This is a genomic window from Natrinema marinum (assembly GCF_024296685.1).
GTDB classification, from domain to species: Archaea; Halobacteriota; Halobacteria; order Halobacteriales; family Natrialbaceae; genus Natrinema; species Natrinema marinum.
The window spans coordinates 389,687-444,049 of record NZ_CP100763.1 but is presented as its reverse complement, the minus strand read 5'-3'; the positions used below and the strand labels follow the sequence as shown (position 1 = coordinate 444,049).

The 54,363-nt window shown below is 66.8% G+C and carries 62 protein-coding genes and 1 tRNA gene (2 of these 63 only partly in view); 30 read left to right on the top strand and 33 right to left on the bottom strand.

The window, feature by feature from the left end:
- Positions 1–105 carry the final stretch of a polyprenyl synthetase family protein gene (locus NKH51_RS02295; protein ID WP_254763625.1) on the top strand. 960 nt of this gene lie to the left of the window's left edge, so only the last 105 of its 1,065 coding nucleotides appear in the window; the start codon falls outside the window, past its left edge; the stop codon is at positions 103–105.
- Between the two features lie 21 nt (positions 106–126).
- On the opposite strand, the gene NKH51_RS02290 is transcribed toward NKH51_RS02295, so the two are convergent.
- Entirely contained in the window at positions 127–834 is a 708-nt protein-coding gene (locus NKH51_RS02290; RefSeq protein ID WP_254763624.1) for a DUF2270 domain-containing protein, read from the bottom strand.
- Between the two features lie 252 nt (positions 835–1,086).
- Here NKH51_RS02290 and NKH51_RS02285 point away from each other — a divergent pair, with 252 nt between their 5' ends.
- The 3 genes from NKH51_RS02285 to NKH51_RS02275 all read left to right on the top strand — a co-directional run bounded on the left by NKH51_RS02285 (position 1,087) and on the right by NKH51_RS02275 (position 2,216).
- A complete protein-coding gene (locus NKH51_RS02285) occupies positions 1,087–1,518 on the top strand; it encodes a DUF7541 family protein (protein WP_254763623.1) in 432 nt (143 codons plus the stop codon).
- A complete protein-coding gene (locus NKH51_RS02280) occupies positions 1,515–1,763 on the top strand; it encodes a DUF6684 family protein (protein WP_254763622.1) in 249 nt (82 codons plus the stop codon). Before NKH51_RS02285 ends, NKH51_RS02280 begins: the two co-directional genes overlap by 4 nt.
- A gap of 174 nt (positions 1,764–1,937) precedes the next feature.
- The gene (locus NKH51_RS02275; RefSeq protein WP_254763621.1) at positions 1,938–2,216 is read left to right on the top strand and encodes a DUF7520 family protein; all 279 of its coding nucleotides are present in this window, start codon (positions 1,938–1,940) and stop codon (positions 2,214–2,216) included.
- A 46-nt stretch (positions 2,217–2,262) separates the two neighbouring features.
- Here the strand turns inward: NKH51_RS02275 and NKH51_RS02270 are convergent, their stop codons facing one another.
- The 17 genes from NKH51_RS02270 to NKH51_RS02190 form a co-directional block, all read right to left on the bottom strand.
- Entirely contained in the window at positions 2,263–3,963 is a 1,701-nt protein-coding gene (locus NKH51_RS02270; RefSeq protein ID WP_254763620.1) for a methylmalonyl-CoA mutase family protein, read from the bottom strand.
- A gap of 82 nt (positions 3,964–4,045) precedes the next feature.
- A complete protein-coding gene (locus NKH51_RS02265; RefSeq protein ID WP_254763619.1) occupies positions 4,046–4,786 on the bottom strand; it encodes an SDR family oxidoreductase in 741 nt (246 codons plus the stop codon).
- 112 nt (positions 4,787–4,898) lie between these two features.
- Positions 4,899–5,777, bottom strand: coding sequence for a CBS domain-containing protein (locus NKH51_RS02260; RefSeq protein WP_254763618.1), 879 nt, complete (start codon positions 5,775–5,777; stop codon positions 4,899–4,901).
- A 60-nt stretch (positions 5,778–5,837) separates the two neighbouring features.
- Positions 5,838–7,337 (bottom strand): DHH family phosphoesterase, encoded by a 1,500-nt coding sequence (locus NKH51_RS02255; protein WP_254763617.1) that lies wholly within the window; start codon positions 7,335–7,337, stop codon positions 5,838–5,840.
- A gap of 46 nt (positions 7,338–7,383) precedes the next feature.
- Entirely contained in the window at positions 7,384–8,910 is a 1,527-nt protein-coding gene (locus NKH51_RS02250; protein ID WP_254763616.1) for an NADH-quinone oxidoreductase subunit N, read from the bottom strand.
- Positions 8,910–10,427, bottom strand: coding sequence for a complex I subunit 4 family protein (locus NKH51_RS02245; RefSeq protein WP_254763615.1), 1,518 nt, complete (start codon positions 10,425–10,427; stop codon positions 8,910–8,912). Before NKH51_RS02245 ends, NKH51_RS02250 begins: the two co-directional genes overlap by 1 nt.
- Complete coding sequence (gene nuoL, locus NKH51_RS02240; protein WP_254763614.1) at positions 10,424–12,472, bottom strand: NADH-quinone oxidoreductase subunit L; 2,049 nt, start codon at positions 12,470–12,472, stop codon at positions 10,424–10,426. Before nuoL ends, NKH51_RS02245 begins: the two co-directional genes overlap by 4 nt.
- Position 12,473: 1 nt before the next feature.
- Positions 12,474–12,779, bottom strand: coding sequence for an NADH-quinone oxidoreductase subunit NuoK (nuoK, locus tag NKH51_RS02235; RefSeq protein WP_254763613.1), 306 nt, complete (start codon positions 12,777–12,779; stop codon positions 12,474–12,476).
- Positions 12,776–13,195, bottom strand: coding sequence for a hypothetical protein (locus NKH51_RS02230; RefSeq protein WP_254763612.1), 420 nt, complete (start codon positions 13,193–13,195; stop codon positions 12,776–12,778). The genes nuoK and NKH51_RS02230 overlap by 4 nt, the downstream gene beginning before the upstream one ends.
- A complete protein-coding gene (locus tag NKH51_RS02225; protein WP_254763611.1) occupies positions 13,192–13,467 on the bottom strand; it encodes an NADH-quinone oxidoreductase subunit J in 276 nt (91 codons plus the stop codon). The genes NKH51_RS02230 and NKH51_RS02225 overlap by 4 nt, the downstream gene beginning before the upstream one ends.
- 41 nt (positions 13,468–13,508) lie before the next feature.
- Positions 13,509–13,970: a NuoI/complex I 23 kDa subunit family protein gene (locus NKH51_RS02220; protein WP_006181257.1), complete on the bottom strand. Its 462-nt coding sequence runs from the start codon at positions 13,968–13,970 to the stop codon at positions 13,509–13,511.
- Positions 13,967–15,064, bottom strand: coding sequence for a complex I subunit 1/NuoH family protein (locus NKH51_RS02215; protein WP_254763610.1), 1,098 nt, complete (start codon positions 15,062–15,064; stop codon positions 13,967–13,969). The genes NKH51_RS02220 and NKH51_RS02215 overlap by 4 nt, the downstream gene beginning before the upstream one ends.
- A gap of 1 nt (position 15,065) precedes the next feature.
- Positions 15,066–16,727: an NADH-quinone oxidoreductase subunit D gene (locus tag NKH51_RS02210; RefSeq protein ID WP_254763609.1), complete on the bottom strand. Its 1,662-nt coding sequence runs from the start codon at positions 16,725–16,727 to the stop codon at positions 15,066–15,068.
- A complete protein-coding gene (locus tag NKH51_RS02205; protein WP_254763608.1) occupies positions 16,724–17,431 on the bottom strand; it encodes an NADH-quinone oxidoreductase subunit B in 708 nt (235 codons plus the stop codon). Before NKH51_RS02205 ends, NKH51_RS02210 begins: the two co-directional genes overlap by 4 nt.
- Positions 17,428–17,832, bottom strand: coding sequence for an NADH-quinone oxidoreductase subunit A (locus NKH51_RS02200; RefSeq protein ID WP_254763607.1), 405 nt, complete (start codon positions 17,830–17,832; stop codon positions 17,428–17,430). The genes NKH51_RS02205 and NKH51_RS02200 overlap by 4 nt, the downstream gene beginning before the upstream one ends.
- 283 nt (positions 17,833–18,115) lie before the next feature.
- Positions 18,116–18,751, bottom strand: a complete 636-nt coding sequence (locus NKH51_RS02195; protein WP_254763606.1) for an AIR carboxylase family protein — start codon at positions 18,749–18,751, stop codon at positions 18,116–18,118.
- A 77-nt stretch (positions 18,752–18,828) separates the two neighbouring features.
- Entirely contained in the window at positions 18,829–20,037 is a 1,209-nt protein-coding gene (locus NKH51_RS02190) for a 5-(carboxyamino)imidazole ribonucleotide synthase (protein ID WP_254763605.1), read from the bottom strand.
- A 188-nt stretch (positions 20,038–20,225) separates the two neighbouring features.
- Between NKH51_RS02190 and NKH51_RS02185 the strand changes: the two genes are divergently transcribed.
- From NKH51_RS02185 to NKH51_RS02165, 5 genes are all read left to right on the top strand, one after another.
- The gene (locus NKH51_RS02185; RefSeq protein WP_254763604.1) at positions 20,226–21,053 is read left to right on the top strand and encodes a DUF4097 family beta strand repeat-containing protein; all 828 of its coding nucleotides are present in this window, start codon (positions 20,226–20,228) and stop codon (positions 21,051–21,053) included.
- A 125-nt stretch (positions 21,054–21,178) separates the two neighbouring features.
- Entirely contained in the window at positions 21,179–21,616 is a 438-nt protein-coding gene (ribH, locus tag NKH51_RS02180; protein ID WP_254763603.1) for a 6,7-dimethyl-8-ribityllumazine synthase, read from the top strand.
- Positions 21,613–22,758, top strand: coding sequence for a pyridoxal phosphate-dependent aminotransferase (locus NKH51_RS02175; protein ID WP_254763602.1), 1,146 nt, complete (start codon positions 21,613–21,615; stop codon positions 22,756–22,758). The genes ribH and NKH51_RS02175 overlap by 4 nt, the downstream gene beginning before the upstream one ends.
- 126 nt (positions 22,759–22,884) lie before the next feature.
- Positions 22,885–23,634: an HNH endonuclease gene (locus NKH51_RS02170; protein ID WP_254763601.1), complete on the top strand. Its 750-nt coding sequence runs from the start codon at positions 22,885–22,887 to the stop codon at positions 23,632–23,634.
- Between the two features lie 103 nt (positions 23,635–23,737).
- A tRNA-Gln gene (locus NKH51_RS02165) sits at positions 23,738–23,840 on the top strand.
- Positions 23,841–23,929: 89 nt separating this feature from the next.
- Here NKH51_RS02165 and NKH51_RS02160 read toward each other — a convergent pair.
- The 3 genes from NKH51_RS02160 to NKH51_RS02150 all read right to left on the bottom strand — a co-directional run bounded on the left by NKH51_RS02160 (position 23,930) and on the right by NKH51_RS02150 (position 25,533).
- Entirely contained in the window at positions 23,930–24,268 is a 339-nt protein-coding gene (locus tag NKH51_RS02160) for a hypothetical protein (protein WP_254763600.1), read from the bottom strand.
- Positions 24,269–24,443: 175 nt separating this feature from the next.
- Positions 24,444–24,671 (bottom strand): hypothetical protein, encoded by a 228-nt coding sequence (locus NKH51_RS02155; RefSeq protein ID WP_254763599.1) that lies wholly within the window; start codon positions 24,669–24,671, stop codon positions 24,444–24,446.
- An 82-nt stretch (positions 24,672–24,753) separates the two neighbouring features.
- Positions 24,754–25,533: an HAD-IIA family hydrolase gene (locus NKH51_RS02150; protein WP_254763598.1), complete on the bottom strand. Its 780-nt coding sequence runs from the start codon at positions 25,531–25,533 to the stop codon at positions 24,754–24,756.
- A gap of 117 nt (positions 25,534–25,650) precedes the next feature.
- Here NKH51_RS02150 and NKH51_RS02145 point away from each other — a divergent pair, with 117 nt between their 5' ends.
- A complete protein-coding gene (locus tag NKH51_RS02145; RefSeq protein WP_254763597.1) occupies positions 25,651–26,121 on the top strand; it encodes a DUF7992 family protein in 471 nt (156 codons plus the stop codon).
- Positions 26,122–26,142: 21 nt separating this feature from the next.
- On the opposite strand, the gene NKH51_RS02140 is transcribed toward NKH51_RS02145, so the two are convergent.
- From NKH51_RS02140 to NKH51_RS02130, 3 genes are all read right to left on the bottom strand, one after another.
- Positions 26,143–26,283, bottom strand: a complete 141-nt coding sequence (locus NKH51_RS02140; RefSeq protein ID WP_254763596.1) for a rubrerythrin-like domain-containing protein — start codon at positions 26,281–26,283, stop codon at positions 26,143–26,145.
- A 112-nt stretch (positions 26,284–26,395) separates the two neighbouring features.
- Complete coding sequence (locus tag NKH51_RS02135; RefSeq protein WP_254763595.1) at positions 26,396–26,983, bottom strand: class I SAM-dependent methyltransferase; 588 nt, start codon at positions 26,981–26,983, stop codon at positions 26,396–26,398.
- A 114-nt stretch (positions 26,984–27,097) separates the two neighbouring features.
- A complete protein-coding gene (locus tag NKH51_RS02130; protein ID WP_254763594.1) occupies positions 27,098–27,280 on the bottom strand; it encodes a DUF7501 family protein in 183 nt (60 codons plus the stop codon).
- Between the two features lie 179 nt (positions 27,281–27,459).
- Between NKH51_RS02130 and NKH51_RS02125 the strand changes: the two genes are divergently transcribed.
- Positions 27,460–28,689 (top strand): MFS transporter, encoded by a 1,230-nt coding sequence (locus NKH51_RS02125; protein ID WP_254763593.1) that lies wholly within the window; start codon positions 27,460–27,462, stop codon positions 28,687–28,689.
- A 116-nt stretch (positions 28,690–28,805) separates the two neighbouring features.
- Positions 28,806–28,937 (top strand): rubrerythrin-like domain-containing protein, encoded by a 132-nt coding sequence (locus tag NKH51_RS02120; RefSeq protein WP_254763592.1) that lies wholly within the window; start codon positions 28,806–28,808, stop codon positions 28,935–28,937.
- Positions 28,938–29,016: 79 nt separating this feature from the next.
- Here the strand turns inward: NKH51_RS02120 and NKH51_RS02115 are convergent, their stop codons facing one another.
- A complete protein-coding gene (locus tag NKH51_RS02115; RefSeq protein ID WP_254763591.1) occupies positions 29,017–32,418 on the bottom strand; it encodes a disk-shape morphogenesis protein volactin in 3,402 nt (1,133 codons plus the stop codon).
- Between the two features lie 340 nt (positions 32,419–32,758).
- Here NKH51_RS02115 and NKH51_RS02110 point away from each other — a divergent pair, with 340 nt between their 5' ends.
- From NKH51_RS02110 to NKH51_RS02095, 4 genes are all read left to right on the top strand, one after another.
- Positions 32,759–34,270, top strand: coding sequence for a phosphoenolpyruvate carboxykinase (ATP) (locus tag NKH51_RS02110; RefSeq protein WP_254763590.1), 1,512 nt, complete (start codon positions 32,759–32,761; stop codon positions 34,268–34,270).
- A gap of 142 nt (positions 34,271–34,412) precedes the next feature.
- Complete coding sequence (locus NKH51_RS02105; RefSeq protein ID WP_254763589.1) at positions 34,413–34,604, top strand: HEWD family protein; 192 nt, start codon at positions 34,413–34,415, stop codon at positions 34,602–34,604.
- A 91-nt stretch (positions 34,605–34,695) separates the two neighbouring features.
- Positions 34,696–34,998: a divalent-cation tolerance protein CutA gene (gene cutA, locus NKH51_RS02100; RefSeq protein ID WP_254763588.1), complete on the top strand. Its 303-nt coding sequence runs from the start codon at positions 34,696–34,698 to the stop codon at positions 34,996–34,998.
- A gap of 93 nt (positions 34,999–35,091) precedes the next feature.
- Positions 35,092–35,580 (top strand): 50S ribosomal protein L11, encoded by a 489-nt coding sequence (locus NKH51_RS02095; RefSeq protein ID WP_254763587.1) that lies wholly within the window; start codon positions 35,092–35,094, stop codon positions 35,578–35,580.
- Positions 35,581–35,739: 159 nt separating this feature from the next.
- On the opposite strand, the gene NKH51_RS02090 is transcribed toward NKH51_RS02095, so the two are convergent.
- Positions 35,740–36,348: a hypothetical protein gene (locus tag NKH51_RS02090; RefSeq protein WP_254763586.1), complete on the bottom strand. Its 609-nt coding sequence runs from the start codon at positions 36,346–36,348 to the stop codon at positions 35,740–35,742.
- Positions 36,349–36,638: 290 nt separating this feature from the next.
- On the opposite strand from NKH51_RS02090, the gene NKH51_RS02085 reads away from it, so the two are divergent.
- The 4 genes from NKH51_RS02085 to NKH51_RS02070 all read left to right on the top strand — a co-directional run bounded on the left by NKH51_RS02085 (position 36,639) and on the right by NKH51_RS02070 (position 40,073).
- Positions 36,639–37,271 carry a 50S ribosomal protein L1 gene (locus tag NKH51_RS02085; protein ID WP_254763585.1) on the top strand — a complete coding sequence of 211 codons (633 nt, stop codon included), beginning with the start codon at positions 36,639–36,641 and terminating at the stop codon, positions 37,269–37,271.
- A gap of 1 nt (position 37,272) precedes the next feature.
- Positions 37,273–38,319, top strand: coding sequence for a 50S ribosomal protein L10 (locus tag NKH51_RS02080; RefSeq protein ID WP_254763584.1), 1,047 nt, complete (start codon positions 37,273–37,275; stop codon positions 38,317–38,319).
- Between the two features lie 18 nt (positions 38,320–38,337).
- Complete coding sequence (gene rpl12p, locus NKH51_RS02075) at positions 38,338–38,688, top strand: 50S ribosomal protein P1 (protein ID WP_254763583.1); 351 nt, start codon at positions 38,338–38,340, stop codon at positions 38,686–38,688.
- A gap of 146 nt (positions 38,689–38,834) precedes the next feature.
- Positions 38,835–40,073, top strand: coding sequence for a tripartite tricarboxylate transporter permease (locus NKH51_RS02070; RefSeq protein WP_254765102.1), 1,239 nt, complete (start codon positions 38,835–38,837; stop codon positions 40,071–40,073).
- A 5-nt stretch (positions 40,074–40,078) separates the two neighbouring features.
- Here the strand turns inward: NKH51_RS02070 and NKH51_RS02065 are convergent, their stop codons facing one another.
- A complete protein-coding gene (locus tag NKH51_RS02065) occupies positions 40,079–40,891 on the bottom strand; it encodes a BtpA/SgcQ family protein (RefSeq protein WP_254763582.1) in 813 nt (270 codons plus the stop codon).
- 129 nt (positions 40,892–41,020) lie between these two features.
- On the opposite strand from NKH51_RS02065, the gene NKH51_RS02060 reads away from it, so the two are divergent.
- On the top strand, positions 41,021–42,139 hold the full coding sequence (locus NKH51_RS02060) for an NADH:flavin oxidoreductase/NADH oxidase (RefSeq protein WP_254763581.1): 1,119 nt from the start codon (positions 41,021–41,023) through the stop codon (positions 42,137–42,139).
- A 15-nt stretch (positions 42,140–42,154) separates the two neighbouring features.
- Here NKH51_RS02060 and NKH51_RS02055 read toward each other — a convergent pair whose 3' ends face one another.
- A complete protein-coding gene (locus NKH51_RS02055) occupies positions 42,155–42,937 on the bottom strand; it encodes an HpcH/HpaI aldolase family protein (protein ID WP_254763580.1) in 783 nt (260 codons plus the stop codon).
- 77 nt (positions 42,938–43,014) lie between these two features.
- Positions 43,015–43,578 carry a thioredoxin family protein gene (locus NKH51_RS02050; protein ID WP_254763579.1) on the bottom strand — a complete coding sequence of 188 codons (564 nt, stop codon included), beginning with the start codon at positions 43,576–43,578 and terminating at the stop codon, positions 43,015–43,017.
- A 163-nt stretch (positions 43,579–43,741) separates the two neighbouring features.
- Between NKH51_RS02050 and NKH51_RS02045 the strand changes: the two genes are divergently transcribed.
- On the top strand, positions 43,742–44,191 hold the full coding sequence (locus tag NKH51_RS02045; protein WP_254763578.1) for a pyridoxamine 5'-phosphate oxidase family protein: 450 nt from the start codon (positions 43,742–43,744) through the stop codon (positions 44,189–44,191).
- A 7-nt stretch (positions 44,192–44,198) separates the two neighbouring features.
- Here NKH51_RS02045 and NKH51_RS02040 read toward each other — a convergent pair whose 3' ends face one another.
- Entirely contained in the window at positions 44,199–44,426 is a 228-nt protein-coding gene (locus tag NKH51_RS02040; RefSeq protein ID WP_254763577.1) for a hypothetical protein, read from the bottom strand.
- 157 nt (positions 44,427–44,583) lie between these two features.
- Here NKH51_RS02040 and NKH51_RS02035 point away from each other — a divergent pair, with 157 nt between their 5' ends.
- From NKH51_RS02035 to NKH51_RS02025, 3 genes are all read left to right on the top strand, one after another.
- Complete coding sequence (locus NKH51_RS02035; RefSeq protein WP_254763576.1) at positions 44,584–45,165, top strand: hypothetical protein; 582 nt, start codon at positions 44,584–44,586, stop codon at positions 45,163–45,165.
- A gap of 327 nt (positions 45,166–45,492) precedes the next feature.
- Entirely contained in the window at positions 45,493–45,978 is a 486-nt protein-coding gene (locus tag NKH51_RS02030) for an Lrp/AsnC family transcriptional regulator (RefSeq protein WP_092933151.1), read from the top strand.
- Between the two features lie 2 nt (positions 45,979–45,980).
- Positions 45,981–47,138 (top strand): pyridoxal phosphate-dependent aminotransferase, encoded by a 1,158-nt coding sequence (locus tag NKH51_RS02025; protein WP_254763575.1) that lies wholly within the window; start codon positions 45,981–45,983, stop codon positions 47,136–47,138.
- Positions 47,139–47,169: 31 nt separating this feature from the next.
- On the opposite strand, the gene NKH51_RS02020 is transcribed toward NKH51_RS02025, so the two are convergent.
- Positions 47,170–47,520 (bottom strand): winged helix-turn-helix transcriptional regulator, encoded by a 351-nt coding sequence (locus NKH51_RS02020; RefSeq protein WP_254763574.1) that lies wholly within the window; start codon positions 47,518–47,520, stop codon positions 47,170–47,172.
- A gap of 135 nt (positions 47,521–47,655) precedes the next feature.
- On the opposite strand from NKH51_RS02020, the gene NKH51_RS02015 reads away from it, so the two are divergent.
- Entirely contained in the window at positions 47,656–48,285 is a 630-nt protein-coding gene (locus NKH51_RS02015; RefSeq protein ID WP_254763573.1) for a flavin reductase family protein, read from the top strand.
- Between the two features lie 32 nt (positions 48,286–48,317).
- On the opposite strand, the gene NKH51_RS02010 is transcribed toward NKH51_RS02015, so the two are convergent.
- The gene (locus NKH51_RS02010; protein WP_254763572.1) at positions 48,318–49,151 is read right to left on the bottom strand and encodes a ZIP family metal transporter; all 834 of its coding nucleotides are present in this window, start codon (positions 49,149–49,151) and stop codon (positions 48,318–48,320) included.
- 101 nt (positions 49,152–49,252) lie between these two features.
- Positions 49,253–49,687 (bottom strand): SRPBCC family protein, encoded by a 435-nt coding sequence (locus NKH51_RS02005; protein WP_254763571.1) that lies wholly within the window; start codon positions 49,685–49,687, stop codon positions 49,253–49,255.
- Between the two features lie 120 nt (positions 49,688–49,807).
- Here NKH51_RS02005 and NKH51_RS02000 point away from each other — a divergent pair, with 120 nt between their 5' ends.
- From NKH51_RS02000 to NKH51_RS01985, 4 genes are all read left to right on the top strand, one after another.
- Positions 49,808–50,725 (top strand): ABC transporter ATP-binding protein, encoded by a 918-nt coding sequence (locus NKH51_RS02000; protein ID WP_254763570.1) that lies wholly within the window; start codon positions 49,808–49,810, stop codon positions 50,723–50,725.
- Complete coding sequence (locus tag NKH51_RS01995; RefSeq protein WP_254763569.1) at positions 50,722–52,593, top strand: ABC transporter permease family protein; 1,872 nt, start codon at positions 50,722–50,724, stop codon at positions 52,591–52,593. The genes NKH51_RS02000 and NKH51_RS01995 overlap by 4 nt, the downstream gene beginning before the upstream one ends.
- Positions 52,583–53,680 carry an ABC transporter permease gene (locus NKH51_RS01990; protein WP_254763568.1) on the top strand — a complete coding sequence of 366 codons (1,098 nt, stop codon included), beginning with the start codon at positions 52,583–52,585 and terminating at the stop codon, positions 53,678–53,680. Before NKH51_RS01995 ends, NKH51_RS01990 begins: the two co-directional genes overlap by 11 nt.
- Before the next feature lie 126 nt (positions 53,681–53,806).
- Positions 53,807–54,363 carry the 5' portion of a formate/nitrite transporter family protein gene (locus NKH51_RS01985; protein ID WP_254763567.1) on the top strand. Its footprint extends 1,315 nt past the window's final position, so 557 of the gene's 1,872 nt are visible here — the first part of the coding sequence; it begins with the start codon at positions 53,807–53,809; its stop codon lies beyond the right edge, outside the window.

Below are 54,363 nucleotides of genomic sequence, written 5' to 3'. Positions count from 1 at the left end.
TTGGCAGCCGACGCGCGCGTGGCGATCGCCGACCTCGAGTTCGACGCCGAGACGACCCGGAAACTCGAGGAGTTCACGGAGTTCGTCATCGAGCGCGACGAGTAGCGGGCCCGTGTCCGGTCGGCCTCACTCTTTCCACCGCCCCGATTGTTCCCCGTGGAACTCTCCTTTCGCCTCTCGCCCGCGCGGCCAGGCGGTGACCACCGTCGCCGCGAGGAAGAACGCGGCGACGACGGCGACGACGACTTTGCCCGGAACGCCGGGCACGGAGGCGGTCTGCGTCCACGCCTCGTTCGGCGTGTACAGCGTGATCCGAAAGAGCCACGCGATCCCTAACAGCAGGTAGAGCGGGTAGTAGATGCGCCGCAGCCGACGCGAGATGGCTTCCCAGTAGGTGACCTTGAACGTCGGCATCCGCAGGTCGTCGCCGAGTTCGGCCCGCCACGCCTCGAGGACCGCATCGCTCGGGTCGAGCGCGTTCGCGAACAGGTTCTCCTCTATGAGACGGATACGGGCTCGGCTAGCGTCGTACGCCCGGTAGCGCCGGACATCGAACAGGAGGAACAACGAGACGCCGACGATGCCGATCAACAGCAGGTACGCGGAGACATCGCCGCCCTGAAAGGCGAGCGCGAGGACGGCCGTGACCGCGACGATAGCCCAGTCGGTCGTGAGATCGAGCCGCGAGAGGAGGTTGCCCGATTGGGACATCTCGCCGCGGTAGTAGTGTGGCAACAGCGCGAGGAACTCCTCGCGGTCCGTCGCCGCGATGGTGGCGACGTTGCGCTCGTCGGGCGCGGATGAATCGAAGTCCTCCGGATTCGGCTCGGTCATCGACCGCCTCCGGCGCTCGAGGGGGACGGTCGACGCGCGGTAACGCTGGCGAAGGGGCCGCCGACCGCAGGCGGGACGAAGACGGCGGGTGGTCGTTCTTTCACTCCCATGTCACGTGTAGTCCGGGTGTGACGATGACCCTTCCGCCGGTGACCACCGGCTGGCGGTCCGACCCGCCGTCACGAGGGCGTGAGCGTCACGGGACCCGACGGGTAGGGTCAGATACTACACCCCCGACGTGGAACGGCGACTATGTCCGATCACTCGAGGCAGGTCGGGACCGAGCGGACCGACGCCGCGCGGCCGTGGCCGCTCTTGGTGGCTCTCGGACTCGCCGGGTCGGAGGTCGGACTCGTCGTGGGCCTTCTCCCCGTCGCCGTCGCCGGCCTCGTCGTCTTCGCCGCGAGCGTCGCCGGGATCCTCGCGGACGCCAACTACGTCGACCGCCCCGTCGCCGTCGCGGCCAGACTCGGCGTCGCTTTCGCGCTCGGCGGCGCGGCCCTGATCGCCCACGGCACGGGAACGGTTCCGATCGCCCTCCTCGAGCCCCTCTCGGGGCTGCCGAGCCGCGGCGTCGCGCTCGTCGGAGCCGGCCTCGTGACGATAACCGGGGCCGGGCTCGTGCGGAGACGGCGAAGCGAGGAGGGAACCGAAAACGCCAGCGACCGCAGATTATCGCCATGAGCCGACGCGCCTTCGACGCCGAGATTGCGCTCGATCTCGCAGTCAACGCGATCCCGTTCCTGATCGTCGGCTTCTTCGTCGTCGTCTTCGCGCTGTTCAACCCGTGGGGGTTCGATCCGCTCCAGTCGACGGTCCAGTTCGCCATCCTCGTGACGACGATGGTGTTGCTGGCGGTCGTGACCCTCGTCGCGGCCAGGGTGATCGAAACCGACGACCGCACGCGAGGCGATTCGCCCGAGGGCTGACCGTCGTCCGGGTGCCGATACCGATCAGTCAGTTGATGATGAGGACGAACCCGGTCACCGCCATCAGGACCGCGATCCCGACCAGCAAGAGCAAGAACAGCTCCTTCTCCTTCATGTGCGCCTGCTCACCGTCCGGGCGCAAAAACCTACGTCCGCGACGGCGTACCGGAACCCGTGTCTGACGATCGTCGGCTCACCGGTCGGGGGGTCGTCGCGAGCCTGGGCCTCGCGCTGGTCGCCGCGACGGCCGCCTTCGGCGCGATCCTCGGCGCGACACTTCCGACCCACATGGACGTGACGGAGATCACGCTCCTCGCGATCACCGTTCCCGTCTCTCCACTTACGTTGGCCATCTACGGGGCCGTTGCCATGGGGGCCGGGCTAGTGGCGGCCGGACTCGTCGTCCACGCCGTCTCGCGGCGCGTCGACCGACACGACGAGGGCGCCGCGTAGCCGGAGTTCGTACCCGGCTGCGCCGCTCGCCGCGCTCGAGTTGAAGTCAGGCCAGCCCGATCTCCTCGCTGTAGGCCCCGTACCGCTCCTCGAAGACGCCCATGATCTCGCCCATCGTCGCGTAGGCCTTCACCGCGTCGACGATGTACGGCATCGTATTCTCGTCGCGCTCACAGGCGTCGTCGAGCGCCTCGAGCGCCGCCTCTACGGTCGCCTCCTCACGCTCTGCTTTCACCGACTCGAGGCGCTCGAGCTGGCGCTCGGCCGTGGTCTCGTCGATCCGGAGGATGTCGGGGCTGGTGTCCTCCGCTAGGGTGTACTCGTTGACGCCGACGACGACCTCCTCGCCGCGCTCGACGCGCTCTTGATACTCGTAGGAGGCCTCCTGAATCTCCCGGAGGAAGTAGCCCTCCTCGATCCCGCGGAGGATGCCGTCGCGGACGGAGCCGTCGCCCATCTCGCGGATCTCCTCGATGTAGCGCATCGCCCGCTCCTCGATCTGGTCGGTGAGCGCCTCGACAGCGAAGGAGCCGCCCATCGGGTCGACAATGTCGGCCGCGCCGGACTCCTCGGCGATGATCTGCTGGGTGCGCAGGGCGACGCGGACGGCCTTTTCGCCGGGCAGGGCCAGCGCCTCGTCGAAGCTGTTGGTGTGCAGCGACTGGGTGCCCCCGAGGACGCCGGCCAGCGCCTGGATCGTCACTCGAGCGACGTTGTTCAGCGGCTGCTGGGCCGTCAGCGACTGCCCCGCCGTCTGCGTGTGGAACTTGAGGCGCTTTGACTCGTCGGCTTCGGCGTCGTACCAGTCGTCCATGACGCGCGCGTAGATCCGTCGGGCCGCGCGGAATTTCGCGATCTCTTCGAAGAAAGAGTTGTGGCAGTTGAAGAAAAAGGAGAGCCGCGGCGCGGACTCGTCGACCGCGAGCCCGCGGTCGACGGCGTCCTCGACGTAGCCGAAGCCGTCCGCGAGGGTGAAAGCCAGTTCCTGGACCGCCGTCGAACCGGCCTCGCGGATGTGGTAGCCCGAGACCGAGATGGGGTGGAACTTCGGAGTCTCGTCGGTACTGAACGCGAGGACGTCGGTGACCAGATCCAGCGAGGGCTCGGGCGGGATGACCCACTCCTTCTGGGCGATAAACTCCTTGAACATGTCGTTCTGGAGGGTGCCCCGAAGCTGGTCGCGGGGAACGCCCCGCCGGTCGGCCAGCGCGACGTACATCGCGTAGATCACCGGCGCGGAGGGATTGATGGTAAAGGACGTAGATATCTCCGCCAGATCGATCCCGTCGAAGAGGATCTCCATGTCCCGGAGGGTGTCGACCGCGACGCCTTCCTTGCCGATCTCGCCCTCACTCATCGGGTCGTCCGAGTCCAGCCCCATCAGCGACGGCATGTCGAAGGCCACCGAGAGGCCGGTCTGGCCCTCCTCGATCAGGTAGTGGAAGCGCTCGTTGGTCTCCTCGGCGGTGCCAAAGCCCGCGAACTGACGCATCGTCCACGTCCGCCCGCGGTACATCGTCGGGTACGGACCGCGGGTGTAGGGCTCTTCGCCCGGAAAGCCGAGGTCCTCGAGGTAGTCCGTCTCGGAGACATCCGCCGGCGTGTAGAGGCGATCGACCTCGTGGTTCGACACCGTCGCGAACCGGTCTTGCCGTTCGCCGTGGCGCTCGAGAGTCGGCTCGAGCGTCTCCGCCTCCCACCGCTCGCCCGCCTCGCGGATCTCCTCGAGCTCGTCCTCGTCGTACATGGGTGTAATATTTGCCGACGACGCAATGAAGGTTCGGGGGCTGCGGGCCGGTGTGAGAAACGGCCGTCGGAGAACACGTCGGTCAGAGGTGACGACGTTCCCGGGCGGCCGCGAGCCGGTCGTCCACCCAGTCGACCTCGACGAGGTTCGTCGGGGTCCCGGAGAGCCCGTCGCGGCTGACGACCTCGAACGTTCGATTGCGCGCGTCGGGCGTGAACGGGGCGGCGGCCATCACCCGAGCGACATCGGCCCGCGAGATCGATCCCGTGACGGAATCGCCGCCCTCGCCGACGACCACCTCACCGCTCGGCGGTTCGTTCGTGAGTCTGCCCGGTCGAACGATCGTGTACTCGATCCCCGCCCGGCGAAGCGCCGTCTCGGCGTCGCGCTTGGCCGACAGCGAGCCACGGACCACGAGTCGAGCCGGGAACGGCATCCCCGCCTTCGAGTTCCCGACGCCGATCGCGCTCTCGAAGACGAAGTGAGAGACCCCCTCGGACAGCGCGGCGGTCACGAGGTTGACGACGCCGGTCCGATCGACCAGCTTCCCGCCGGTCACGTGTCGGTAACTCGGCGGCGTGCCGAGGGCACAGTAGACGATATCACAGTCCTCGACCGCCGCGACGGCGTCGGCCGATTCGAAGAAGTCGGCCACCAGCACTTCGTCCGCGCCGTGGCGCTCGAGCGTGTCGACGTTCGCGTACGATCGGGTCGTCGCGCGAACGGTGAGATCGGTCGGTCGCAGGACGGAGAGGAGTTCCTGTCCGGTCGCGCCGCTGGCACCGGCCAAAAGGACGCGCTCGGATGTGTGTTGACTAGCCATCGGGCGAGGTACTGCGCGGACACGGAAAACCCTCACCAGCGGTCGACCGCGCTGACCGTCCGTCCGTGGAGAACGTGCGATAGCGTCGCAAACGGGTCTCGAAACGGCGCGGTCATTCGCCGCCGTCTTCGCTCTCTCCGTGATCCGCACCCACGCCGTCGGCCTCCTCGCCGTCGTCTTCACCTTCGTTGTCGGACTGGAGCCGCTTCGTCGTCCGGACGAGCGGATGACGCGCGTAGTCGACGACATCGATGTCGTCGATCCGCTCGAGGTCTTCTTTCTCGGCCGTCCGCGCCATCCCCAGATCGATCTCGTGGTCGACGACGATGACGTAGGCGTCCATCTCGTCGATCCCGAGCCGGTCGGACGCGAGCACGCGGTGGTGGCCGTCCGCCAGCAACAGGGTGCCGTCGTTGTCGATGACCACCAGCGGCTCGGCCAGCCCGCGCTCGAGTTCGTAGCGCCGCCCCTCGAGTTCGTCGGCGTAGACTCGGCCCTGGGTCGGCGTGAGATCCTCGAGGGCGACGGTACGCAGTTCCTCGGTCAGATCGATCTCGTGGATCTGTTCTAAGGTGCGCATCAGTTTGCCGACCTTCTCCGGCGTCGCGCGCTCGATCTGGCTCCGGATGACGTCGGCGTTGGAGATGATCCCGACGAGGTTGCCCGCGTCGTCGACGACGGGGAGCTTCTGGATCCCCGACCGGAGGATGACCCGGGCGGCGTCGTTGACTTTCATGTCGGGGTGGGCGACCAGCAGATCGGTCGCCATGATCTTGAAGATCGGATCGTCGTCGTCGGCGAGCAGCAGGTCGCGGGCGCTGATGAATCCCTCGACGCGGCGGCGATCGCAGACGGGAAAGCCGCTGTGCTCCTCGCTCTCGGCGATCCGCGTCGCGACCTCGCCGACGGTCTCGTCGGGCGATACCGTCGCCACGTCGCGGGTCATGTACTCTTTGACTCGAGGCTTCGTCCGGTCCGACACGACCTCCATACTCGACCGAACGGGAGCCGCGCGCAAAAGTACTGGTACTGGCGTCCGTTCTCGAGACGGCTACGCCGATTCGGCGTCCTCGCCCTCGCCGCGTTGCGTGAACAGCCACTCGCTGGTCTGGGTGTAGGCGCCGACCGGGACTCCCGGCCGCGTCTCGAGGGCCTCGTAGAACCGGTTGGTGATGACCTCCTCGACGACGCTGACGATCGACTCGATCTCCTCCTCGTCGTCGGCGCTGCCCAAGATCCCGATCTCGAGTTGCGCGCCGGCCATGTCGGCGTGGCCGCCGGCGCTGCCGATCCGGTCGAAGGCGTCCCGCAGCGTCTCGCCTAAGTCGATGTCGGCCGCCCGCGACCGGGCCGACAGGTACACCATCTCACCGTCGAACCCGAAGACGAGCGTCGTCTCGACGCCCTCCATCGCGAGCAACTGGTCGGCCGCCTGCGGGAGCGCGTCGCGGTCGCCGATCCGGCCGACGCTGGCGACGGCGACAGAGTCGCGCTGGTCGCGGTTCTTGATCGCCCGCGCGATCGTCTCCAAGGTGTCGCCCTCGAGCGAGGGCTGTTCGATCTGGCGCAGGACCGACGCGTCCACGTGAGGGTGCAACAGCGAGGCGGCCCGGAAGTCGGTGGGCGAGACCTCCCGCGTGAAGTCGTTCGTATCGACGCGGATCCCGTACAACAGCGCCGTCGCCGTCGCGGCGTCGAACGCGAGGTCGAACCGGTCGACGTACTCGGTCAAGACCGTGCTGGTCGCACCCGCTCCCTGCCGCAGATCGACGAACTCGCCGGGGACCGGCCCCCGAGGCGGGTGGTGGTCGATGACGATATCCGGGCGGAGGTCCTCGGGCAACTGGTCGTTGACGCCGGGCCGCGAGTGGTCGACGAGCGCGAACGCCGCGTACTCCTCGAGCGAGTCGTCGGGATCCAGATTTCGCAGATTCAGATCGAGCAGGTTGACCATCGCTCGGTTCTCCTGATGGGAGATGTCGCCGAAGTAGCAGGCGTCGGCGTCGACGCCGACGGCGGCCGCGATATCGACCAGCGCCACCGCGCTGGCGATGGCGTCAGGGTCAGGGTTGTCGTGGGCCACGACCGCCAGCCGGCCGTCGATCCCCGAGAGCAACTCGCGGAGTTCGATGGCGGCTTCGGCCGACGGGCTCGCCGCGTCCGCGAGCACCCGGTCGGCGATGGCCAGCGACGGATCGATGATGCGGTCCGCGAGCGCGTCGAACGCCTCACGATCCGCGGCAGTCGCGTTGCCACCGAGATAGGCCACGATCGACGCGTCGGGAAACCGGTCTCTGGCGGCCTCGAGCGCGGCCCGGTTGACGTCGGTGCGGTCCCCGGCGACGAAGATCACGTCAGGAGTGTCGACGTTCGCGATAGACTCCGGGTCGGCCGGATCGGCGCTCCGGGCCGGAACGCTCTCGTCGCGCAGTGTCTCGACGACGCTCTCGTCGTCGGTGATGGCGAGCACGCGCCCACCGTCGCGCCCGGAGAGCCGCTCGGTGACCTGCCGACAGATGGTCCCGCAGCCGAGCACGAGCCAGAAAACCATTTGTCGCGGCTTGCGACCGCGACGGGTAAAAGCTACCGGGTCCCTCTCAGGCGACGACCGCGGCGGCCGCCTCGATCGCGGCGTTTTCGATCGGACCGAACGCGGGCAGGATGACGACCGTCATCACGGCCGCGGCGATGACCGCGGCGTAGAGCGCGGTCGGCTGGGCGAGCCGGTCCCGGTCGACGATCGGCTCCTCGATCCAGAGCGCCTTGACCAGCCGCGAGTAGTAGTACAGCGACAGCGCGCTGTTGACGACGAGCGCGCCGGCGAGCACGAGCAAGATCGTGTTGTCCGCGGCCGCCTCGAGCGTCGCGGTATACAGCAGGTACTTGCTCCAGAAGCCGCCGAAGGGCGGGACGCCCGCGAGGCTGAACATGAAGACGGCCATCGCGGCGCAGGCGAAGGGTGCCCGCTCGGCGAGGCCGTTGTAGTCCTCGAAGCGGGGGCCGACGCCCCAGTACTCCGCGAGGCCGACGAACAGGAACGCGCCGGTGTTCATGAAGCCGTAGACGAGCAGGTGCATCATGGCCGCGCCCATGACGAATTCGCCACCGTCGGCCGTGATCCCCGCTAGCCCGATCAGCACGTAGCCGGCGTGGCCGATCGAGGAGTACGCGAGCATCCGCTTGACGTTCTCCTGGGTCGCGGCCGCGAAGTTGCCGACCGTCATCGTGACGAGCGCGAGGATGACGAACGCCCAGGTCCACTCGACGCCGATGACCGCGGTCGTCGCCTCGAGCGGGAACGCCGTCGTGAACACGCGGAAGGCGAGCACGAAACCGGCGGCCTTCGAGGCCGACGAGAGGAACGCGGAGATCGGCGCGGGCGCACCCTCGTACGCCTCCGGCGCCCAGAAGTGGAAGGGGACGCTGGCGGTCTTGAACGCGATGCCGCCGATCAGCATCAGGATGCCAAGCCCGAGCAGGCCGCCCATCTCGCCGGCGTTGGTGAGACCGGTCGCGACGGCCTCGAGCTGCAGGGAGCCGGTCGCGCCGTAGACCAGCGAGACGCCGTAGACGAAGATCGCCGACGACAGCGCGCCGATCAGGAAGTACTTCAATCCCGCCTCGACGCTGCCGCGGTTGTCCTTCAAGATTGCGACCAGCGCGTACGACGGCAGGCTCGTCAGCTCGAGGGCGATGAAGATCGTCACGAGACTGTTCGAGGCCGCCATCATCGACATGCCGGTGGCGGCGAGGATCACCAGCGAGTAGTACTCCGCCTGGTAGGTGTGATCCCGCAGATAGTCGTAGCTCGCGACCGCGACGAGCGCGGTGACGGTCGCGATGATGATCATGAAGTACAGCGCCAGCCGATCGACGACGAACTGGCCGTCCATGATATCGATGACGCCGTAGTTCTCGATGCCGGTCGCGCCGACGCCGGCTGCGGTAAACCAGACGGCGACGACCAGCGAGGCCAGCGAGCCGAGGACGGCGGTGCCGGCCAGCAGTGGCCGGTTCGTCGAGCGCGGATCGATGCTATCTAGCAGGAACAGGACGAGCGCCGTCCCGGCGAGAATCAGCGCCGGTGCGAGCGCCGCCCACTCGGGGAGTTGCACGACCGCCATCAGAGCTCACCTCCGATGATCGGGTCGACTGCGTCGGTTATCATGTCGAAGATCAGGTCAGGGGCCACGCCCAGCGCGATGATCAGACCCAGCAGGACGACCATCGAGGCCACGTCGTGGACGGGCGCACGGCCCACTTCGTAGTCGGTCTCGAGTCGATACGGCCCGAACACCGTCCGCTGGAGCGCGAACAGCAGATAGCCCGCGACGATGACGATGCCGAACATCGCGAGCGCGGTGAACAGCGGCGAGTACGCCAGCAGATCAGAGCCAAAGGCGCCGAAGAAGATGAAGTACTCGGCGGCAAAGCCGCTCATTAGCGGCAGCCCCATGTAGCCGAACGCGCCGGCGATCAGGATCCCGACCGCGATCGGCATCCGATCGGCCAGCCCGGACATGTCGGTGACCATCCGGGTGTGAGTGGCGTTGTAGATGACGCCGACGGCCATGAACATCAGCCCCGAGATGAGGCCGTGGGAGACCATCTGGAACGTCGCGCCGCCGACGCCGAACTGGGTGTACGCGACCAGTCCGAGGATGACGTAGCCCATCGACGACACGGAGGAGTAGGCGACGATCCGTTTCAGATCGGTCTGAGCGAGCGCCAACATCGCGCCGTAGATGACGCTGATCACCGCGACTGCCGCGATCGGCACCGCGTAGGCCTCGACCTGCTCGGGGAACATCGTGAAGTTGAACCGCAGCAGGGCGTAGGTCCCCATCTTCAGCAGGACCCCGGCCAGCAACACGGATGCCGGTGTCGGCGCCTCGACGTGAGCGTCCGGCAACCACGTGTGGAAGGGGACGACGGGCACCTTCACCGCGAAGCCGAGGAACAGGCCAACGAAGACGATCGAGGCCAGCGCCGACCCGCCGAGGCCGAAGAGGCCGTCGGGACCCCCCTCGAGCATCGCCGTCGCGATCTCAGGTAGCGCGAACGACGAGACGTCGAGCCCGTAGACCAGCGCGATGAACGAACCGAACATCACCAGCGACGCCACGTTCGTGTAGACGAAGAACTTGATCGCGGCGTACTTCCGGCGTGGGCCGCCCCAGATCCCGATCAACAGGTACATCGGGATCAGGACCGCCTCCCAGAAGACGAACCAGAGGAAGAAATCCAGCGCGGAGAAGACGCCGATCAGCATCGCCTCGATGAACAGGATCAGGCCGTAGAACTGCGATTCACGCTCGTCGATCGGCGTCCACGAACTGACGATCGCGAGCGTACAGAGGATCGTCGTCAAGACGACCAGCGGCATGCTGATCCCGTCGAGCCCGACGAACCACGAGACCGTGTAGTCGCCGACCTCGAGCCACGACGCTTGCGACTCGAAGGCGAGTTCGCCGTCGAGCAGGGCGTTCCCGCTGCCATCGAAGGCGGCGAACAGCCACAGCGACAGCGCCGCCGGGACGAGGCTGATCGCGAAGGCCAGTTTTCCAGCAATACGATTCGGCGCGACGAACGTGACCAGCGCGCCCACCAGTGTCACCGCGAGCAGTATCTCGATCATCATACGAACCACCCTCCAAGCGCGCCGAGGATCAGCAGTAAGCCGATGAACCCGGCGACCAACAGCGCCGCATAGTTAGTCACGATACCCGTCTGTAGCCGTTTCATCCAGTTACTACCGAACAGACTGATCGTCGACGTGCCGTTGACGACGCCGTCGATGACCGTCTGGTCGAACCGGTCTGCGGCTCGAGCCAGCGGCAGCGTGAATCCGCGAGCGAGCCAGACCTGGTACTCGTCCTGGTAGTAGTTGCTCTTGAGGACGCGGTACGCGCCCCCGAGTTTCCGGGTGTGACGTTCCGGCTCGGGTACGTTGTACAGCGTGTGGGCCGCGAACGCGCCGGCAAGCGCCAGTCCGAGCGAGAGCCCGGCGCTCACCAGCAGCGTGGTTGTCTCGGAGCCGATCGCGCCTTCTTCGAAGGCGACCGTCTCGTGGTAGGCGTGGTAGGTCAGCCCCTCGACGTAGCCGTACTCGCCGTCGAGCCAGAACTCGAGGAACGTGATGTCGATCGCGACGAGCTTCGCGACTGGGGCCATGTTCACGAGGCCGGTGACGGCCGCGAGGACGCCCAGCGCGAGCAGCGGGACCTTGATGGCCCAGCCGACCGGATGGGGGTCCTCCGCGGTCTCCGACCGCGGTTCGCCGTGGAAGGTCAGGAAGACCATCCGGAACGTGTAGAAGCCGGTGAAAAACACCGCCACGAGGCCCATCGCGTAGGCCGCGAGGATTACGGGCTGCTCTAGACCGACGATCAGCGCGTCGTAGAGCACCTCGTCTTTCGACCAGAAGCCAGAGAAGGGAACGATCCCCGCGAGCGCGAGCGCGCCGGCGAGGAACGTGTAGTAGGTGATGGGTGCCTTGTCCTTGAGGCCGCCCATCTCCCACATGTCCTGTTCGTGGTGCATGAGGACGATGACGGCACCGGCACCGAGGAAGAGCAGCGCCTTGAAGAAGGCGTGGTTCATGAGGTGGAAGACCCCGGCGACGTAGCCGCCGACGCCCAGACCGAGCATCATGTAGCCGTACTGGCTGATCGTCGAGTACGCCAGCACCTGCTTGATGTCGTCTTTGACGACGCCCATCGTCGCGGCGAACAAGGCGGTGAAGCCGCCGACGAAGGCGATGATCGCCAACGCGGTCGGACTCAGCGCGTAGTAGCCGAACATCCGTGCGACGAGGTAGACGCCGGCCGCGACCATCGTCGCCGCGTGGATGAGCGCGGAGACGGTGGTCGGACCCTCCATCGCGTCGGGCAGCCACGTGTGGAAGGGGAACTGTGCGGACTTGCCCAGCACCCCGCCGAGCACGAGCAGTCCGGTGATCGTCACCCAGGTCTGGGCGTCGAACCCGAACAGCGTCGCGCCGTCGTCGATCGCCGTCTCCGCGGCGGTGACGAACGACCCCTCGCCGGCGAAGCCGACCGTGCCGAACGTCGCCGCGATGGCGACGACCCCGATCAGGAAGAAGTAGTCACCGAAGCGGGTGACGAGGAACGCCTTCTTCGCGGCCGAAGGGGCCGACTCGGTGCGGAACCAGAAGCCGATCAGCAGATACGAACACAGCCCCACCAGTTCGAAGAACATGAACGCCATCAGCAGGTTGTCCGCGAAGACGAAGGCGAGCATGCTGAACGTAAAGAGGCCGAGTTCGGCGTAGTACCGCGCCAGCCCGGTCTCGCCTTCGGCGTTCATATAGCCGAGGCTGAACACGTGGACGAGCAAGGCGACCAGCGAGACGATCACCAGCATGAGCGCCGAGAGCGGATCGATCAGCACTCCGAAGGAGAACGCGATCGTCTCCACGCCGGTCTCGCTCGCGGCCGCGCCGGCCGTCCACTCGTACAGCGTCGTGTGATGTGCGTTCCCGCCGGCGACGCTCGCGAACATGACGAGCGAGATCAGTAGCGAGCCCCCCGTCGCGATGATGCCGGGGATCGCCCCCTTCTTCGGCAGGTGTTTCCCGAACAGCAGCGTGACGACGAAGGCCACGAGCGGGAGCACTGCGATCGCCGGTGCGAATCCGAACGGTCCTGTTGCTGTTGCTGCCATTTTACCACCTCATCGTCGCCGGAACCGTGACATCGATGTCACGGAAGTTGCGGTACAGCACCAGGATGATCCCGAGTCCGACGGCCACCTCGGCGGCAGCGAGCGCCATCGTGAACAGCGCGAACAGCTGGCCCGTGAGGTTGCCGTGATAGAACGCGAACGCGATCAGGTTGACGTTCGCCGCGTTCAACATCAGTTCGACGGACATCAGGAACAACAGTGCGTTGCGACGCGTCAGAATGCCGAACAGCCCGATACAGAACAGCGCCATCGACAGCAGCACGTAGTACTGTACGTCGACGGTCATCGGGTCTCACCTCCCGTCTCGGACTCCCCACCGTCGGCGACGGCCGGTTGGGCCCCCTCGCTGGGGCTCGAGACCTCGCCGGTCGTCGAGAGCGCGGCGACGGGTTCGCCGCCCTCTTCGCGTTTCGCGAGGACGAGCGAGGCGTCGAGCGCGGCGTCGAGCGCGACGGCGACGAGCAAGACGGCGGCGAGGAACGGCTCGGTGCCGCCGATTTCCTGCAGCTCGTCGAAGCCAAACAGCGCGTAGCCGAGTTCGGCCGTGATCGAAACGTCGTCGGGGAAGCCGGCGCCCGCGGCCTGTGTCATCGGTTCGAACGCCGTGTTCACCGCGATGAGCGCCATCACGGCGAACAGCCCGACGGCGAGCAGCCCCGGAACGAGGGTCTTGCCGAGTCGGAGTTTCGGCCCGGTCGTCATGTCTGTACCACCTCTGTGTCGGTCTCGGAGTCGTCGCGCTGGGTCAGCATGACGGCGAACGTGATGAGGACGAGGACCCCGCCGATGTAGACGAGGACCTGCATCATAGCGACGAACTCCGCCGCCAGCATCACGTAGTGGACCGCCACGCTGAGCAGCGCCACACCCAGCAGGAGCGCCGAATGCCACGGGTCCTGCACGAGGACGACACCCACCGCGCTGGCCAGCGTGACGCCGGCGAACAGCGCGAACGCGATCAGCTCGTAGTTCATGTATTGGTAGTTGGTGCCCGTTTGCGGGACGGGCGGACCCGTTACTGGTAGTCGACCTCTCCCTCTCCTTCGCCGACCCACGCACCCCGGTCTGGTTCGCGCGAGGCCAGCGGATCGATGTCCTTGTACCACGGCACCGCCTTCAGCTGCTCTTTGTTGTAGACGAAGTCGTGTTTCGTGTCCGCGGTGAACTCGAAGTTCTCCGTCAGCAGGATGGCGTCGACGGGGCAGACCTCCTCGCAGAGCCGGCAGTAGATGCACTGTCCGATGTGGAGGTTGTACTGTTCGCCCTGTCGTTGATCGTTCGTAACGATCTGGATCGTGTCGTTCGGACAGACGTTCTCACACTGGCGACACCAGATACACCGCTCCTGACTGAACTTGTGGACGCCGCGAAAGCGCGGCGACACGTCGGGTGCGGTCTCCGGATACTCCACCGTGAAGGTGGAACCGTCCAGCGCGTGTTTCATCGTCGTTGCCATCGATTTGAGTATCCCGATCATGCTATCAGCCCCACGATTACCGCGGTAAGCACGAGATTGGCAAACGAAAGGACGAGCAGTCCCTTCCAGCCGATCTCGATCAGTTGGTCGATACGCACTCGAGGCACCGCCGAGCGCAGCCACTGCGTCGCGAAGAACACCGCCCAGATCTTGATGATGAACCAGACGATGCCCGGCAGGATCGGCCCGGCGGGGCCGCCGAGGAAGATCGTCGCGATGATCGCGCCGCCGAGGAAGATGTGGAGGAACTCCCCGAGGTAGATCAACACGAAGTAGACCGAGGAGTACTCGGTCTGGTAGCCGGCGACGATCTCGGTCGGGGCCTCCGGCGTGTCGAAGGGGTTGCGGCCGACCTCCGCGAAGTTCGCGACGAGGAACAGGACGAACGCGAAGGGGTTGACCAGCGCGTACCACGTCGGAATCGAAACGCCCGCGACTTCCACCAGCGTCTCGTGTTGGGCCGCGACGATCTCGCCCATCTGCAAGGTGCCGGCGAAGATCACGACCGACATCCCGGTGACGACGAGCGGAATCTCGTAGGCGATGTTCTGTGCCACCGCACGGAGCCCGCCGATCAGCGAGTACTTGTTCGACGACGCGTAGCCGGCCATCACCAGCCCGACGCTCGCGATGCCCGAGACCGCGAAGACGTAGGCGAGCCCGACTTCGGGATCCGCGAGGTGGATGCCACTCCCCATCGGAATGACCGCAAAGCCGAGCAGCGCCGACGCCGCGACGACGATCGGCGCGAGGTCGTAAGCCGGCCGATCCGCGTTCTCGGGAACGATCAGCTCCTTCGAGAGGAGCCGAACCGCGTCGGCGACGATGATGAAGATGCCCGCCGGCCCGAGCCGATTGACCGCGATCCGGTCGGTGAACGCGGCGGTGATCTTCCGCTTGGCCCACGGCCCCGCGACGCCGGTCATCGCGAGCATCAGGTTCCCGATGACGAAGGCCGCGATGAACGTCGCGAGCAACTCGCCGCCGAGACCGAACTGATCCAACCCGGTCAGCTCCCCGATCCGCTCGGGGAGCAAGACCGTATCCTGCAGCGGCACCGTCGGCATCGCGGCCGCTGTCTGCACGCCGGTCATGTTAGCGGTCCACCTCCCCGAGGACGATGTCGAGGCTTCCCAGCGACGCGATCAGGTCGGGCACGTACTCGCCTTCGGACATCTCGGGCAGCGCCGAGAGGTTGTGGAAGCACGGACTCCGGATCTTGAACCGGCCCGGCTTGGCCGTCCCGTCCGAGCGAATGTAGATGCCGAGTTCGCCCTTCGCGGCCTCGACGCTGCGGTAGATCTCCGTGTCCGCGTCCGGCTTCAGCGTTCGCGGGACGTTGCTCTGGACCGTCCGCTCGTCTTCGGGCCAGTCCTCGAGCAGGTCGATACACTGCTCGATGATCTTCGCGGACTCCTCGACTTCCTGCATGCGAACGAGGACGCGACTGTAGTTGTCACAGCCGTCCTCGGTGACGACATCCCACTCGAGGTTGTCGTAGTAGCCGTAGGGGTCGTCCCGACGCAGGTCGTAGTCGATGCCGGAGCCGCGGGCGACGGGCCCGGTACAGCCGTACTGTTTGGCGACCTCGGGCTCTAAGATGCCGGTGTTGTGGGTTCGAACCTGGAAGATCTCGTTTCCGGTCAGCAGGTCGTGGTACTCGTCGACCTTCGCGGGAAGCCCGTCGAGGAAGTCCCGCGTCTTCTCGATGAACTCCTCGCGGGGTTCGGGCAGGTCCCACGCGACGCCGCCGAGTCGGAAGTAGTTGAACATGAGCCGCTGGCCGGTCAGGTCCTCCAAGATGTCCTGGACGACTTCGCGGTCGCGCATGCCGTACTGGAAGATGGCGGTGAAGTCGCCGTAGACGTCCAGCGCGAACGTCGCCAGCGCGAGCATGTGTGAGGCAATCCGGCACAGTTCCGCGCCCATCGTCCGGATGACCTGCGCGTAGTCGGGGACCTCGATGTCCGCGAGGTCCTCGGCCGTACGCGCGTAGGCCCACTCGTTCAACAGACCGGCCGAGACGTAGTCCCAGCGGTCGGGGTAGGGCATGATCTGGTGGCGATACGTCCCTTGCTGGCACATCTGCTCCTCACAGCGGTGCAGATAGCCGATGTCGGGGTCGACATCGACGACCGTCTCGCCGTCCAGCACCGTCTCGATGTGGAGCACGCCGTGGGTCGCCGGGTGGTGGGGACCGATGTTGAGGAACATCGTGTCCGACTCGTCGTCGTGGTGGTCCGGCTGGACCGGGTTGGCGTGTTCCGTGAGCGTGACGATCTGGGGTTTCTCCTGGTCGTAGCCCCGCGAGAGCGGGTGTCCTTGCCAGGTTTCGGGCAGGAGGATCCGGCGCGGATCGGGGTGGCCCTCGTAGTCGATGCCGACGAGGTCGAACGCCTCGCGCTCGTGCCAGTCGGCGGTCCTGAAGACCGGCTCTGCGGTCTGGCTGACCGGCTCGTCGGTGGTCGTCGGCACGACGACGCTCACCTCCTGGGTCGGATCGGCGTACTTCCGGAGGTGGTAGATCGACTCGTAGCGGTCGGGGTACTCCTGGGCGGTCAGACAGGCCAGGTGGTCGAACCCGGCCTCGTCGCGCAGATCCGAGAGGACGCTCTGGACGTCGTCCGGCCGGATAACGAAGCCCGATGCGTTTAGGTGATCGTCGCGTGCGAGCGCGCGATCCCCGATCAGCGCCTCGAGTTCGTCTTCGGAGACTTCGATCGGTGGGCCCTGGTCTCGCTCGAGTCCCGTGCTCATGGCGAATCAGCCCAGTTGTAGCGCATGACGAGGTCGTCCTCGTCGATGTCGTCGGCCAGTTTCTGGACGAGTTCGTCTTTCGGCAGGTCGCCGAACTCCTCGAGTTCGTAGGGTTTGACGACGACGGGGGTTGACTCGCCGTTGCGGATCCGTTCCTGAAGTTTGGCGATGCCGTAGACGAGCGCCTCCGGTCGCGGCGGGCAGCCGGGGACGTGGATGTCGATGGGAATGATCTCCTCGGCGCCTTTGACGACGTTGTAGCCCTCTTGGAAGGGACCCCCGGAGATCGTGCACGAGCCCATACCCACGACGAACTTGGGTTCGGGCATCTGGTCGTAGACCCGCTTCATGCGCGGGCCGAACTTTGAGACGATCGTTCCCGGAACGATCATCACGTCGGCCTGGCGCGGCGACGCGCGGGGGACCCCGGCGCCGAAGCGGTCGAGGTCGTGTTTGATCGCGTACGTGTGCATCATCTCGATGCTACAACACGCGATCCCGAACTGCAGCATGAACATCGAGTTGCCCCGAACCCAGTTCATGAACTTGTCGAACTTCGTGAGTATGAACGGGGTCGAGCCGAAGGCCTCCCGAAGCTTGGAGTTGAATCTGTCGTCGGCACCCTCGCCGATCCGCGAGTCGCGGGTGTCCGTCGACGGTGCGGTGCTGCCGTGGATCGATTGGCGTGGTTGATCGCTGCTCATAGTCTGTCTGTGTCCAGTTGGCGTGGTGTCCGTGCCCACTGTACCGCGCCGTTGCGCCACGCCCACGCGAGTCCGACGAGCAGGATGGCGACGAACAACAGCATCGGCCCGAGTGCGCGGACGAGCGGGATATCCGCCGCGAGCGCATCCCGATAGACGACCGCCCACGGGAACAGGAGGACGGTCTCGATATCGAAGACGACGAACAGAAGCGCAACCATGTAGTACTGGATGTTAAACCGGATGCGCGTCCCGCCGGTCGGAATCTCGCCACTCTCGTAGGTGGCGCGTTTGCTCGTTTCGGGCACGGTGGGCCGCAGGAGGTACGATACCGCCATCATCCCGAACGGTATCAGTACTCCGACGAGCGCCAGCGCCCCGATGGCGATCCAATCATTCATCTCGGTAACGTTCGGAGCTTCAAACCGCATGCATATAAGGGTTGATTCTTCGTTTTTCGGGGGGACGCGGGCCCGTAGCGTGACTTCAGCCCGAAACGATCGTCGTGAATAATCACCTTAAACTATATATAGCTGCTTGAAGATTGGCCGGGTCGGTAATCCGGGATTACTCGAGACGGAAACAGAGTGATACGCGCACGGAAACCGGACGGTCCTCCGACGAACGGGATCGACGCTCCCCGAATCGCCCTCGAGACGACGGAGCGATCGGCTTTGCACCGTCTCAGTCGCGCTGCCGAAACGCCGGCGTGCCGCCGTCGTGGAGTTCTCGAGAAACGTTCCCGACGCCCGCTCGCAGCTCCTCGTGGTAGGCGACCAGCCGGTCGCGGACCGTCTCGTGTTGCCGAGCGAGGATTTGAGCGGCCGAGAGCGCGGCGTTGAACGACTTGCCCGCGTCGACCGCGACCAGCGGCGCGCCGGTCGGCATCCCGATAACGCTGTCGACGGACTTCTCCTGAACGGGGACGCCGATGACCGGCAGCGGGTACGCGATCGACGCGGTCATGTTCGGCAGGTCCGCGGACTTGCCGCCCGCGCCGGCGATGAGGACTTCGAGCCCGCGGTCCTCGGCCGTCTCGGCGTAAGCCGTCATTAAGTCGGGCGTGCGGTGGGCGGAGGTGACGTACGTTTCGAACGTGAACCGTTCTTCGGGCGGGCTCTCGTAGTCCGTCTGCTCGGCGAAGCCGAGTTCGTCCACGAAGGCGTCGTAAGCCCCGCGCCGCCGGCCGCCGGTCATCATCGTCTCGAGGTCGGAGTCACTGCCCATTACGATCCCCACGTCGGGAGTCTCTTCGGACGGGCGGTCCTGGTCGGCCTCGCGGTGCAAGCGGTCGATGAGGTCGCTGACGCTATCGCTCATGGCTGGTGGTGGTCCGGGGAGTGACTTGAAACGGTGGTAAACAGGGCGAGCGGTTCGGCCCGCTCGCACTCGAGCAGTCACGATCGGAACGTCACCGCGTCCTCGAGGTCGCGCGCGGTCTTGAGGAGGTCGTCGGCCGAGGCATCGGCGTCGCCCGTCACCGTCACGTGGCCCATCTTCCGCAGGGGACGGGCCTGGCGCTTCCCGTACCAGTGGAGGTTTGCGCCGGGCGTCTCGAGGATCTCGTCGATGTCGCTCAACTGTGCTGGCTGCTCCGCTTCGACGTCCGCGAGCAGGTTCTTCGAGACCGTCGGCGAACGCAGGTCGGTCGAGCCAAGCGGCCAGCCCAGCACCGCACGAGCGTGCTGTTCGAACTGGGAGCTGTGCGCCCCCTCGATCGTCCAGTGGCCGGAGTTGTGCGGCCGCGGCGCGATCTCGTTGAGCAGGATCTCGCCACCCTCTCGCGGCTGGTCGCCGCTCGAGCTATTCGAGGCGCTCCGCGCCTCGTGCGTTTCGAACAGCTCGATCCCGTACACGCCGCGGCCTTCCATCACCTCGAGCACGTCGCGGGCAACCGCGTGGGCGCGTTCGGTGACGGTCTCGCTCGAGCGCGCCGGGACGATCGTCTCCCGGAGGATCTCCTCCTCGTGAACGTTCTCGCCGAGCGGGAAAGTCGCGATTTCGCCCTCGCCCTTGACCGCGATGACCGAGACCTCGCGCTCGAAGTCGACGAACGACTCGACCATCGCGGGGCCGGCAACCGACTCGAGGGCGGCCTCGGCGTCGGCTTTCGACTCGACCGGGACGTTGCCCCGACCGTCGTAGCCGCCGGTCCGGGCCTTGAGCATCACGGGCGCGCCGTAGTCGTCGATCGCCGCGCGAATGTCGTCGGCGTCCGAGACCGCACGGAACGGTGGCACCGGAACGCCCGCGTCCTCGAGTTCTCGCTTCTGAACGAGTTTATCGTGAATCGTCTCGAGCGTCGCCGGGTTCGGGTGAACTGGCGTCCCCGTCTCTTCGCTGATTCGGGCTAGCGCGTCCTGGTCGGCGAGTTCGATCTCGAACGTGAGCACGTCCGCGCGCTCGGCGAGTTCGCGAATACCCGCCTCGTCGTCGAACTCGGCGACGAGCTGGTCGCGGGCGACCGGCGCTGCTGGGCAGTCCGGCGTCGGATCGAGCACGACCACCTCGATGCCCAGCGGCGCGGCCGCTTCGGCGAGCATCCGCCCGAGCTGTCCACCGCCAACGACGCCGATCGTCGGCCCCGGCGTCCGTAACGTCGTCATTGCGCGCCGGTTGTCCGCGCCCGCGCTTAAGAATTCTTAAACGGAGCGTCGCTCGAGACCCGATCGCTTCGCCGCCGAGCCGCGAGGAAGCCGGGGAACCAGTCCTCATATAAAAACCCTCGTGCAGGACACCCAGGTCGGAAACTGACAGGTATTACATATCCCGGTGGCAACACAAGGCTACGAGTATGAGACGCGACCTTTCACGACGACGGCTGCTCGCCGGAGGGAGTCTCGGGGTACTCGGATCGCTCGCCGGTTGTCTCGCGACCGGCCGGAGCGCGACGGAGACCGTGACGAATACCTACGGGACCGACGGCGTCGATGCGCTCTCGCTGATCGCCGAGAACGGCGCCGTCACCGTCGAGGGGAATCAGGGAGAGGAGATCGAGATTCGGGGGCACAAGGCAGCCCCGACCGAGGACGCCCTCGAGTCGCTAACCCTCGAGGACAGCCGGAGCGACGGCCATCTCACGGTCGAGACGCATCGAGAGGGGACGCCGTTCCTGTTCGGTCCCGATTCCAAGGTGGACCTTGAGGCGACGGTCCCGGCGGGGATCCGACTCGCGCGCGCAGAGACGACGAATGGCGACGTGAAAGTCCGCGACGTGACGGGCGAACTGGTCGCCGACACGACGAACGGCCGGATCGACATCGAGGGCGTCGATGGCGGACTGGTCGCGGACAGCACCAACGGGGCGGTTCACGCAGCCGGGGTCAGCGGCGACCTGCAGGCGGAGACGACCAACGGCAACATCGACGTAGCCCTCGCGGCGAACGGCGGCGATCTCACCGCCGACACCACTAACGGCGAAGTGACGGTTCGCGCACCGCCGTCGCTCGACGCGACGGTCAGCGTCTCGACGACCAACGGGAGCGTGACGATCGAGGGGTTCGACGGCTCGGACATCTCGAGCAACGGGGATCTCGAGGCGACGCTGGGCGACGGAGCGCGGCGTCTCCAGATCGAGACGACCAACGGGAGCGTGACGATCCGAAGCGACGATGCGTCGTAACGGCGTTCCGCGAGCGCTCTCCGGCTCGTAGTTCTGACGACCGACGCTCGATCCGGCGGCGACGCGCCGGCGTGCAATCGTCCGAGAACGGTACCTCTTTTACCCGCCCTCCCCACCGCTCGCCTATGACCACGCTCGGACTGGTGGTCGCGGAATTCAACCGGCCGATCACCGAGCAGATGGAGCAAGAGGCACTCGAGGCGGCCACCGCCGCGGGCGCGGAGGTGTACGAGACGGTTCACGTGCCGGGGGCGTACGACGCCCCGCTGGCCGCCGACCGGCTCGCCCGCCGCGAGGCAGTCGACGCCGTCGCCGTCGTCGGCACCGTCATCACCGGCGACACCGATCACGATCAGGTGATCACCGACGCCACCGCCCAGCGGCTCTCCGACGTGAGCCTCGAGCGCGACACGCCCGTGACCCTCGGCGTGACGGGCCCCGGCATGTCCGCCGCCGAAGCCCGCGAGCGCGTCGGGAACGCCGCCAAAGCCGTCGACGGTGCGCTCGATCTCGCCGACGAACTCCCCGATCCCAGTCCCGCGACCGATTCCGATCCACAATGACGATGGAATTCACCGACCGCGTAACCCGAGTCGAACCGTCCGCAACGCTCGCCATCTCCGCGCTCGCCACCGAACTCGAGGCCGACGGCGCGGACGTCGTCGACCTCTCCGTCGGCGAGCCCGACTTCCCCACGCCCGAGAACATCATCGAAGCGGGCAAGGACGCGATGGACGCCGGCCACACCGGCTACACCACCTCCGCCGGCATCCTCGAACTTCGCGAGGCGATCGCCGACAAACTCGCCGACGACGGCCTTGAGCACACCGCCGACGAGATCATCGTCACGCCCGGCGCGAAGCAGGCCCTCTACGAGATCGTCCAGGCGCTGATTCAGGAGGGCGACGAAGTCGCCCTGCTGGACCCCGCGTGGGTCTCCTACGAGGCGATGGTCAAAATGGCCGGCGGCGACCTGACCCGCGTCGACCTCTCCGACTCGGACTTCCGGCTCGAGCCGGCCCTCGACGACCTCGCGGCCGCCGTCTCGGACGACACCGAACTGCTGATCGTCAACTCGCCGTCGAACCCCACCGGCGCGGTCTACTCCGACGCCGCGCTCGAGGGTGTCCGCGACCTGGCCGTCGAGCACGACATCACCGTCATCTCCGACGAGATCTACAAGGAGATCACCTATGGCGTCGACCCCACGAGCCTGGGTACGCTCGAGGGAATGGCCGACCGAACGATTACGGTCAACGGCTTCTCGAAGGCCTACTCGATGACCGGCTGGCGGCTCGGCTACTTCGCCGGCCCCGAGGAACTGGTCGATCAGGCCGGCAAACTCCACAGCCACTCGGTCTCGTCTGCCGTCAACTTCGTCCAACACGCCGGCCTCGAGGCGCTCGAGACCGAGGAGGCCGTTACGGAGATGGTCGACGCCTTCGAAGAGCGCCGCGATCTGGTCGTCGACCTGCTTGCCGAGTACGATGTCGACGTAGCAGTGCCGGAAGGCGCGTTCTACATGATGCTCCCGGTGGATGACGATGACCAGGCCTGGTGTGAGGGCGCGATCGAGGACGCCCACGTCGCCACGGTGCCGGGCAGCGCCTTCGGCACGCCCGGCTACGCGCGTATTTCCTACGCTGCGAGCGAAGAGCGGCTCGAGGAGGGTATCGAACGGCTGGCCGAGGAAGGCTACCTGTAAGTGATTACACGGCTTCTCTGGTAGCCGCCTCGTCATCGAGCAACTGAACGTTCGGAAGCACGATCGCACTGCATTCTCTGTCGGCGTGGCCTCATGTTTATACAGGATACCGAAGCCAAGCCCCGTATGGATTGCCCGACGTGTGGAAAGTCGTTAAACACGGAACAGGGTATGCGCCAGCACCATACCAAAGTCCACGACGAGCCGCTTCCGAATCGAACGTGTACGGGTTGCGCGTCCGAATTTTACGATCCAAAAGCGCGACTCGAGTTTTGCGACGACTGCAATCCCAACGGCGGTGAGTACAACGGCAACTGGAAAGGTGGAAAGGAAACGGCGACGTGTACGTGCTGTGGATCGACGTTCTCGTTCTATCCGTCATCGAAAAAGGGTATCTATTGTTCGGCGTGTGTCGAGGGGGTCGACGGGTTACTTCCGGAGAATTACGCAGAAAAGGGGGAACGAGTGGTTACCGAGTGTCGTGCCTGCGGCGAGTCCCTCGAAGTCCGGCCAGCACGACTCGAACGGCAGAAGCGAGGGCCGTTCTGCACGCTCGAGTGCTACGGCGACTGGCTCTCTGAGAACGTCGTCGGGCCCGAACACCACCAGTGGGAGGGCGGCTCGATCAATTACGGGCAGAAGTGGTGGCAGATTCGAAGCCGAGCGCTCGAGCGGGATGATTACGAGTGCCAACACTGCGGAGCAGACGACGAAGAACTCGGTCGAAATCCGGACGTCCATCATCTACAGCCCGTCCGGTCGTTCGAGCACGTCGAAGACGCACACACGATGGATAACGTGATCACGCTCTGTCGGAGCTGTCATCGGCGTGCCGAGGATGGACAGATAGCCGTCTCGGCTGTCGACGAAAAGTAACACTATTGTGCGACGGCAGTCTATCCCGCAAGTGAAGTCCCGTGGTGGTACGCAAATCCGTACGGATTTGCGAGGTACGCGGGGCGACGAACGAAGTAGAAGCAGTCCCGTGGTGTAGTGGCCAATCATATGGGCCTTTGGACGTGTCCGGTTCCGGCCGTCACGGAAGTGAGCCCATGACGGCGGTTCGAATCCGCCCGGGACTATATAACATATTTTTCATATTTTGTTTGTCAATAAGTTCGTGTGTTCGACGGGAAGTGAAAACAGATCATCGCGTGTCAGAAGACGACCGTTAGATCTCGCGCTGTCCGACCTCCGGCACACGCGGCCGACTCGAGCGGCCGATCCTCGCCCATGCGAGCCGACCACCGATCGCGCTCAGCGACGTAAAGACCAGAAACGAGCAGAAGTACCAGGGTTTGGCCTGCACTACCACCAGTCCCCTCGAGGGTGCCGGCACGACCCCGAGCGCCAGCAGGTAGAACGCGGTCAAGAGGGCGAGCGACGACCGACGGTGGCCGTGCCAGTAGAGGAGACCGACGAGCACGCCGGAGAGCAGGCCGAGTTGTCCGGAGTGAAGTTCAGGGATCGTGCTGAAAATCGACGACAGGACAGTCTCGACGGTAGCCATGAGTATGGTATACTCAGTCGGCGGTGGGATATGATCGAGCCTGCACTGATGCGTCTACTACGGTACCCGGTCGGATCAGTCGGCCGCAGGTGACCGGAACGAGGAAGGACGCGACGGTGATACGTTCGTCAGGCTGACCTGTTCGAACGCCGCCGAGTCGACGAAACTGCGTCGTTTACTCGAGTTCGATATCTTTCGATCGGGGATCTCGCTCTTGCAGTTCCTCGAACACGCCCTCGAGCGTGCCACGCGTGTCGGCGACCGTCGCGCCGACGAGTCCGCCGATCGCGCCGCCGGTGCTCGCGGCGTTTCGACTGAACAGTCCGCCGACCGCTGCGCCGATCGCCGCACCCATCGCCGCGTAGCGAGCGCGGAGCAACATCTGCTTGAGTCGTTCTTTCATGTGTTGCATATCGTGACTGTGACGGATAAATATGTCTCTCGAGTTCACCCGATGAAGGCGGCGCGTCACCGCCGGACAGCGATCAGAGAAGCGTCTCGACGGCGGCCAGCGACTCGAGGACGTGATCCGGCTCGATGTCGGACGCGGCGAGGGTCGCACGGTCGGTGATGCCGGTGAGGACGAGCGCGGTCTCCATGCCGGCGCGATTCCCGAGGGCGATGTCGGTGTCGAGTCGGTCGCCGACGACCAGGGTCGTCGTCGGATCGACACCCAGTCGGTCCATGGCGGCGGCGGCCGCGACCGAGGACGGTTTGCCGAGGATCGCGTCGGGTTCGCGGCCGGCGACGGCCTCCATCGCGGCGAGGATCGCCCCGGAGCCGGGGATCTCGCCCTCGTCGATCGGAATCGTCGCGTCGGGGTCGGTGCCGTAAAACGGAACGTCGCCCTCGAGCGCCCGCAGGGCCTCCCAGAGCGTGCCGAACGAGAAGTTCTTGTCGAACGAACCGAGGACGACGTCGGCCGCGTCGGGGTCGCTCGTCAGTTCGACGGCCGCGTCTTCTAAGATCGCCTCGAGACGCTCGCCGCCGACCACGAAGACCCGCTCGTCGGGGTGGGTCGCGGCGAGGTACTCGGCCGAGACCGTCGCAGACGTGAGGACGGTGTTCGGATCGACGTCGATCCCGTGGGGCGCGAGCTTCGCGCCGTAGTGGTCGCTGCCCCGCGTCGGATTGTTCGAGAAGAGCAGTCGCGAACAGCCGGCCGCCTCGAGCGCGCGCACGCCGTCAGTCGCGCCGGGCAGGAGGTCGTCACCCCGGACGATCGTCCCGTCGACGTCGAGGATCGCCGCCTCGTAGTCGGTCATCGCTCGCGAGTACGGTCGGCCGGCGATTGAGTGTTGGGATCGGTCGGTCGGCCGACGTGACCGTCGAGGGAACGCGAGGTGGGAATTCTTATCCGCCGACCCGACCTACGATCGGCCATGACACTCGAGGTCGAACCCCCCGAGCCGCCGGAACTGGAGTTCGTCGACCCGAACGAGTACGAGGACGCGACGATCAGCGCCGACGGGACCGAGGAGATCGACTACCGCCGCGAGGAGTTACAGGCGTTCCTCGAGGAGGGGGCCTGGACGGAGGCCTTCGACGAGTGGCGCGAGGACACCGACCTCGGGGAGCGCGAGTACGGAATCGCCGGCGACCTCGACCTGTTCGCCGGCTTCGACTTCTTCTGGGACGACTTCGCGGATCGCGTCGGTTATCACGCCCCCGGCATCCCGGAAGACTGGCAGGCCCGCGAGTACCACCCCGACCTCGACACGTGGGGGACGGTCTCCGCTATCAACGCCGAACTCACGGAGTTCGGTCAGGTCGTCTCGGTAATTCTCAAAGAGGAGTACGTCGACTGGGAGGCCGAGTACGAGCCGCCGGAAGACCTGCCCGACTTCGACTGACGGCGAGCGCGTCGGTTCGGTTCACTCTCGCGCCACGGCGATGTTACGGACGGTACCTTCGCATTCGGGACAGACCTCGAGCGAGTCGCTCGTCTCCCGGTGACCGCAGTCGAGGCATTCGTAGTGCGATCGGTCGGGCGTGTACGGGTCGTCGTATACCATGTGATTGACACACACAGTACCACGAAAAAGCGTTGCGTCGATACGGTTCAATCCGATATAGATAACTAGATGGGGCTAAATGCGTTCGATTATTGGTCGTTCGTCCATCCTACTATCGCGTCGCGACGATCGCGATCGTTTCCGGCCGCTCGCAGGCGCGTTCGATCTCGAACCCGGCGGCCTCGAGTCCGGCGGTCGCGTCGGCGAGTCCGAACCGCTCCTCGACCGGTGGGCCGGCCTCCCCCGCGCCGTCGGCCGACCAGTCGACGGTGACGAGCCGACCGCCGGGACGGATGACGCGCGCGAGTTCGGTCAATGCGCTATCGGTCGGCGTATCGCCGTCGTCGGCCGTCGGTGGCGACGCGTACTCGTGGTGGGTCATCGTCGAGTACGCTCCGTCGAGTTGGTCGTCCTCGAACGGGAGCGACGAGATTTCGGCCGTCACGAAGTCGACGGCGTCGGGAGCCCCCTTCTCTCGGTAGTAGTCGTGCATCGCCGTCTGGACGTCGACCGCGTACAGCGTGTCGACGAACGGCGCGACGTCGTCGGCGTAAAAGCCCGTCCCGGAACCCAGGTCGGCTACGACACCGTCGGCCGCCGGCTCGAGCATCGCGAGCAACTCCTCGCGAGAACAGTACCGATAGCGCTCAGGGTCCTCGAGGGACTCCGCCCGCTCGATCGGGAAGGTGTGAAAGCCCATACGATGGCTCGGTGCCGTCGTGACTTCCGCGTTGCGCTCGAGGTGGCGTCGTGACAGCCAGACCGCTGAGAACGATACCCGCAACCGCTTGGACTCGCGGACGATTCGGTTCGACTAGCCGGTCCACTCGCCGGCGAGGTCGCCGGCGATGTTTTCGCGCCAGTGGTCGAAGCCGTCCTCGCAGTCGGCGTTGTCGTGGATGTGGTCGATGAAGCCGGCGCCCGGCGAGGCGAGTTCGTCGCCGCAGAATGGACAGGTAATCGGGTCGACCCAGTCCGTCGTCGTGTTCGCAGTCATTGGTACTCGAGTCTATCAGGAACTATCATATAAGTCTCGTCCGTTAAGGTCTATTACAATTTGTATGGGATATAATGCCAACAGTTGAAGATCGATCGGTTTGGTACCAGCCGTCGATGCAGTCAGGGACCGCGACCGGAGGATACTCGGTCGTCCGGTCGTGACTCTCGGCGAGAGGAATGTCGGTTCGACACGCGGCCGGTCGGCTCACCCGCTACGACGCGCTCGTCCTGACGGCCGCGATCTGGTTTCTCGCGAAGTTCCTCCGGTACGCCTTTCCGCCCTTGTTCGACACGTTCGGGGCGACCTTCGGCGTCTCGGACGCCGTCCTCGGAACCGCGTTCTCGGGGCTCATGCTCGTCTACGCCGCCATGCAGTTTCCCTCGGGTGTGTTCGCCGACCGGCTAGGTGCCGTGACCGTCATCACGGCGGGCGCGGTCGTTGCGGCCGCCGCGTCGCTCGCGCTTGCCGTCGACTCGCCCTTCCTCGTCGTCGTGGGCGCGATGCTCGTGATCGGGGCCGGCACCGGCGCGCACAAGACCGTCGCCGTCCGGCTCCTCGCTCGAGCCTACCCCGCCCGGACGGGGCGGGCGCTCGGCGTTCTCGATACATTCGGTGCCTTGAGCGGCGTCGTCGCCCCTACAGCGGTCGTCGCGGTCGCGTCGCTGGCCGTCGGCCCGGTCGTGGGCTGGCGGCTGCTCTTTTTCGGTGCCGGTCTGGTCGGATTGGCGCTCGCGGTGGCGTTCCGACTCCGCGTTCCGATGCGACTTCCCGAGGAAACCAGCGGGATCGACGCGAACTCGAGCGGAGCGGACGGCGGGCTCCGTCGATACGCTGTACTGTTTCGAAACTGGCGGTTCTCGGCCTTTGCCCTGCTGACGGTCCTCTTTTCGTTCACGTACAACGGACTGGTCGCGTTCGCGCCGCGGTACCTGACGGTGGCGGCGGGCCTCGCGCCGGCGACCGCGAGTTTACTCTACAGCGGCCTCTTCCTCGCGAGTTTCGTCCAGCTAGTGACCGGTAACCTCAGCGATCGCATCGGCCGGCTGCCGATCGTCGTCGCGACGCTCGGCCTCGCGTCGGTAGCGCTCGTCGCGTTCGTCGCGCTGACCGGTACGGGAGCGCCGGTCCTGCTCGGCGGGCTGCTCGTCGCCGTCGGCATCGGCTCGCACGGCTTTCGCCCCGTCAGGGGCGCCTACCTGATGTCAGCCATCCCGGACGATGTCGCCGGCGGCGGACTCGGCGTCGTCCGCACACTCCTGATGGGTGCCGGCGCGATCGCACCCGCCGTCGTCGGTGCCATCGCCGAAACAACCGGTTTCGAGGCCGCCTTCTGGCTGCTCGCGTCGTCGATCGTCTGTGCGACCGCGCTCGGTTGCCTGCTCTGGGTTTCCGAGAAGCGGCCGTAGCCGGCCGACCTACGCGGTATTCCGGTCAGCCTACGGGCGTCGGTTACCGCCACCGCCGGCTGTTTCCTCGATTTACCACGAAAAGAGTTAATAGAGAGCATGAGTAACGGTACCATATGACTCTCGAGGCCCGACGCGAGTACGAGTGCGTGCAGTGTGGCCGGCGGGAGACGGTCGGCGACGCGCTGTTGAGCACGTGCCGTCGGTGTGGCGGCGAGATGCGCAACGTCGAACCGGTTCGCGACTGACGACTTCGGCGGTAGTCGTTCGGACCGACGCTCGAGGAGCGGTGGCGTCGGTCCGAGTCGTCGCACCTTCTGATCGACGTCAGCGGGCCCGTAGCATCGCGACGCCGAGTAAGACGAGGCCGAGAGCGACTGCGCCGGCTCCGACGACGGCGTCGCCGGCCAGCGTGGTGACGCCTCCGGCGACGATCCCCGCGCCTCCGCCACCGGCCGCGACCGCGGACGGGAGCGCCGTCTCGGCGGTCGCGTCGGCTCGGAGGTCCGCGAGTTCCGTTCGCAGTGCCTCGAGATCGTCCTCGCCGGCCCCGCGTTCGTCGAGTCGCGCGTCGATCGACTCGACCCGCTCCTCGAGACGCGAGAGCCCGTCGGCGACCGTCGTCACCCGCTCGTCCAGCGAGTCGACGTCATCGTCGAGCGTCCGGACCTCGTCTAAGGCCTGCACCGCCGACTCGTCCGGGCCGGCGGCGACGGTCCGAGCGAGGTCGTCGTGTTCGGACCGGAGCGACGCTAAGCGGTCGCCGAGGGCCGAAAGATCGTTCTCGAGCGACTCGAGATCGTCCTCGCTCGCCGCCTCGTCGACCCGTCCCGCGAGCGCCCCGACATCGTCGTCGATACGGTCGACCCCGCTGTCGACCTCCTCGAGCGTCGACGCGAGGTCGTCCACGCGGCGCTCGTGGTTGTCTGCCCTGCGCTCGCCGTCGTCGACGCGCTCTTCGAGCGTGCCGAGGTCGTCGGTGAGCGCGTCGGTCTCGCGTTCGAGGGCGGCTTCCAGTGCAGCCACGTTTTCCTCGAGGGCTGTTCGAACGGCCTCGGTCTCGTCGCGATGCTCCTCGAGCCTCGATCGCACCTCGTCGATCCGCTCGTCGAGGGCCGACTGCGTCTCGTCGATTCTGTCGTCGAGTTCCGCCCGTGCGTCGTCGGCTGCGTCCTGCGTCTCGTCGATCCGCTCGTCGACCGTGCTTCGAACGTCCTCCAGCCGGGTGGCGAGCTCTCGGTCGACCTCGTCGAGTCGCTCCTCGACGGCCGCGAGGTCCGTCGCGATGTCGTCGACCTCCGCGGCCACCGATTCGAGTTCGTCGCCGTGGTCGTCGATCGATTCGTGCGCAGTGGCGAGTTCCTCGTCCGTCACCGCCTCGTCGTCGAGTCGCTCGACGGTCGCCTCGAGCGCGTCGAAATTAGTCGTCAGCCCCTCGACATCGTCTTCGAGCACATCCGTCGCTGCGTCGAGTTCCGTTTCGACGCCCGCGACTGCGTCGTCGATCCGCTCCTCGAGCGCGTCGTCGAGGGAGCGAAGATCGGATTCGAGCGTCTCGACCGCCGCTTCGACCGCGTCGAGATCGGCCACGAGCGCCGTGACGGACTCTTCGGTCGCCGTACGCGCGTCAACATCGTCGAGTCGCTCCGAGACGCCAGTCACCGCCTCGTCGAGCTCGTCGACCGTCGCCTCGAGGGCCGGCAGGTCGTCTTGGGCCACCGATTCGATGGCGGCCGACTCGTCCTCGACGGTCGTCTCGAGATCGGCCAGATCCGCGGCGACGGCGTCGACCCGGTCGGCGTCGGCGGTTACGTCCTCGAGATCGCCGATCGCGTCTCGAGCGGCGTCGAGGTCTGCCTCAAGCGCCTCGGTCCGGTCGGCGAGCGTCTCGCGCACCGCGGCGAGTTCCTCGTCGACGGCGTCGGTCTCCGCGTCGATCGTCGACTCGAGTGCGTCGAAGCGCTCGTCGGTTCGCTCGCTCTCCGCCTCGAGTCGCTCCGAGACGCCGTCGATCCGGGTTCCGAGTTCCTCCAGTCGACCGGCGAACCCGTCGAGTCGGGTCTCGGCCCGATCGACAGCCACATCCAGGTCGTCGATCGCGTCGGCGAGTTCCGAGACGGTCCCCTCGACGTCCTCGAGCGACGACTCGGTGGCAGCGGTCGCCGCGAGGTCGTCGAGGCTCGTCCGAACCGTTTCGAGGTCGTCCTCGAGCGTCTCGGTCCGATCGGCCACGTCCTCGAAGTCGCCGACCACTTCGTCAACCCGGTCTTCGAGCGCCGATCGCTCGTCGGCCGCGGCCGTCTCGGCCTCCGCGAGCGCCGCATCCACGTCGGCCACGTCGGCTTCCAGGTCGTCGATCGTCGTCGACAGCGACCCGAGTTCGTCGTCGAGCGCGTCGACGGCGTCGGCGCTCGCGTGCGTCTCGCTCTCCGTCTCGAGGTCCGTCAGGTCGTCGGCGAACGCCTCGAGGCGCTCCTCGAGATCGTCGACGTCGTCGACCGCGGCCGCCCGTTCCTCGACGTACTCGAGGTCGTCGAACGCTGACTCGAGGTCCTCGCGGACGGCTCGGATCTCGTCGTCGCGGTTGGCGAGCCGGTCGAACAGCTGCTCGATGGCGTCGTCGGTCCGATCGTCGGCCGCCGTGTCGGCGATCGCCGACTCGTCGAACGACAGCGCCGTCCGCTCGCCCTCGGTCGTCGCGTCGGCGCCGCTCGGCGTCTCGTCAGATTCGCCGTCGTCGGCCGCCGACCAGGTGACCGCCTCGTACGCCTCGACATCGTCGCGGGCGGCTTCGAGAGCACCTCTGGCGGCGCTCACCGCGGGGTCGTCCGCGATCCGGGCACCGCGGACGGAAAACGGGAGCGCGGCCGCGTCGAACCGGCCGCCGACGAGGAACTCGAGGCCGTCGATAGCGCCCTCGCCGGCGATGGCGATGGGGACCGAGAGCCCCTGTTGGACATCGCTCTCGTCGGCCGCGTTGCCGATCGCTGCGATGACCTCGCCGAGCAGGGCGTCGTAGGCCTGTGCCAGCGCGCTTTCGATCCCGCCTCCCGCCGCGTCGGGGTCGAGCGCGAACTCGTCGAGGACGCCGGCGACCTGTGCCGGCGCGTGGCCGGTCTCGCCGGCCGCGCGCTCGACGATCCACTCGCGGCCTTTCTCGATCGAGACGGCCATCGCCGGGACGCCGTAGTACGCGAGCGCGACGCTGGTCGAGCGCGCCTCGAGACAGATCCCGAGACCGGTGTAGTTGTCGCCCGCGAGCTGGTCGTAGACGACGGCGAAGCCCTTGTGGATCGGTGTCGCATCGAACCCGCGGTCCTCGAGCACCGACGCGACGGTCTCGCGGTGGTCGTCGGTCGCCGCCGCATCGGCGAACGGGCCGGGCGTCGTGTAACAAAGCCGGCCGTCCGTCGCGTCCCCCACGGCGTCGTCGACGAGCGCTGACAGCGCGGGTGTGACGTGTGCCCCCGAATCGACCGCGAGGCTACCGCCCGAAAACAGCGACTCGGGTTCCTCGTCGATCGCGTCAGCGGCCGTCCGTGCAGCCCCACCGACCGCGTACGTCGTTCCATCCGCGCTAACGGTGGCGCTCTCCTCCGAGAGCCCCGCCGCCTCAAGCGCGTCGTCGACTGCCAGCGCGATCGGCGGGACCGAGTCGATCGTCGGATCGCCGCCGGCGTCGGTGGCGACCCGGATCCCCCCTGGGCCGATATCGAGACCGTAGTCCATGCCCTCGGCAAGTCGTACCACCCTCTTGGAGGTTCCCCCCGGAATACCAGATGTGAAAATCAGCACGCCGCCGCGGGTCGGCGCGGCGCCGGTGTAATCGCTGACTCCCGGGTTCGCTCTGCAGTCCTCGCCCGTTGCTCGCCGCCCCGTCAAGAATTATCTCGTATCTGGATACTTGTGGCAGGTCGACACACCGTCGATCGTCGACGGATCGGAAATCGGTAATTTCCGCTCGCTGAGGGGCGCACACAGCACACGTCACTCCGTCACTGGGTAGTCGATGGCATACGAAGAGAGAAATCCTCACGTTTATTTATCAGGCTGATGGTGGATTATGTGTATGTCTGAAACCGGGACGGAGTCCCGTCCGCTGGTCCGACAGCTTCCCGATCCAGCGACAGCGTCGAACGTCCGGTACAACCCGTCGCTCGCGGAACTGCGCGAACTCGCCGAGGCCGACGAGACGACGACCGAGTTCGACTCGCCGTCGTACGTCAGCGAGTTCCGCTCGCGGAGCGCCGATCGGACGAAAAACGCCGTCGACGACGAGTTCTCCGAGCGCGACCACGAACTCGTCGACGACGCCGTCGACCGCACCGACGAGGTCGAACTCGTCTGTGTCGACCGACTCATGGGGCGCCATCCGGACGCGACCTTCTGTTGTCGCCTGTTCGTGCCGGTCGAGCACGCTCGGATCGCCTACGCGTGGGCGAACCTCTTCGAGCCGGCCGACGGTCAGGACCCCGACCTCTACACCGTCCAGCTGCCGGACTACGACGAGACCGCGATCCGCATCCTCCCCGACACCGGCTTTACCGCCGTGCTCGGCAGCGACTACACCGGCGAGGCCAAGAAGTCGTTCCTCCGGCTGTTCATGTACCGGATCAAACAGCAGGGCGGCCTCGGCCTCCACGCCGGCAGCAAGCGCGTCCGCGTCCGCGACGAGGACGGCGAACTGCAGACCGTCGGTCAGGTGTTCATGGGGCTGTCCGCGACCGGCAAGTCGACGCTGACCTCCCACGGCTGCTGGCTCGAGGAGCCCGAAAGCGCCGCCATGCTCCAAGACGACGTCTGCGGACTCCTGCCGACCGGCTCCGTTGCCGGCAGCGAGGGCCAGGGGCTGTTCATCAAGACGATCGGCTTGGGTGAGGAGGAACAGCCCGAACTCTACGAGGCCGCGACCGACGAGTCCGCGATCTTGGAGAACGTCGCGGTCGACGACGACGGCACCGTCCACTTCGACGAGGATCGCTACACCTCGAACTCCCGGGCGATCGTCCAGCGCGACCAACTCGAGAGCGCCGACGAGGAGATCGACCTCGGCCGGATGGACCAGGTCTTTTTCATCACCCGAAACCCGCTGATGCCGCCGGTCGCCAAACTCGAGGACGAGCAGGCCGCCGTCGCCTTCATGCTCGGCGAGTCGATCGAGACCAGCGCGGGCGATCCCTCCCGTGCCGGGGAATCGATCCGCGTCGTCGGGACGAACCCCTTCATCGTCGGCCCCGAGGGCGAGGAGGGCAACATCTTCCACGAACTCATCGACATCCTCGACGTGGAGTGTTACGTGATCAACACGGGCTACCTCGGCGAGAAGTCGAAGGACATCGGCGTCACCGAGTCCGTCACCGTGCTCACGGAGGCCGCCCGCGGGACCATCGACTGGACCCACGACGACCGAATGGATCTGACGATCCCCGAGTCCGTCCCCGGCCTCGAGATCGAGGACTACTACGTGCCCGACCACGTCGAGGACTACGAGGACGCGCTCGCCGAGTTGCGCGCCGAGCGACGCGACTACTTGGCGCAGTTCGACGAACTCCGCGAGGAGATCAAAGACGCCGTCTACTGACCGGCATCGGACCCCGGTCTCGACGGACACGACAGCGGACTGACAGCGGCCCCGGTTTTCCGATCGCTCGATTCGCCAGCGACGGCGCAGTCCTTGCCGCACACGAATACCGTTATATGTGTCGAGTTCCCACGATTGGGTAATGAGCGCACAGGTACGAACACCGACCGCGCGGGTCTGCGAAGCGTGTGGTCGCGGCGAAGTATGGGACGAGGACCTCGAGGCCTGGCAACTCGCCCGCGAAGACGGCGAGAAGCAGGTCGGCAACCCCCACTGTATCCACGAGTGGGACATCAACGGCACGTTCAACCCGGTCGAGAGCGCCGACAGCTAACCGCGGCTGCGCCCCGCCGACGACCGGTGTGGCAGACGGCCCGCTCCGGGTGGACGGTGCCCTTTTGCGTTGCTCGAGCGTAGCCGCCGCTATGCCAACCGTGTATATCACCGCGCCGCCCGAGGCAGCCGACGGGATGGCCGAGACGCTGGTCGAGGAGCGACTCGCCGCCTGCGTCAATCGGCTGTCGACGACCTCGACCTACCGCTGGGAGGGCGACGTGCACCGCGACGAGGAGGCACTGTTGCTCGCGAAGACGACCGACGACGCGTACGACGACCTCGTCGCACGCGTCGAGGAACTGCATCCGTACGACGTTCCCTGTATCGAGCGATTCGACGAGGACGACGTCCTCGAGTCGTTCGCGACGTGGCGAGCGGAGAGCGTGGAGTAGCCGGTGCGATCGTCGATCGGTACGTGAGATCGTCACAGACGAGGACTGCCCGAAAAAGCAACCCTTAAAACTCGCGCACGGGTTGTGACGGATATGGCTGGAACCATCGAAGTGCTCGTTCCGGGCGGGCAGGCCAACCCTGGCCCACCGCTCGGTCCCGAGCTCGGACCGACGCCCGTCGACGTGCAGGCCGTCGTACAGGAGATCAACGACCAGACCGCCGCGTTCGACGGCACCGAAGTTCCCGTCACCGTCGACTACGACGACGACGGCTCCTTCGAGATCGACGTCGGCGTCCCGCCGACGGCGGCGCTCATCAAGGACGAAGCCGGTTTCGAGACCGGCAGCGGCGAACCCCAGAAGGACTTCGTCGCTGACCTCTCCGTCGAACAGGTCAAGACGATCGCCGAGCAGAAACACCCCGACCTGCTCGCCTACGACACGATCAACGCCGCTAAGGAAGTCGTCGGCACCTGCGCCTCGATGGGCGTCACCATCGAGGGCAACGACGCTCGAGAGTTCAAGCAGCGAGTCGACGACGGCGAGTACGACGACGTGCTCGCGGGCGAAGCGGAAGCGTAATCGCGGCCCGGTATCGACTTACCGAATCGGCTTCGTTTTCACAACGAACGATCTGTACGGAGCGTACAGCGCGAGCAGCGGCTGTCGACAGACGGGAATTCGAAGCGACGGTGGAGAACGAAGAGACGAATTTCGACGAACCGGCGGCGATCGACCGTCTCAGATCTTGTTCGCGGGCGGAATGGTTCGCTCGTCGGGCCGGCCCGCACCGATGCCGCCGAACGTGATTCGAGCGGTCGCCCCGAGGCCGAGTGCGCCGGCAACGCCGGCGACGGCGACGGTCGCCGGAAGCGCCAGGCCGGCGAGTCCGCTGACGACCGCGCCGACAAAGATGCCGACCCACAGCCGATCGCTGCCGAGTCGCGACGCGAGGGTCCGACCGATAGCGGTGAACCCGATCGCCGTGACGACCGGCAGGACCGTCGCCCCGAGGATCACCATCGGCACAGCGAAGAAGGGCCCGACGCTCGTATCCGAGATGAAAATCCCGGCGCCCGCGACCGCGCCGACGACCAGCAGACCCGGCAGCCCGATACAGAGGGAGATGATGGGACTCCGTCGGGACTTCGTCACCGCGCGCGTGCCGTGGCTCTGGAGCAGCCCGAGCACGACCACCACGAGGAGGAGCGTCCCGAAGAACTGTATGCCCGCACGAATGGGCGGCTCAAGCGATCGATACATCTCGAGCGCCCCTCCGTGCCCCGAGACCGCTGCGACCGAGCCAAGTGTCGGTCCAGCAATCATAGTATATAACTCTAATGGCCACATACTGCATGATATACAATCATTCATTATAGAACTTCCGGTCAGGCGGACAGTGACGAGAGCCGACCGGTGACGGCTGCGGTACGGCTGGAAAACCTGCTCGGCGAAACGAACCGCGGTGGACTCGAGTCCAGACCATCTGTTCGGCGGTGAGCGGCGCTGATCGGCGTGGAGTGACGGGTCTCCGGTGGTTCGACGGGTTTAAGTTTGGGATGGCCCTCGGTTCAAGGGAGACAGGCATCGCCTGTTTCACTGACCCGTAGGAGCACTCCTGCGTACTACGGAGGTGAACGATGGCAGATTCGGATATTGAAACCGCAGTAGCGCGCGCACTCGAGGACGCACCCGATCGGAACTTTACCGAGACGGTCGACCTCGCGATCAATCTGCGCGACTTAGACCTGAACGAACCGTCGAACCGCGTCGACGAGTCGATCGTCCTGCCGTCCGGAACCGGCCAGGAAACGCGTATCGTCGTCATCGCCGAGGGAGAAACCGCTGTCCGCGCCGAAGAGGCCGCGGACGAGGTCCTCTCGGGAGACGACGTGGCCGATCTGGACGACGACGAGGCCAAGGACATGGCCGACGAGACGGACTTCTTCATCGCCGAAGAGGCGATGATGCAAGACATCGCCCGGCACCTGGGTACCATTCTCGGTCCCCGAGGGAAGATGCCGGACCCGCTCTCGCCCGACGACGACGTCGTCGAGACCGTCAACCGACTCAAGAACACCGTGCAGCTTCGCTCCGGCGACCGACGAACCTTCCACACCCTCGTCGGCGCCGAGGACATGGATGCCGAGGAGATCTCCGACAACATCGACGTCATCCTGCGTCGCCTGCACGCCGACCTCGAGAAGGGCCCCCAGAACATCGACGCCGTCTACGTGAAGACGACGATGGGGCCGTCCGTGGAGGTGGCCTAACATGAGCGCACAGGCCGAACGCAAGACCGAGAACCTTCCCCAGTGGAAGCGAGAAGAGGTCGACGAACTCGAACAGCTCATCGCTGACTACGAGAGCGTCGGCGTCGTCGGCATCGCCGGCATCCCCTCGAAGCAGCTCCAAGACATGCGCCGCGACCTGCACGGCACCGCCGTGTTGCGCGTTAGCCGCAACACCCTGCAGACGCACGCGCTCGAGGACGCCGGACTCGGCGACCTGGTCGAGCACATCGAAGGCCAGGTCGGGCTCGTCGCAACGAACGAGAACCCGTTCTCGCTGTACAAGGAACTCGAGGCGTCGAAGACGCCCGCCCCGATCAACGAGGGCGAGGTCGCCCCGAACGACATCGTCATCCCCGAAGGGGACACCGGTGTCGACCCAGGGCCGTTCGTCGGCGAACTCCAGCAGATCGGCGCGAACGCGCGGATCGAAGAGGGTTCGATCCAGGTCATGGAGGACTCGACGGTCCTAGAGGCCGGCGAGGAAGTCTCTGCGGATCTGGCGAACGTCCTCAACGAACTGGGTATCGAGCCCAAGGAAGTCGGGCTTGACCTGCGCGCCGTCATCGCAGACGGCGTGCTGTTCGACCCCGAGGACCTCGATATCGACGTCGAGGCCTACCGGAGCGACGTGTCGACGGCCGCCGCTCGCGCGCAGAACCTCTCGATCAACACGAGCTTCCCGACCGCGGCGACGGCACCGACGCTCATCGCGAAGGCCACGGGCGAGGCCAAGAGCCTCGGCCTGCAGGCCGCGATCGAGGACGAAGACCTCATGCCCGACCTCGTCAGCAAGGCCGACGCACAGCTGCGTGCGCTCGCGGCCCAGATCGACGACGAGGAGGCGCTCCCTGCTGAACTGCAGGGCGTCGAGGCGGCCGCCGAACCGGCGGCAGCTGAGGGCGACGACGACGAATCGGCAGACGACCAGACCGAAGACGAGACCGAGGCCGAAGACGCCGACACCGACGATGACGACGACGAAGACGACGGCGACGGCGCGGCTGGTCTCGGCGAAATGTTCGGCTAATCAACGGAGGACACAACAATGGAATACGTATACGCTGCACTCATCCTGAACGAATCGGGCGAAGAGATCAACGAAGACAACCTGACCGACGTGCTCGACGCCGCCGGCGTCGACGTCGAGGAGTCCCGAGTCAAGGCGCTCGTCGCCGCGCTCGAGGACGTCGACATCGACGAGGCCGTCTCCGAGGCCGCAGCCGTCCCCGCTGGCGGGGCCGCCGCAGGCGGCGCCGCGGGTGGCGAGGCCGCTGCCGACGAAGGCGGCGAGGAAGAAGAGGTCGAGGAGACCAGCGACGTGCCGGACACGACGGACGACGACGACGACGAAGACGAAGAGGCCAGCGGCGAGGGCCTCGGCGAACTCTTCGGATAACTCGCGCCGTCGATCCGGTTTCGACGAGTTGCAATCCCGATTTTTTATCGCGCCGATCGGTGAGCGATAGCGCTCTCGAGCGACGGCTCGGCCGACCCCGCGCCCCGGCCGAGACTATATAACCGATGACGCGGCCAGAAGCGACGATGGCCGCTCCGCTCGAGTTCGTCGCCCAGCCCGCGCTGACGGTGCAGTTGCTCGTGTGGGTGCTCGCCGGCTCGGCGCTCGGGACCTGTAGCGGGCTCGTGCCCGGCCTCCACGCCAACAATTTCGCGCTCCTGCTCGCGGGGATCGCGCCGTCGGTCCCCGGCCCGCCGCTGTTCGTCGGCTGTGCGATGCTCGCCGCGGGCGTCGTCCACACCTTCCTGAACGCCGTGCCCGCGATGGCGCTCGGCGTCCCCGACGCCGAGATGGCGATCACCGCGCTGCCGGGCCACCGGCTGGTCCTCGCGGGCCGGGGCTACGAGGCGATCCGGCTCTCCGCGCTCGGCAGCGTCCTCGCCGTTCTCGCGGCGGTGCCGCTTTCCGTACCCGTTACTCGAGCCGTCACGGCCGTCTATCCGACGGTACAAGCGAACCTGTCGGTCGTTCTCGCGGCGATCGCGGTCGCGTTGCTCGCGTCGGAGCCGACCTGGCGCGGGCGGTTCGGCGGCCTCCTCTCGTTTGCGCTGGCGACCGGGCTCGGCGCGCTCGCGCTGGATCTCACGCCGGCGGCCCCGCTCGAGGCGGGCGGCACGCTCGCCCCGCTGTTCGCTGGCCTCTTCGGTGCCCCGGTGTTGCTCGACGCGATCCGCGGGAGCGGGCTCCCCCGCCAGACCGGCGACGGGATCGCGATGTCGCGGGGACTGATCGGGGTCACGGCAGTCGCGGGCACGCTCGCGGGCGCTGCAGTCGGCTACTTGCCCGGCATCACGGCGGCGATCGCCGCCGTCGCGGTGCTGGCCGCCGTCCCGGACGGAGCCAGCGATCGGGGCTATATCGTTGCGACCAGCGGCGTCGACACGGCGAACACGATCTTCGCGCTCCTCGCGCTGGTCGCCATCGGCCAGCCCCGGACCGGCGTCATGGTCGCCTTCGAGACCGTCGGCGCGCCCCTCGAGCTCCCGATCCTGCTCGCGGCCGTCGTCCTCGCGGGACTGATCGGCTTCGTCCTCGTGATCGTTCTCGGGGACGCCTACCTCGAGTTCGTCGGTCGGCTGGCCTACTGGAAACTGTCGGTCGCCGTGCTCGCTCTGTTGCTCGCCCTCGCGTTCCTCTTTGCCGGCTCGGTCGGGATCGCGATCTTCGTCGCGGCGACCGCCGTCGGGATGGTGCCGGTTCGGTTGCACGCCCGGCGCGTTCATCTGATGGGCGTCCTCATCGGACCGCTAATGCTCGGCCTCTAATCGTCTCACCCTCGAGCGGCCGCCACGAGTTCCGCGACGCGCTCGCTCGAGACTGGCGCAGTCGTCTCGCCGCCGTGTTTGAGCGCGGTACCGACGATAACGCCGTGCGCACCGGATCCAAAGCAGTCGCCGACGGTCTCGATCGTCACGCCGCTGCCGACGAACACGGCAGCGTGATCGCCGACTGCGCCGGCGACGCGCTCGATATCTTCGAGCGGCGTCTCGACGCCCGTTCCGGGGCCGGAGACGATGACTCCGTCGGCCTTCCCGCGTTCGACCGTCTCGAGCGCCGCGCGCTCGAGGTCCCGATTGCCGACCGGACTCGCGTGTTTGACGTGAACGTCCGCGAGGATCGATACGTCGGCCGCGAGCCGATCGCGGAGCCGGAGCGTCTCGTGGGCTCGCCCCTCGATGACCCCCTGATCGGTCGCGGCGGTGCCGACGTGGACGTTGACGCGGACAAAATCGACATCAACAGCCGCGGCGATCGACACTGCGGCCGCCGCGTCGTTTCGGAGGACGTTGATCCCGACCGGCACGTCGACGGCGTCGGTCACCCGCGTCGCGACGGTGGTTAGTTCGGCGACGACGTGGTTCGGCACGTCCTCGGGATAGAACGGCGCGTCCCCGAAGTTCTCGAGGATCAGTCCGTCGATCCCGCCGGCCTCGAGCGCCCGTGCGTCTTCGAGCGCGCGCGTTCGGACGGCATCGCGGTCGCCGTCGAATCCAGGTGCGCCAGGTAGCGCCGGGAGGTGAACCATGCCGACGACGGGGCGATCGGCGTCGAAGCGCTCGAGGAGGGACGTATCCGTGGACATACCGGTGCTGGGTGCGCGAACGGGATAAGTAGGTGTGACCGCTCGAGGAGGCCCCGGAACCGTCGCTCGAGCCGGCAATCGCCGCTCCCTTCAGGGTCGTTTTCTCCCCGCCGCGGCTATCGCCGGCCGATGACCGACGCGCTCTCTCCGTTGTCGCTGCGCGACGTGACGAGTCGGAACCGAATCGCCGTCTCCCCGATGTGTCAGTACTCCTGCGAACCCGACGGGCTGCCGACCGAGTGGCACCGCGTTCACCTCGGGAGCCGCGCCGTCGGCGGCGCCGGCATCGTGATGACCGAAGCGACCGCCGTCTCCCCCGAGGGGCGGATCACGCCCCACGACCTCGGGATCTGGAGCGACGAGCACGCGACCGCGCTCGAGCCGATCACCGAGTTCGTCCGCGAACAGGGCGGCGTGCCGGCGATTCAGTTGGCCCACGCGGGTCACAAGGCCAGCAAGGAACGACCCTGGGAGGGCCACGTGCCGATCCAGCCCGACGGGACCGGCCCGAGCGGCGCGTCGGGCTGGGAGGTCCTCTCGCCGTCGCCGGCGGCCTACCCGCCGTTCGACGGCGACCGGCCGGCGATGCGGCAGGCCGACCAGGACGACATCGAGGGCGTGATCGACGCTTACCGCGCCGCGGCCGAACGCTCGCTCGAGGCGGGGTTCGAGATCGCCGAGGTCCACGCGGCTCACGGCTACCTGCTCCACGAGTTCCTCTCGCCGGTCACGAACCGCCGCGAGGATGACTACGGCGGCGGCTTCGAGAACCGCACGCGGCTGGTCCGAGAGGTCGTCACCGCGGTCCGAGACGTCTGGCCGGACGACAAGCCGCTCTTCGTTCGGATTTCGGGGACGGACTGGCTCGACGACCGCGACTCGTGGGATATCGAGGGGTCGGTTCGGCTGGCCGACGACCTCGCCGCCCTCGGCGTCGATCTGGTCGACGTCAGTTCGGGCGGACTCCACCCCGAGCAGTCGGTCCCCGGCGGCCCGAACTTCCAGGTGCCCCTCGCCGAGCGCGTTCGCGAGGGAGCCGACGTCGCCGTCGGCGCAGTGGGCGGCGTCACCGAACCCGAGCAGGCCGACGCGCTGGTGCGCAACGGCCGGACTGACCTCGTCCTCGTCGGCCGGGAGTTCTTGCGCGATCCGTACTTCGGGCTCCGCGCGACGGAGGCGCTCGAGCGCGACCCGGAGGCGGTCAGAGAGGAGTGGCCGGTACAGTACCGGCGCGCGGTTCGGCGCTGAACCGTCGAGCGCCGGTCACCCGTTGTACGCTTCGAGCCAGCCGGTCACGCTCGATTGCAGCGCCCCGGTTGTCGTACCGATATTCAGCAGCTGATAACCGTTCTCGGCTTTCTCGTTGACGTCGTCCATCCCGAACCCGAGCCCGCCGACGGGGACGCCCGCGTCGACGGCCGCCGACCGAATCGTCTCGACGGCCTCTTCGACCTCGTCGTGATCGAGTTCGCCGGGGTGGCCGAGCGACACCGAGAGGTCCAGCGGGCCGATGAAGACGAAGCCGAGTTCCGGGACCGAGAGGATAGCCTCGAGGTCCTCGAGCGCGGATTCCGTTTCGACCGTGACGCCGACGACGACCGACTCGTCCTCGCTTTCGACGTAGTCGTCGACCATCCCCCAGCGGCGGGCGCGGGGACTCGCCAGCCCGCGCCGACCCGGCTCGCCGTCGTACTCGAACCGGCCGGCTCGCACCGCGCGCTCGAGTTCCTCCGCGCTGCCGACCCGCGGGAGGAAGACGTTCCGAACGCCGGCGTCGAGGGCCTTCCGGACGAGCGCCGGGTCCGTATCGGCAACCCGAACCAGCAGTTCGGTGTCGGTGCCGTCGGCCGCTCGGAGGAGGGCCTCGAGTCGCTCGCCGTCCCACGGGCTCGGCCCGCCGTGCTCGAGGTCGATCCAGACGAAGTCGACGCCGATCGTCGCGAGGAGTTCGACGGCCGTCGGGCTGTACGTGTTCTCGAGAACGCCGAGCGCGACCTCGCCGGCCGCGAGCGTCTCGCCGAGCGCGTTACCGCGGGGCTCACTCATGCCCCTGCCTACCACGGCCACCACTAAAATCGAGCGTCCGGCCGTCGCCGGCAGAGACCGTCACGGTCTAGCGACGGTCAGTCCGCTTTCCACTTGATCGAACAGCCCTGAGACGGCTGCCACTCGAGGTCGACCGACTCGCCCGCCAGCACGGACTCGATGGCCTCGCGAACGTGGAAGCGAGTCGGCTCGTCGTCGGGGTTCAACGCGTCGTCGAGGCGGCCGTGGTAGACCAGCTCAAACTCGCCATCGGCGCGAGCGAAGAGGAACGGATCGGGCGTACAGACCGCGCCGTACGCGCGAGCGACATCCTGGCTCTCGTCGCGCAGATAGGCGTCGTACTCGATCTTCCCCTCGTCGACGTACTCTCGCATCGTCTCGAACGAGTCCGCGGGATACTCCGCGGCGTCGTTGGAGTTGATCCCGACGACCGCGACGTCGTCGTACTCGCCGGCCAGTTCGTTCAGGAGGTCGAACTTCGCTTTCGCGTACGGACAGTGATTGCAGGTGAAGACGAGCAACAGCGCCTCCGCGTCGGCGAACGACTCGAGCGAGTGGGTCTCGCCGTCGACGCCCTCGAGTTCGAAGTCCGGCGCGGCGTCGCCGGCCTCGAGTTCGGAATCGGATTCTTGCAGGACCATACCGATTTCTTCCCGTCGTTCGACCTTAATCGTCACGTTCGCAGTAGTCCGCTCGGCTCGATCGTATCGGTCGGAGGCGTGAGCGCGACGTGAGTACAGTCCGTCGTGACTGTTTGGCAGACCGCGACAACGTATTATCTGTTTTTACGTCGTCAAGCCGGATATGCAAGGGTTGCGCTGGCTCACACTGACCGATGAGGAGATGGCCGAATTCCTCGGGCGCGGCGGGACGGGGGTCATCTCGTTTGCGACCGACCCCGACGAGCCGCCGGTCTCGATTCCGGTCTCGTACGGCTACAACGCGGACGAACGGGTGTTCTACTATCAGCTATCGTTTCCTCGGGATAGCAGAAAAGGGGCGCTCGTCGACAGGCCCGCTTCGTTCGTCACCTACGGCGAGACTGACAGCGGCTGGCAAAGCGTCGTCGCGACGGGAACGCTCGAGAACGTCGAGGAGATGCCCTATGAGTCCAGCACGGTTCAGGGAATGTGGGCGATTCAGATCCCGCGGGTCGACATCTTCGAACGGCCGCGAGAGGAAGTCACGTTCCGCTTTTTCTGTCTCGACCCCGAGACGCTGACGGGACGGAAGGAAGTCCCTTCGCGTCCCTGATCGCGGGTCAGCCGAACAGTTCCGCGAGCGCGAGGAGGACGCTCGGGGCAACGAGCAAGACGAGTCCGCCGAGGAGCAGGACCAGCGGGACGACGAGCAGTCCCATCTCGGTCAACAGCCAGAGGCCGAGACCGGCGAGGACGGCGAGCAGCCCCACAAGCCGGAGGAGCCAGACGACCGCGCCCTCGAGTCCGGAGTCGGCGACGATGTCTACGAGTTCGAGTACCTCGTCCATAGCTAGTCGGGGCTGCCAGCCGAAGCCCCTTAATTTCGTTGCTGTGGACCGGTCGTCGAAGTCGTGAACTCGATCGATCGGTCCTCGAGCGGCCGACACCGGGGAACGGCGGTCGCGACGACGTACATATTTGTACCCGCGGCATCATCCACGGGGTATGCAGACGCTCGAGGTCACCGACGAACAGTACGCCTTTATCCAGCACCTTCGCGAGGAGATCGCCGAATCGGTCGTCGGTAAGTACGGCTTCGTCCGCGAGCAGGACGCCGTCCAGTTCCTGATCGACAATTTCGACGAGGACGTCGAGATCGACGTCGACGCCGCCGAGTTCGACTCCTCGGCGACCGACGACGTGGCCGCGTCCGTCGGGGCCGCCATCGACGGCGAGGCGGACCCCCACGAACTCGAGGAAGTCTCCTACGTCGAGGACGAGACCCCGGACGCGGGCGAGGTAGTAGACGAAGGGGACGACGGACTCGAGCCGGACGCTGACGACTCGAGCGAGGGCGACTCGGCCGACGATGACGGGGACGAAGCAGACGCTGACGCAGGCGACGGCTCGGCCGACGACGACGATATGCTAGACGAGATGATGAGCCTGCTCGAGACGCACGACGACAAGTGGACGGAGTCGAACTCGGCGGACTACCGGTACGACGTGGAACTCCCCGACGGCTCGACCGAGCAGGTGCAGACGAAAGACGACGTGCGGGCGCTGTTGTTCAAGAACTATCGGTAATCCGGACGCGGATTTCGGTCGCCCGTTACTCGTCGGCTGTCGCACGGAGAAGCGTCTGCTACCGTGGCGACACGGAATCGCCGCGCCCTCCCCAGCCGATTCGTTCGCTCGCTTCGCTCGCTCACTCATCCCTCGCGCGCTGTCGTCGTTCGGCCACACTTTCGTTCGGCCGAACTGACAGCGCGCGCCACCGCGTCTCGATCGGCCAGTCCGAAGTGACGCGTCGACGGGGGTGTTCCGGGGCCGAGGTCGAACTGCGCCCGCCCGCCGGCCGGCGACCGCTGCGAGAACGTTAGAACTTTACTCGCGCTCGCGCTTCCACGCAGTATGAGCGAACGCGAGGTGCTCGAGTTGCTTCGTGAGAACGCGCGGTACTCCGCGGCCGATATCGCGCGAATGACCGACCTCGAGGAAGACGAGGTCGAAGCAGCAATCGAGGAACTCGAGGCAGCGGGCCTGGTGCGTGGCTACCAGGCGGTCGTCGACTGGGACCGGCTCGAGGACGAGCGGGTCCGCGCCGAGGTCGAGTTGAACGTCCGACTCGACCGCGAGACGGGCTACGACGACATCGCAGAGCGCCTCGCGCGATTCCCGCAGGTGACGGCCCTGCGGCTGGTCAGCGGCGACTACGACTTCGACATGGAAGTCGAGGGCGACTCCATTCGCGAGGTCTCGCAGTTCATCAGCGAGAAGGTCGCGCCCGTCCCCGAGATCACCCAGACGGTCACCCACTACGTGATGACCTCCTACAAGGAAAACGGGATCGAACTCGGCGACGGCGAGGACGACGACCGCCTCTCCTTTTCGCCCTGACCATGACGTTCGAACTGTCAGAGCGGGTGCAAGCGGTCCCGCCGTCGGGCATCCGCCGGTTCTTCGAGATCGCCGAGGAGCGCGACGATGTCATCTCCCTCGGTGTGGGCGAGCCCGACTTCGCGACGCCGTGGGCGGCCCGCGACGCCGCGATCACGTCCCTGGAACAGGGCAAGACCTCCTACACGGCCAACCGAGGCAAGCGCGAGCTCCGCGAGGCGATCGCCGACTACGTCGCAGACCGGTTCGACCTGGGCTACGATCCCGACGAGGAGATCATCGTGACCGCCGGTGCGAGCGAGGCGGTCGACCTGGCCTTCCGCGCGTTCGTCGACCCCGGCGACACGGTCGCGATCGCCCAGCCCGCGTACATCTCCTACGAGCCCGGCGTGATCTTCGCCGGCGGCGAGGTGTTGCCCGTCCCCACGAAAGAGGCGGACGACTTCCGGCTCACCGTCGAGGGCCTCGAGGAAGCCGGCGCGGCCGACGCGGACGTGCTGGTGCTGTGTTACCCGAACAATCCGACGGGGGCGATCATGCCCGAAGAAGACCTCGAGCCGATCGCCGAGTTCGCCCGCGAGCACGACCAGACGGTCTTCTCGGACGAGATCTACGCCGAGTTGACCTACGACGGCGAGCACGCCTCGATCGCGAGTCTTCCGGGAATGCGCGAGCGCACCATCGTCTTCAACGGCTTCTCGAAGGCCCACGCGATGACCGGCCTCCGACTTGGCTACGCGCTCGGCCCCGCGGACGCGATCGGCGCGATGAACAAGATCCACCAGTATACGATGCTTTCGGCCCCGACGACGGCCCAGTACGCCGCCCTCGAGGCCTTAGACTCCTGCGAGAACGATGTCCGCGAGATGGTCGAGCAGTACGATCGGCGGCGGCGGTTCGTCCTCTCGCGCTTTCGGGAGATCGGGATGGACGTCTTCGAAGCCAAAGGCGCGTTCTACTGTTTCCCGGAGGTCCCCGAGAACTTCACGGCGGAGGAGTTCGCCGAGGAAGTCCTGCGTGAGCAGGGCGTCGCGGTCGTCCCCGGCGACGTCTTCGGCGACGTCGGCGAAGGCCACCTGCGGGTCTCCTACGCGACCGGGCTCGAGGATCTCAAGCGAGCGCTCAACCGGATCGAGGCGTTCGTCGAAGACCACACCTGAGGCCGGCGCGGTGCCGTTCTAAATTGTCGATTCAGTGCTCGAGCGCGCTCTCTTCGAGCCAGGCACCGGCCCAGCACTCGATTTCGTCGAAGACCGGCTCCAGCGACTCGCCTTTGTCGGTGAGGCTGTAGAACGTGGCGACGGGGGCGTCCTCCTCGATGCGACGCTCGACGAAGCCCATCTCGCCGAGATCGTCGAGAACCCGCGAGAGGGTGCGTGCGTTCGCGCCGGTCGAGCGCTTGAGTTCGTTGAATCGCTGCTCACCGTCTAACAGTTCGTGGAGCACGGCGAGTCGCCACTGCGAGCCGATCTGCTCGAGGGAGGCGATGACGGGGCAGGCATCCTGATTTCGCTCGCGAGGTTTCGTCTGTGGCGATGACATCGATAGTATCCGGTGATGCCTACGTCGCGAATCGCTTTAGTAGTTCGCATCCGAACCGGGTAACATCGTGTTAGTAGCAATCGGGAAGACGGCGTCGACGGCTGCAGCCACAACGCGGCCGGCGGAGGGGCGTCGATGACGGACGGCGGACGGGCGGACAGCGAGGACGGAGCAGCCCTCGAAATCGACGTCGACGACCACGACGGCTCGTTGTATCGAATCCTCTCGAGCGCGGTCGTCCCGCGGCCGATCGCGTGGGTGAGCACCACGAGCGACGACGGCGTCGACAACCTCGCGCCCTATAGCTTCTTCACCGTCGCGTCGGTCGCGCCGCCGGTCTTGCTGTTCGCGCCCGTCGACGGCGCGGACGGGCTGAAGGACACGCCGCGCAACGCCCGCGACACCGGCGAATTCGTCGTCAACCTCGTCACGGAGGAGTTGGCCGAGGCGATGAACGAGACCAGCGCCACGCTGCCCGCCGGCGAGAGCGAGTTCGATCACGCCGACCTCGAGCGCGCCGAGTCGGCCGCCGTCGAGCCGCCCCGCGTCGCCGGCGCGAAGGTCGCCTTCGAGTGCGACCTCCACGACCTGATCGACGTGGGCGGGTCGACGCTCGTCCTCGGCGAAGTTCGTCACGTCCACCTCGACGAGTCCGTGACGAGCGACAGGAAGATCGACATCGACGAGATCGACGCCGTCGGCCGGCTCGCGGGGAGTCGCTACGCACGGCTGGGAGATCGGTTCTCGATCGAACGGCCGCCGTAGATCGAGTTCCAGTCGAAATCAGCAGTGGGGCGCTATCCCAGACTCACGTCGAGATAGAGCATCACGATCACGCCGGCCATCACGCCGAGCGTGGCGATCCGTTCGTAGCCGCGAGTGTGGGTCTCCGGGATGATCTCGTCCGAGATGACGAACAGCATCGCTCCCGCGGCAAAGCCCATCGCGTAGGGCAACAGCGGCTCGACGACGCTCACCGCCAGCGCGCCCAGCACCGCGAGCGGGATTTCGACCGCGCCGGAACGCAGGCCGGCGAAGGCCGCGTAGAAACGCCGGTCCAGCCCCGCGTTGATCGCGGCCACCGAAACGGCGAGCCCCTCCGGAACGTTCTGGATCCCGATCGCGAGCATGAGCGGAATCGCGTTCTCGACGTTGCCGGAGCCGAAGCCGACGCCCACGGCCAGTCCCTCGGGCATATTGTGGAGCGTGATCGCCAGGATGAACAGGATAACTGGAGTCAGTCGCTCGTTCTCGAGGGGCAGCGACGTGCTCGGGTCGGCCTCGTCCGTGCGCCTGTTCCCGGTCAACAGGTAATGGGCGTGGGGGACGAGCCCGTCGGCGCGGTCGAGGAAGACGACCCCGAGGACGACGCCGACGAGCGTCGGAATCGGATCGCCGCCGGAGTACTGCTCGATCCCCGGAATGATGAGGCTGGTGAAGGCGGCGGCGAGCATCACGCCGGCCGCGAACCCGAGCGCGCCGTCGAGCGCGCGTTCGGAGGGATCGCGCCAGACGAGCACCAGCGACGCCCCGAGCAAGTTCAACGTCGCAATGACGATCCCGCCCACGAGCCCCTGAACGACCGGATTCTCGCCGGCGATCCGAACGAACAACTCGACTACTGAGACCATGCTCTCCCCCAGCGAACCGGTCGGCGGTCGCCGTCGCGTCGTGTCTCACCGCGAGTCATTTTCGGTGTGGAAGACTGACGAGGACCGGATAAACCCACCGATCAGGGCGTCTCTCTTCGACCGGTCGCCTCGTCGCCCTCGAGCAGCGCTTCCAGATTCTCGAGCGAGCGCAGGCTGATCGGTGCGGAACCCGCCTGTGATGGCGGCAGTTCGAACGCGATCCGACACCGCTCGTCGCGAAGGTCGTCGACGCGGTGACCGGCGGCCGGAACCCCCGTCACGCGCCAGGTCCACCGGCGCTCGGCACACGAGGCGATCCGGAACGGGACCCAGACGCCGGGGAGTCGCACCCGGCCGGTCGTCCCGGTCCGAATCCGGCGCTCCGTCGACTCGACGCCGAGAACGATCGGCGACCACTCCGGCCACCGGGTCGTATCGACGATGGCGTCCCAGGCGTCGGCCGCCGGGACGGCGACGACGGTCGAAACCTCGAGGCGACGGCCGTTCGGCGTGTTTGCGGTCCGGACTCGAGTCATACCTATCACTACGCTATCCCCGGCTTTGGTGGTTTGGTCCGTACGCCGAGCTGTCGGCGACCCCCGACAGTCGTTGGCCGCTAGACTTTACTGGGGTGACTCCCTCGGTCGCGCTATCCAATGGCTATACTCGAAGTGGACGACCTCCGGAAGGAGTACGGCGGCTTCGTCGCCGTCGAGGGCAGCTCCTTTTCGATCGAGCGCGGCGAGGTCTTCGGCGTCGTCGGCCCCAACGGCGCGGGCAAGACGACGACGCTGAAGATCTTGGCGGGGCTGATCGAGCCCACCGCCGGCACTGCCGTCGTCGCCGGCCACACGCCCGGCGAGCCCGCGATGCAGCGCCGCCTCGGCTTCCTTCCCGAGGAATCCCCGCTGTACGAGGAGATGACCGCGATCGGCTACCTCGAGTTCTTCGCGGACCTCTACGACGTGCCGAGGGACGTGGCACGCGAGCGAATTCACGACTCGCTGGACCGGCTCGATCTCGAGCACCGGGATCGCCGAATCGGCAACATGTCGAAGGGCATGCAACGGAAGGTCGCGATCGCGCGGGCGCTGGTCAACGACCCCGACGTACTGATCTTCGACGAGCCGGCGTCGGGCCTCGATCCGCTGACGACCAACTACATCATCGAGTTCACCCGCGAACTGAGCGACGAGGGGAAGACGATCGTCTTCAGCGCGCACAACCTCTTTCACGTCGAGAGTATCTGCGACCGGCTCATCATCATGAACGACGGCCGGATCGTCGCCCGCGGCACCTTAGAAGAGATCCGCGACGCCCACGGCGGGACCGAGTACCACGTCTACGCGACTGACGACGGGAGCGCCGGCCTCGAGGCGACGGCGGGGCCGATCGAGGTGACTCGCGAGAACGGGCAGGTCCGTCACGTCGTCGACGACATGGCCGCCGTCGAGTCGATCCGCGAGGCCGTCGAGGCCACGGGCGGCCGCGTCACGGACATTCAGACGAAGACGCCCAGTCTCGAGGAGATTTTCCTCGAGGTCGCGAGCGAGCCGACGGAGGCCGAGACGTGAGCGAGGGCCGTCCTCCCGGCTTCGTCGGGCGTCTGCGGCGGCTTCCGCATCGTCTCCGCGTCTTCGCCGCGCGTACGGCCCGCATCGCGCGCTGGGAGGTCTCCCGCAGCGCCGATACCGTCGATCGGAAGACGGCGGTGGCCCTCGTCGTGATGGTCCTCGCGGTCGGGACCGCTGGAGCGACGGTCGCCGACTCTGGGCTCGGCCTCGAGCGAGAGATCTACGTCGTCGGCGTCGACGCGGACAGCCCCTACTACGACGCCGCCGTCGACAGCGAGCAGTTCCGGGCGCTCCCGCTCGAGGACATCGAGACCGACGGCGGAGGCGGAGCGAACGCCGACGTGATCGTAATGCGAGACGGTCGGATCGGTTACGTCGGCGAGAACGGCAAGGCCGCCGCCAACGAGTTCCGGGACGCCGTCGAGTCGTACAACGCGAAACTGATGGACGAGGAGTCCGACGAAGCGGCCGCCTATCCGGTTCTCGTCTCGATGGACTACCAGAGCCGCGATCTCGGCGGGTCGCCCAGCGGCGGCGGGAGCGGCGACGGTGGGTCCGCAGGTGGTTCCGGCGACGGAACCGGTGGCGCGGACGGCGGCGACGGCGAGCCGAGCCGGACCGACACGAGTGGCGGAAGCAGCGGAGCCGGTGCCGACAGCGGCGAGGACGGTCGCCTGCAAGTTCCCGGTCTCGGCGGCGGCTCGACGGCGTCGACGGCTCCGGGGACGCCCGGCTCGATCGCGCCGCCGTTTCCCTTCCAGTCGCTCGTGCTCGCCTTCCTGTTCGTCGTGCCGATGAACTTCGTCATCCAGGCCTACGGGAGCACGATCATGGACGAGCGGGTCAAGCGCCGCGGGGAACTACTGCTGGTCTCGCCGGCCTCGCGCCTCGAGATCGTGGCGGGCAAGACCCTGCCGTATCTCTGCGGCCTCGCCGCCATCGTCGTCGCCATCGCGGTCGCGATCGGCGGCGGCCCGCTGGCCGTCGCGGCGGCGCTGCCGATCGCCCTGCTCTTTCTCGGCTCGACGTTCATCGGCGCGATGCTCGCCCGCTCGTTCAAAGAACTGACGTTCGTGACGGTCACGATCAGCGTCTTCCTGACGACGTACACGTTTATCCCGGCGATCTTCACCGATGTCCACGCCGTCGCGCTGATCTCGCCGCTGACGCTGGTCGTGATGGATCTGCAGAGTCAGTCCGCCACCGCCGGCGAGTACCTGTTCTCGACTGCGCCGTTCTATTGCAGCGCGGCCGTCTTCTTCCTGCTCGGAATCGGCGTCTACCGCGAGGAGGACATGTTCGCCCAGAAGCCGATTCCGGCGAAGGTGATCGACGCGATCGCGAGCCGTATCCGCGGCCGGCGGAGTGTTCCGCTGCTGTCGATCCTCTTTATCCCCTTCGTCTTCGCGAGCCAGTTGCTCGCCGTCGCGCTCCTCTTTGCCGTCCCGCAGGCGGTCGCGGTGCCGGTTATCATCGTCATCGCCGCTGGCGTCGAGGAGATCGCGAAGAGCATCCACGTCTACGCCGGCTTCGCCCGCTCGCGGTTCGACGCGACGCTGCGGACCGCCGCGGTACTCGGTGCGCTCTCGGGAGCCGGCTTCTTCGTCGGCGAGAAGCTCACCCACGTCGTCCAGTTCGTCGGCCTGCCCGAGCTCTCGGTCGGTGCCGCCGCGTTCGGCCCTGCGGTCTCTAGCGACCCGCTCGTCCTGCTCGCGGTCTTTCTCGCGCCGCTGGCCCTGCACGTCGCGACGGCGATCCTCTCGGCGCTCGGGGCGAGCCGCGGCCGGACGGGCTACGCCGCCGGCTTCCTCGCGGCCACGCTGGTTCACGCAGCCTACAACCTCGGGGTGATCGCCCTTGTCGCGTGAGCGCGTCAGCGACGGCGGGTCGGGCTCGAGTTGGGGATCGCGCTGGGCGGTCGCCCGCCGAGAGCTACGCTCGCTGCGCTCGGAGAAGACGATCATCCTGGCGCTGGCGATCCAGTTGTTCATCGCGGCGTTCTCCTCGTTCCTGGTCGTCGGCCTCGTCTCGCTGTACGATCCCGGCTCCGTCGACGGCTATCAGGCCGAGATCGCCGTCACCGGCGACGATCCCGACACGCTGCTCGCGGTCGCGGACGACCGCGACGGCGTCTCGGCGGCGTTCTACGAGGACCGCAGCGCCGCTTACGAGGCCTTCGACACCGGCCGAGTCACGGCCGTCCTCGACGCGAACAGGAACGACGATGGACGGCTTAGCGTCAGAGTCACCGCGCCCGAGGAAGGGATTCGGACGACGCTGCTCGTCGTCCAGCTTCGGGACACCTTAGAGCAAGTCGAGCGCGTCGAGCGCGAGCGAAACGCCAACGCTGGCCGCCTCGAGCGAGCGCCGCTCCCCGTTCCGGACGAGGTCGGCGCGAGCCCGTACGTCGGCTTCACCTACACCGTGTTGCTGCCACTCTTGCTGTTCCTGCCGGTGTTCATCAGCGGCTCGATCGCCGTCGACTCGCTCATCGAGGAGCGCCAGCGGGGCACCCTCGAGTTACTCCGGGTCGCGCCACTCTCGCTGGCGGACGTGATCGACGCGAAGCTGCTGGCGACGGCGGGGCTGGCACCGATTCAGGCGGTCGCCTGGCTCCTCTTGCTGTCGATCAACGGCACCTCGATCGCGAGCCCCGCGGCGCTGATCGTGCTGGTGGCCGCGCTGTCGCTGCTCGTCGTCGCCGGCGGCGTCGCGGTCGCGCTGTGGGCACCCGACAGACGACAGGCCCAACTGCTCTACTCGGTGGCCACCGTCGGCGCGCTGGTCGTCGCGACGGTGCTGCCCGAACACCCCGCGAACACCGTCGCGAAGTTCGCCATCGGCACCCAGACGGCGACGACCTGGGGGCTGCTCGGGGTTTACTGTCTGCTCGGCGTCGCCGCATTCCTCGCACTTCGGTCGGGCGTCGGCCGACTCGACCCCGACTCGCTGTAGGCCTCGAGCCGGGTGAGGCGCTCGACGGCTCGAGATCGGTCGGCGCTCTCACCGACCGCGACCCCAGTAACGGCCGCTAATAACAGATACTAAACGCGTCGTCTCGTTACGGGTTCGTACCTGACAATGAGCGAGCGCGATCCTCCCGACCAGCGGCGTACGGACTCCGCGCCGGTCGAGCGACGCCGACCGGACCGAGACCGGACCGACCAGGAACAGGTCCGCGAGGCCGTCGAGCGGTCCAGAAGCGGTGCACCGGCGGTCGGCGCGGTCGTCCGCGACCGGTTTTCCTCCGACGAGATCTTCCAGCGGATCGTCGCCGCGGCCGACGAGGAGATCACGTCCGGAAGCCGCGAACTGTTCTTCAGCGGTCTAGCGGCCGGCTTCGCGATCACCATCACGTTCTTGCTCTACGCCTCGCTGACGGCCTCGACCGACGGCCATCCGATCCTGAGCAAACTCCTCTATCCGCTCGGCTTCATCTATATCATCATCGGCGGCTACCAACTGTACACCGAGAACACGCTGCCGCCGGTCGCGCTGACTCTGGAACGGCTGGCCAGCGTTCCCGCCTTGCTGCGACACTGGACGATCGTGCTGGCGGGCAACTTCACCGGCGGCGCCCTGGGCGCGATCGCGCTCTCGTACGGCGGCGTCTTCGACGAGGCAGCAAGGGACGCCGC

Coding starts and splice junctions, on each gene's coding strand:
- NKH51_RS02290 (WP_254763624.1), bottom strand. CDS start 834: ATGACCGAGCCGAATCCGGAGGACTTCGATTCATCCGCGCCCGACGAG.
- NKH51_RS02285 (WP_254763623.1), top strand. CDS start 1,087: ATGTCCGATCACTCGAGGCAGGTCGGGACCGAGCGGACCGACGCCGCG.
- NKH51_RS02280 (WP_254763622.1), top strand. CDS start 1,515: ATGAGCCGACGCGCCTTCGACGCCGAGATTGCGCTCGATCTCGCAGTC.
- NKH51_RS02270 (WP_254763620.1), bottom strand. CDS start 3,963: ATGTACGACGAGGACGAGCTCGAGGAGATCCGCGAGGCGGGCGAGCGG.
- NKH51_RS02265 (WP_254763619.1), bottom strand. CDS start 4,786: ATGGCTAGTCAACACACATCCGAGCGCGTCCTTTTGGCCGGTGCCAGC.
- NKH51_RS02260 (WP_254763618.1), bottom strand. CDS start 5,777: ATGGAGGTCGTGTCGGACCGGACGAAGCCTCGAGTCAAAGAGTACATG.
- NKH51_RS02255 (WP_254763617.1), bottom strand. CDS start 7,337: ATGGTTTTCTGGCTCGTGCTCGGCTGCGGGACCATCTGTCGGCAGGTC.
- NKH51_RS02250 (WP_254763616.1), bottom strand. CDS start 8,910: ATGGCGGTCGTGCAACTCCCCGAGTGGGCGGCGCTCGCACCGGCGCTG.
- NKH51_RS02245 (WP_254763615.1), bottom strand. CDS start 10,427: ATGATGATCGAGATACTGCTCGCGGTGACACTGGTGGGCGCGCTGGTC.
- nuoL (WP_254763614.1), bottom strand. CDS start 12,472: ATGGCAGCAACAGCAACAGGACCGTTCGGATTCGCACCGGCGATCGCA.
- nuoK (WP_254763613.1), bottom strand. CDS start 12,779: ATGACCGTCGACGTACAGTACTACGTGCTGCTGTCGATGGCGCTGTTC.
- NKH51_RS02230 (WP_254763612.1), bottom strand. CDS start 13,195: ATGACGACCGGGCCGAAACTCCGACTCGGCAAGACCCTCGTTCCGGGG.
- NKH51_RS02225 (WP_254763611.1), bottom strand. CDS start 13,467: ATGAACTACGAGCTGATCGCGTTCGCGCTGTTCGCCGGCGTCACGCTG.
- NKH51_RS02220 (WP_006181257.1), bottom strand. CDS start 13,970: ATGATCGGGATACTCAAATCGATGGCAACGACGATGAAACACGCGCTG.
- NKH51_RS02215 (WP_254763610.1), bottom strand. CDS start 15,064: ATGACCGGCGTGCAGACAGCGGCCGCGATGCCGACGGTGCCGCTGCAG.
- NKH51_RS02210 (WP_254763609.1), bottom strand. CDS start 16,727: ATGAGCACGGGACTCGAGCGAGACCAGGGCCCACCGATCGAAGTCTCC.
- NKH51_RS02205 (WP_254763608.1), bottom strand. CDS start 17,431: ATGAGCAGCGATCAACCACGCCAATCGATCCACGGCAGCACCGCACCG.
- NKH51_RS02200 (WP_254763607.1), bottom strand. CDS start 17,832: ATGAATGATTGGATCGCCATCGGGGCGCTGGCGCTCGTCGGAGTACTG.
- NKH51_RS02195 (WP_254763606.1), bottom strand. CDS start 18,751: ATGAGCGATAGCGTCAGCGACCTCATCGACCGCTTGCACCGCGAGGCC.
- NKH51_RS02190 (WP_254763605.1), bottom strand. CDS start 20,037: ATGACGACGTTACGGACGCCGGGGCCGACGATCGGCGTCGTTGGCGGT.
- NKH51_RS02185 (WP_254763604.1), top strand. CDS start 20,226: ATGAGACGCGACCTTTCACGACGACGGCTGCTCGCCGGAGGGAGTCTC.
- ribH (WP_254763603.1), top strand. CDS start 21,179: ATGACCACGCTCGGACTGGTGGTCGCGGAATTCAACCGGCCGATCACC.
- NKH51_RS02175 (WP_254763602.1), top strand. CDS start 21,613: ATGACGATGGAATTCACCGACCGCGTAACCCGAGTCGAACCGTCCGCA.
- NKH51_RS02170 (WP_254763601.1), top strand. CDS start 22,885: ATGGATTGCCCGACGTGTGGAAAGTCGTTAAACACGGAACAGGGTATG.
- NKH51_RS02160 (WP_254763600.1), bottom strand. CDS start 24,268: ATGGCTACCGTCGAGACTGTCCTGTCGTCGATTTTCAGCACGATCCCT.
- NKH51_RS02155 (WP_254763599.1), bottom strand. CDS start 24,671: ATGAAAGAACGACTCAAGCAGATGTTGCTCCGCGCTCGCTACGCGGCG.
- NKH51_RS02150 (WP_254763598.1), bottom strand. CDS start 25,533: ATGACCGACTACGAGGCGGCGATCCTCGACGTCGACGGGACGATCGTC.
- NKH51_RS02145 (WP_254763597.1), top strand. CDS start 25,651: ATGACACTCGAGGTCGAACCCCCCGAGCCGCCGGAACTGGAGTTCGTC.
- NKH51_RS02140 (WP_254763596.1), bottom strand. CDS start 26,283: ATGGTATACGACGACCCGTACACGCCCGACCGATCGCACTACGAATGC.
- NKH51_RS02135 (WP_254763595.1), bottom strand. CDS start 26,983: ATGGGCTTTCACACCTTCCCGATCGAGCGGGCGGAGTCCCTCGAGGAC.
- NKH51_RS02130 (WP_254763594.1), bottom strand. CDS start 27,280: ATGACTGCGAACACGACGACGGACTGGGTCGACCCGATTACCTGTCCA.
- NKH51_RS02125 (WP_254763593.1), top strand. CDS start 27,460: ATGTCGGTTCGACACGCGGCCGGTCGGCTCACCCGCTACGACGCGCTC.
- NKH51_RS02120 (WP_254763592.1), top strand. CDS start 28,806: ATGACTCTCGAGGCCCGACGCGAGTACGAGTGCGTGCAGTGTGGCCGG.
- NKH51_RS02115 (WP_254763591.1), bottom strand. CDS start 32,418: ATGGACTACGGTCTCGATATCGGCCCAGGGGGGATCCGGGTCGCCACC.
- NKH51_RS02110 (WP_254763590.1), top strand. CDS start 32,759: ATGTCTGAAACCGGGACGGAGTCCCGTCCGCTGGTCCGACAGCTTCCC.
- NKH51_RS02105 (WP_254763589.1), top strand. CDS start 34,413: ATGAGCGCACAGGTACGAACACCGACCGCGCGGGTCTGCGAAGCGTGT.
- cutA (WP_254763588.1), top strand. CDS start 34,696: ATGCCAACCGTGTATATCACCGCGCCGCCCGAGGCAGCCGACGGGATG.
- NKH51_RS02095 (WP_254763587.1), top strand. CDS start 35,092: ATGGCTGGAACCATCGAAGTGCTCGTTCCGGGCGGGCAGGCCAACCCT.
- NKH51_RS02090 (WP_254763586.1), bottom strand. CDS start 36,348: ATGTGGCCATTAGAGTTATATACTATGATTGCTGGACCGACACTTGGC.
- NKH51_RS02085 (WP_254763585.1), top strand. CDS start 36,639: ATGGCAGATTCGGATATTGAAACCGCAGTAGCGCGCGCACTCGAGGAC.
- NKH51_RS02080 (WP_254763584.1), top strand. CDS start 37,273: ATGAGCGCACAGGCCGAACGCAAGACCGAGAACCTTCCCCAGTGGAAG.
- rpl12p (WP_254763583.1), top strand. CDS start 38,338: ATGGAATACGTATACGCTGCACTCATCCTGAACGAATCGGGCGAAGAG.
- NKH51_RS02070 (WP_254765102.1), top strand. CDS start 38,835: ATGGCCGCTCCGCTCGAGTTCGTCGCCCAGCCCGCGCTGACGGTGCAG.
- NKH51_RS02065 (WP_254763582.1), bottom strand. CDS start 40,891: ATGTCCACGGATACGTCCCTCCTCGAGCGCTTCGACGCCGATCGCCCC.
- NKH51_RS02060 (WP_254763581.1), top strand. CDS start 41,021: ATGACCGACGCGCTCTCTCCGTTGTCGCTGCGCGACGTGACGAGTCGG.
- NKH51_RS02055 (WP_254763580.1), bottom strand. CDS start 42,937: ATGAGTGAGCCCCGCGGTAACGCGCTCGGCGAGACGCTCGCGGCCGGC.
- NKH51_RS02050 (WP_254763579.1), bottom strand. CDS start 43,578: ATGGTCCTGCAAGAATCCGATTCCGAACTCGAGGCCGGCGACGCCGCG.
- NKH51_RS02045 (WP_254763578.1), top strand. CDS start 43,742: ATGCAAGGGTTGCGCTGGCTCACACTGACCGATGAGGAGATGGCCGAA.
- NKH51_RS02040 (WP_254763577.1), bottom strand. CDS start 44,426: ATGGACGAGGTACTCGAACTCGTAGACATCGTCGCCGACTCCGGACTC.
- NKH51_RS02035 (WP_254763576.1), top strand. CDS start 44,584: ATGCAGACGCTCGAGGTCACCGACGAACAGTACGCCTTTATCCAGCAC.
- NKH51_RS02030 (WP_092933151.1), top strand. CDS start 45,493: ATGAGCGAACGCGAGGTGCTCGAGTTGCTTCGTGAGAACGCGCGGTAC.
- NKH51_RS02025 (WP_254763575.1), top strand. CDS start 45,981: ATGACGTTCGAACTGTCAGAGCGGGTGCAAGCGGTCCCGCCGTCGGGC.
- NKH51_RS02020 (WP_254763574.1), bottom strand. CDS start 47,520: ATGTCATCGCCACAGACGAAACCTCGCGAGCGAAATCAGGATGCCTGC.
- NKH51_RS02015 (WP_254763573.1), top strand. CDS start 47,656: ATGACGGACGGCGGACGGGCGGACAGCGAGGACGGAGCAGCCCTCGAA.
- NKH51_RS02010 (WP_254763572.1), bottom strand. CDS start 49,151: ATGGTCTCAGTAGTCGAGTTGTTCGTTCGGATCGCCGGCGAGAATCCG.
- NKH51_RS02005 (WP_254763571.1), bottom strand. CDS start 49,687: ATGACTCGAGTCCGGACCGCAAACACGCCGAACGGCCGTCGCCTCGAG.
- NKH51_RS02000 (WP_254763570.1), top strand. CDS start 49,808: ATGGCTATACTCGAAGTGGACGACCTCCGGAAGGAGTACGGCGGCTTC.